Annotated in this window: 44 protein-coding genes and 1 pseudogene; 26 read left to right on the top strand and 19 right to left on the bottom strand. The window is 38.2% G+C overall.

Annotated features, from left to right (window positions below; all coding sequences use genetic code 11):
• Positions 1-570: 570 nt before the first annotated feature.
• Both BMW42_RS13980 and BMW42_RS13975 read left to right on the top strand, forming a co-directional pair.
• A complete protein-coding gene (locus BMW42_RS13980; protein WP_092768746.1) occupies positions 571-1,488 on the top strand; it encodes a matrixin family metalloprotease in 918 nt (305 codons plus the stop codon).
• A gap of 100 nt (positions 1,489-1,588) precedes the next feature.
• A complete protein-coding gene (locus tag BMW42_RS13975) occupies positions 1,589-1,963 on the top strand; it encodes a hypothetical protein (RefSeq protein ID WP_035270344.1) in 375 nt (124 codons plus the stop codon).
• Between the two features lie 58 nt (positions 1,964-2,021).
• Here BMW42_RS13975 and BMW42_RS13970 read toward each other — a convergent pair whose 3' ends face one another.
• The 3 genes from BMW42_RS13970 to purE all read right to left on the bottom strand — a co-directional run bounded on the left by BMW42_RS13970 (position 2,022) and on the right by purE (position 5,584).
• Positions 2,022-3,302, bottom strand: a complete 1,281-nt coding sequence (locus tag BMW42_RS13970; RefSeq protein WP_092768743.1) for a lytic murein transglycosylase — start codon at positions 3,300-3,302, stop codon at positions 2,022-2,024.
• Between the two features lie 632 nt (positions 3,303-3,934).
• Positions 3,935-5,056, bottom strand: a complete 1,122-nt coding sequence (locus BMW42_RS13965; protein WP_035270336.1) for a 5-(carboxyamino)imidazole ribonucleotide synthase — start codon at positions 5,054-5,056, stop codon at positions 3,935-3,937.
• 15 nt (positions 5,057-5,071) lie between these two features.
• Positions 5,072-5,584 (bottom strand): 5-(carboxyamino)imidazole ribonucleotide mutase, encoded by a 513-nt coding sequence (gene purE, locus BMW42_RS13960; protein WP_035270333.1) that lies wholly within the window; start codon positions 5,582-5,584, stop codon positions 5,072-5,074.
• Between the two features lie 271 nt (positions 5,585-5,855).
• Between purE and BMW42_RS13955 the strand changes: the two genes are divergently transcribed.
• Positions 5,856-7,118: a DUF2254 domain-containing protein gene (locus tag BMW42_RS13955; protein WP_092768740.1), complete on the top strand. Its 1,263-nt coding sequence runs from the start codon at positions 5,856-5,858 to the stop codon at positions 7,116-7,118.
• Between the two features lie 16 nt (positions 7,119-7,134).
• On the opposite strand, the gene BMW42_RS13950 is transcribed toward BMW42_RS13955, so the two are convergent.
• Positions 7,135-7,479, bottom strand: coding sequence for a DMT family protein (locus BMW42_RS13950; RefSeq protein ID WP_035270328.1), 345 nt, complete (start codon positions 7,477-7,479; stop codon positions 7,135-7,137).
• A 252-nt stretch (positions 7,480-7,731) separates the two neighbouring features.
• On the opposite strand from BMW42_RS13950, the gene mpl reads away from it, so the two are divergent.
• Positions 7,732-9,102 carry a UDP-N-acetylmuramate:L-alanyl-gamma-D-glutamyl-meso-diaminopimelate ligase gene (gene mpl / locus BMW42_RS13945; RefSeq protein ID WP_092768737.1) on the top strand — a complete coding sequence of 457 codons (1,371 nt, stop codon included), beginning with the start codon at positions 7,732-7,734 and terminating at the stop codon, positions 9,100-9,102.
• Positions 9,103-9,135: 33 nt separating this feature from the next.
• On the opposite strand, the gene BMW42_RS13940 is transcribed toward mpl, so the two are convergent.
• Positions 9,136-9,423, bottom strand: coding sequence for a GNAT family N-acetyltransferase (locus tag BMW42_RS13940; RefSeq protein WP_035268576.1), 288 nt, complete (start codon positions 9,421-9,423; stop codon positions 9,136-9,138).
• A gap of 21 nt (positions 9,424-9,444) precedes the next feature.
• On the bottom strand, positions 9,445-9,732 hold the full coding sequence (locus BMW42_RS13935) for a GNAT family N-acetyltransferase (RefSeq protein WP_035268578.1): 288 nt from the start codon (positions 9,730-9,732) through the stop codon (positions 9,445-9,447).
• 636 nt (positions 9,733-10,368) lie between these two features.
• On the opposite strand from BMW42_RS13935, the gene BMW42_RS13930 reads away from it, so the two are divergent.
• Entirely contained in the window at positions 10,369-11,331 is a 963-nt protein-coding gene (locus tag BMW42_RS13930; protein ID WP_092768734.1) for a TerC family protein, read from the top strand.
• 68 nt (positions 11,332-11,399) lie between these two features.
• Here BMW42_RS13930 and BMW42_RS13925 read toward each other — a convergent pair whose 3' ends face one another.
• Complete coding sequence (locus tag BMW42_RS13925; protein WP_092768731.1) at positions 11,400-11,963, bottom strand: nucleotidyltransferase family protein; 564 nt, start codon at positions 11,961-11,963, stop codon at positions 11,400-11,402.
• 164 nt (positions 11,964-12,127) lie between these two features.
• Here BMW42_RS13925 and BMW42_RS13920 point away from each other — a divergent pair, with 164 nt between their 5' ends.
• From BMW42_RS13920 to BMW42_RS13905, 5 genes are all read left to right on the top strand, one after another.
• The gene (locus BMW42_RS13920; RefSeq protein WP_092768728.1) at positions 12,128-13,183 is read left to right on the top strand and encodes an aromatic ring-hydroxylating oxygenase subunit alpha; all 1,056 of its coding nucleotides are present in this window, start codon (positions 12,128-12,130) and stop codon (positions 13,181-13,183) included.
• 52 nt (positions 13,184-13,235) lie between these two features.
• Complete coding sequence (guaD, locus tag BMW42_RS13915; RefSeq protein ID WP_092768725.1) at positions 13,236-14,567, top strand: guanine deaminase; 1,332 nt, start codon at positions 13,236-13,238, stop codon at positions 14,565-14,567.
• Positions 14,533-14,664 carry a hypothetical protein gene (locus BMW42_RS14940; RefSeq protein WP_257219949.1) on the top strand — a complete coding sequence of 44 codons (132 nt, stop codon included), beginning with the start codon at positions 14,533-14,535 and terminating at the stop codon, positions 14,662-14,664. The genes guaD and BMW42_RS14940 overlap by 35 nt, the downstream gene beginning before the upstream one ends.
• 136 nt (positions 14,665-14,800) lie before the next feature.
• Positions 14,801-15,328 (top strand): hypoxanthine phosphoribosyltransferase, encoded by a 528-nt coding sequence (hpt, locus tag BMW42_RS13910; RefSeq protein ID WP_035268589.1) that lies wholly within the window; start codon positions 14,801-14,803, stop codon positions 15,326-15,328.
• A 149-nt stretch (positions 15,329-15,477) separates the two neighbouring features.
• Positions 15,478-15,729, top strand: a complete 252-nt coding sequence (locus BMW42_RS13905; RefSeq protein WP_035268591.1) for a GlsB/YeaQ/YmgE family stress response membrane protein — start codon at positions 15,478-15,480, stop codon at positions 15,727-15,729.
• 52 nt (positions 15,730-15,781) lie between these two features.
• Here BMW42_RS13905 and BMW42_RS13900 read toward each other — a convergent pair whose 3' ends face one another.
• Positions 15,782-16,483: a DsbC family protein gene (locus BMW42_RS13900; RefSeq protein ID WP_092768721.1), complete on the bottom strand. Its 702-nt coding sequence runs from the start codon at positions 16,481-16,483 to the stop codon at positions 15,782-15,784.
• A 217-nt stretch (positions 16,484-16,700) separates the two neighbouring features.
• Here BMW42_RS13900 and BMW42_RS13895 point away from each other — a divergent pair, with 217 nt between their 5' ends.
• Positions 16,701-17,894, top strand: coding sequence for an MFS transporter (locus tag BMW42_RS13895; protein ID WP_092768718.1), 1,194 nt, complete (start codon positions 16,701-16,703; stop codon positions 17,892-17,894).
• Positions 17,895-17,941: 47 nt separating this feature from the next.
• Here BMW42_RS13895 and mnmE read toward each other — a convergent pair whose 3' ends face one another.
• The 5 genes and pseudogenes from mnmE to rpmH all read right to left on the bottom strand — a co-directional run bounded on the left by mnmE (position 17,942) and on the right by rpmH (position 22,037).
• Positions 17,942-19,306: a tRNA uridine-5-carboxymethylaminomethyl(34) synthesis GTPase MnmE gene (gene mnmE / locus BMW42_RS13890; protein ID WP_092768715.1), complete on the bottom strand. Its 1,365-nt coding sequence runs from the start codon at positions 19,304-19,306 to the stop codon at positions 17,942-17,944.
• 80 nt (positions 19,307-19,386) lie between these two features.
• Positions 19,387-21,141, bottom strand: coding sequence for a membrane protein insertase YidC (gene yidC / locus BMW42_RS13885; protein WP_035268599.1), 1,755 nt, complete (start codon positions 21,139-21,141; stop codon positions 19,387-19,389).
• A 5-nt stretch (positions 21,142-21,146) separates the two neighbouring features.
• Positions 21,147-21,468, bottom strand: a pseudogene (gene yidD, locus BMW42_RS13880) (membrane protein insertion efficiency factor YidD).
• 9 nt (positions 21,469-21,477) lie between these two features.
• Entirely contained in the window at positions 21,478-21,870 is a 393-nt protein-coding gene (rnpA, locus tag BMW42_RS13875) for a ribonuclease P protein component (protein ID WP_035268604.1), read from the bottom strand.
• A gap of 32 nt (positions 21,871-21,902) precedes the next feature.
• Positions 21,903-22,037 (bottom strand): 50S ribosomal protein L34, encoded by a 135-nt coding sequence (gene rpmH / locus BMW42_RS13870; protein WP_000831329.1) that lies wholly within the window; start codon positions 22,035-22,037, stop codon positions 21,903-21,905.
• A 644-nt stretch (positions 22,038-22,681) separates the two neighbouring features.
• Between rpmH and dnaA the strand changes: the two genes are divergently transcribed.
• From dnaA to erpA, 7 genes are all read left to right on the top strand, one after another.
• On the top strand, positions 22,682-24,067 hold the full coding sequence (gene dnaA / locus BMW42_RS13865) for a chromosomal replication initiator protein DnaA (RefSeq protein WP_092768712.1): 1,386 nt from the start codon (positions 22,682-22,684) through the stop codon (positions 24,065-24,067).
• A 104-nt stretch (positions 24,068-24,171) separates the two neighbouring features.
• The gene (gene dnaN / locus BMW42_RS13860; RefSeq protein WP_092768709.1) at positions 24,172-25,320 is read left to right on the top strand and encodes a DNA polymerase III subunit beta; all 1,149 of its coding nucleotides are present in this window, start codon (positions 24,172-24,174) and stop codon (positions 25,318-25,320) included.
• Positions 25,321-25,349: 29 nt separating this feature from the next.
• Complete coding sequence (recF, locus tag BMW42_RS13855; RefSeq protein ID WP_092768706.1) at positions 25,350-26,432, top strand: DNA replication/repair protein RecF; 1,083 nt, start codon at positions 25,350-25,352, stop codon at positions 26,430-26,432.
• Between the two features lie 55 nt (positions 26,433-26,487).
• A complete protein-coding gene (gene gyrB / locus BMW42_RS13850; protein WP_035268615.1) occupies positions 26,488-28,956 on the top strand; it encodes a DNA topoisomerase (ATP-hydrolyzing) subunit B in 2,469 nt (822 codons plus the stop codon).
• 307 nt (positions 28,957-29,263) lie between these two features.
• Positions 29,264-30,271 carry a putative solute-binding protein gene (locus BMW42_RS13845; protein WP_092768702.1) on the top strand — a complete coding sequence of 336 codons (1,008 nt, stop codon included), beginning with the start codon at positions 29,264-29,266 and terminating at the stop codon, positions 30,269-30,271.
• A 286-nt stretch (positions 30,272-30,557) separates the two neighbouring features.
• Positions 30,558-31,562 carry a putative solute-binding protein gene (locus BMW42_RS13840; RefSeq protein ID WP_035268621.1) on the top strand — a complete coding sequence of 335 codons (1,005 nt, stop codon included), beginning with the start codon at positions 30,558-30,560 and terminating at the stop codon, positions 31,560-31,562.
• Between the two features lie 143 nt (positions 31,563-31,705).
• Entirely contained in the window at positions 31,706-32,041 is a 336-nt protein-coding gene (gene erpA / locus BMW42_RS13835) for an iron-sulfur cluster insertion protein ErpA (protein ID WP_035268624.1), read from the top strand.
• Positions 32,042-32,076: 35 nt separating this feature from the next.
• Here erpA and BMW42_RS13830 read toward each other — a convergent pair whose 3' ends face one another.
• Together BMW42_RS13830 and BMW42_RS13825 are read right to left on the bottom strand one after the other, a co-directional pair.
• A complete protein-coding gene (locus BMW42_RS13830) occupies positions 32,077-32,922 on the bottom strand; it encodes an alpha/beta fold hydrolase (RefSeq protein WP_092768699.1) in 846 nt (281 codons plus the stop codon).
• Positions 32,923-33,029: 107 nt separating this feature from the next.
• Positions 33,030-33,944, bottom strand: a complete 915-nt coding sequence (locus BMW42_RS13825) for a LysR family transcriptional regulator (RefSeq protein WP_092768696.1) — start codon at positions 33,942-33,944, stop codon at positions 33,030-33,032.
• Between the two features lie 117 nt (positions 33,945-34,061).
• Here BMW42_RS13825 and BMW42_RS13820 point away from each other — a divergent pair, with 117 nt between their 5' ends.
• Entirely contained in the window at positions 34,062-34,796 is a 735-nt protein-coding gene (locus BMW42_RS13820) for a DsbA family protein (RefSeq protein WP_092768693.1), read from the top strand.
• Positions 34,797-34,807: 11 nt separating this feature from the next.
• Complete coding sequence (locus BMW42_RS13815; RefSeq protein ID WP_092768690.1) at positions 34,808-35,110, top strand: monooxygenase; 303 nt, start codon at positions 34,808-34,810, stop codon at positions 35,108-35,110.
• A 47-nt stretch (positions 35,111-35,157) separates the two neighbouring features.
• Here BMW42_RS13815 and BMW42_RS13810 read toward each other — a convergent pair whose 3' ends face one another.
• Positions 35,158-36,285 carry an anhydro-N-acetylmuramic acid kinase gene (locus BMW42_RS13810; protein WP_092768687.1) on the bottom strand — a complete coding sequence of 376 codons (1,128 nt, stop codon included), beginning with the start codon at positions 36,283-36,285 and terminating at the stop codon, positions 35,158-35,160.
• A gap of 63 nt (positions 36,286-36,348) precedes the next feature.
• Here BMW42_RS13810 and tyrS point away from each other — a divergent pair, with 63 nt between their 5' ends.
• The 3 genes from tyrS (at position 36,349) to BMW42_RS13795 (ending at position 40,204) form a co-directional block, all read left to right on the top strand.
• Entirely contained in the window at positions 36,349-37,581 is a 1,233-nt protein-coding gene (gene tyrS / locus BMW42_RS13805) for a tyrosine--tRNA ligase (protein WP_171076798.1), read from the top strand.
• Between the two features lie 151 nt (positions 37,582-37,732).
• Positions 37,733-39,670 carry an ATP-binding cassette domain-containing protein gene (locus BMW42_RS13800; RefSeq protein WP_092768684.1) on the top strand — a complete coding sequence of 646 codons (1,938 nt, stop codon included), beginning with the start codon at positions 37,733-37,735 and terminating at the stop codon, positions 39,668-39,670.
• A 132-nt stretch (positions 39,671-39,802) separates the two neighbouring features.
• Positions 39,803-40,204, top strand: coding sequence for a hypothetical protein (locus BMW42_RS13795; protein WP_092768681.1), 402 nt, complete (start codon positions 39,803-39,805; stop codon positions 40,202-40,204).
• Positions 40,205-40,263: 59 nt separating this feature from the next.
• Here the strand turns inward: BMW42_RS13795 and dnaK are convergent, their stop codons facing one another.
• Complete coding sequence (gene dnaK, locus BMW42_RS13790) at positions 40,264-42,210, bottom strand: molecular chaperone DnaK (RefSeq protein WP_092768678.1); 1,947 nt, start codon at positions 42,208-42,210, stop codon at positions 40,264-40,266.
• A 118-nt stretch (positions 42,211-42,328) separates the two neighbouring features.
• A complete protein-coding gene (grpE, locus tag BMW42_RS13785) occupies positions 42,329-42,901 on the bottom strand; it encodes a nucleotide exchange factor GrpE (RefSeq protein ID WP_257219952.1) in 573 nt (190 codons plus the stop codon).
• 706 nt (positions 42,902-43,607) lie between these two features.
• On the opposite strand from grpE, the gene BMW42_RS13780 reads away from it, so the two are divergent.
• Positions 43,608-43,859 (top strand): hypothetical protein, encoded by a 252-nt coding sequence (locus BMW42_RS13780; RefSeq protein ID WP_092768675.1) that lies wholly within the window; start codon positions 43,608-43,610, stop codon positions 43,857-43,859.
• A gap of 194 nt (positions 43,860-44,053) precedes the next feature.
• Here BMW42_RS13780 and BMW42_RS13775 read toward each other — a convergent pair whose 3' ends face one another.
• The gene (locus BMW42_RS13775; RefSeq protein WP_092768671.1) at positions 44,054-44,506 is read right to left on the bottom strand and encodes a hypothetical protein; all 453 of its coding nucleotides are present in this window, start codon (positions 44,504-44,506) and stop codon (positions 44,054-44,056) included.
• 199 nt (positions 44,507-44,705) lie between these two features.
• On the opposite strand from BMW42_RS13775, the gene BMW42_RS13770 reads away from it, so the two are divergent.
• Complete coding sequence (locus BMW42_RS13770; protein ID WP_092768668.1) at positions 44,706-45,776, top strand: alpha/beta hydrolase; 1,071 nt, start codon at positions 44,706-44,708, stop codon at positions 45,774-45,776.
• A 165-nt stretch (positions 45,777-45,941) separates the two neighbouring features.
• The gene (locus BMW42_RS13765; protein WP_092768665.1) at positions 45,942-46,508 is read left to right on the top strand and encodes a peptidylprolyl isomerase; all 567 of its coding nucleotides are present in this window, start codon (positions 45,942-45,944) and stop codon (positions 46,506-46,508) included.
• The last annotated feature ends 254 nt before the right edge of the window (positions 46,509-46,762 follow it).

Genomic DNA, 46,762 nt, shown 5'->3' with positions numbered 1-46,762 from the left:
CCTGCCGCCAGCGTTCAATCTGAGCCATGATCAAACTCTTCAGTTTAAAATCAATAGTACATATAGTGTACCAATCTTGGCTCATCAATTACTGACAAAAAATTTGCTCAAATAAACTTCGAGAAATTTCTACCATCAATCAATGATAATATATATCGATCAATCAACCAGTAAAAATCCACACAAGTTGTTCTTCATAATCTCTTAATGATCTTTCTAACATCTCGTCAATGCTAGAAGCTGGACTCGAAACACTTAACAACTCAGCAACCTGCTTCGTTCGTTTCCGTGTATCTCGTCGGTATGGGGTGCATTCTATAGATTTTTTCCTCCCTTGCAACCCCTTATTTCACTTATTTTCAACGGGTGTTGCTTTTTTCGACTAAAAAGATGAAAAACATGAATTTTCACTCGTTTTTTAATCATTATTCATATTTATTTTCATCATTCATTTAAATTTTACGAATAATTTTCATTTTTATACACACTGGAGCTCATATATTTTGATGTTTTATTTTCCAAAATGTTTTTTTAGGCTACATTGAATAAAAATTAAGTTGAATTGCTCGCATGATGCGCTCCATTATTCTGATCTTTTCCTTTTTATGCGTTGCATATTTTGCTGTACAACGTTTTATTCATCCTCAATTAAATCACAATTCAATTTTAGATCGGCTTCAACACCCCATTGATCAACGCCTAAGATATCGTATTGGGTTTATTGACCCAAGATTTCAACTTGATACAGTGGCATTACGCCAAATAACTCAAGAGGCAGCGAATATCTGGGAAAATCAAACTCAACAAAAGTATTTCGTTTACGACCCCAATGCTCGTCTTACAATTAATCTCATTTTTGATGAACGTCAAAATGAATCCAATTATAGAAAGCATACGCTAAAGCAATTTGAAAATAGCAAATCATTAGCCGACCAAATGAGATTACAGCTAGAGCAAGAATCACAACAACTTGAATTTTTAAAACAGCAAATTGAACAGCAGCAACACAACTATAGTAATGATCTAGATCAACATAATAATTTCGTCCACCACATTAATGGCTTAAACACATCTATTACAGATTCACAACTTCAGCAGATCAATAACTCTAAGACACGGCTCACACAGCAGAAGCTTGGGATTGAAAGCAATATTGAACGATTTAACATCTTACGAACAGAACTCAACGATAAAGTTGAAAAATTCAACCAATCCCAACACCAACAGCGTAAAGCTATTAATGAGTTTAACCAAGTTTTTCAAGCCAAAATGTTCCACAAAGGCGAGTTTAATGGTCGTGAAATCAATATTTATGAATTTCAATCTATAGATGAGCTTCGAATCACATTAGCTCACGAATTTGGCCATGCATTAGGTCTTCAGCATACTAATGACCCCAATGCCTTAATGTATCCAATTCTAGAAAAGCAGAATTTCTCCAATTTTAAATTGACTACTGCCGACCTCGAACTGCTAAAAAGTCGATAAAATCAGCGCCACAGCTCAATCCCATAATTAAATTACGGATTTAATTGAATAGTTTTGAATTCGTGTTAAGGTATTTTAAAATTAATCAGAGGAGAGAGACGTGAGTTATTATCATATTATTCTTGAGGTAAATGATCATATCAGCACGATCGAGGAAACTCGTGATATTGAAATATTTGATATTGTCGAGCTTCAACCTTATCTCTACTCAATTTTACTGCCATATTTCAATAAACAACTCATCGAACTCGATGATGAGAACATTAAATTCGAAGACGTCTTACATATTCAAATTAAGCAAACATTATTACCTATTCAAGATTTAATTGAAGAGGAACAACGCCAGCTTCCAAGCGATACAGATGTCACCATTACAGCTTATGAAATTTTTAACGATCGAGAATTAAGTCAAGATGTAACCTTAGTCATTTTTGACTTACTCGATGCTGTTAAAATCGATCGCTCTATTATTTAGAAACATCATCACAAAAAAAGGTCAACCTATGTTGACCTTTTTTAATCCGAGAACCTATTTATTGCATCATCAGCTGAGCCTGCTCATTTCTAAATGCACTCAATATCTGCTGTCCCGCTCGACCTGTAGGATTTAAGCCCAATCGGGTTTGCTCTTGACGAATTGCCTGTCGAGTTTTATCCCCAATTAAACCATCAATCGCACCAATATCGTAACCGCGCCGGATTAAATAGCGTTGAATTTCTCGGCGTTCTGCTCTTGATGTACCAGGATCATCAGTCGGCCAAGCTTTTGCAATTTTAGCTTTTCCTTGCAATCGATCTGATAAATGTGCGATTGCCAACGCATAACTTTCTGCTGCGTTATAACTATATATAGCATCAAAATTTTTAAATACTAGAAAGACCGGCCCAGCACTGCCAGCAGGCGCAAGCAACCCAGCTTGAGAAGATGCAGAAAGATTACCCTGAATTAAAGGGGAGCCATCCACTCTATTCAATCCTTGATTGACCCAATAAGACAATGCTTTCTTATTACGTCGCCCCTCACCTACAACTGACATTCCTGCAGGAATCTGCACTTCAAATCCCCAAGGTTGACCAGTTTGCCATCCTCTTTTCTTCAAAAAATTTGCTGTTGAAGCCAAAGCATCTGGAATACTCGAGACTAGATCACGTCGTCCATCACCATCAAAATCTACAGCAAGCTCATCATAGGTTGAAGGCATAAACTGAGTATGACCAAAAGCCCCTGCCCACGATCCTCTCAATTGTTCTTCCCGAACATCACCACGCTGTAAAAGTTTCATGGTGGTAAAAAATTCACCTCTAAAATACGATTGACGGCGCCCCTCACAGCTTAAAGTTCCCAAAGCTTGAAGCAATGGATAGCGTCCAGAAATATCACCATAGTTACTCTCAACTCCCCAAACTGCAACCACCATTTCAGCTGGAATGCCATAAGCCACACTTACACGGTCAAGTGTTTCTCGATGCTGTTGAAGTTTCTGTTGCCCCAATTGAACACGTTCATCATCAACTAAACCTGACAAATAATCCCAAATTGGCGTCGAAAATTCAGGCTGATAATTTAAACGTTCAATCACAGAATAGTCAGGAGTTAAATTCTGCGTGTAACGATCATACGTCGCCGAGCTAACCCCTCTAGTGATCGCTTGTGATTTTAAATTCGAGATGCATTGCTGAAAATTAGGAGCGGATGACACAGTTGCCGTCATGGATGGCGAGGCTGTCACAGACTGACCATTAATAATCAACTCAGCATGAGTTTGAGACATCGCTAAAAAAAATGAACCTATCGTGAGTGCAAGCCGTTGCATAAGACCCTGTAATTCTAAAATGTTGGAATTATGTCTTTACCTTAACAGCTCACTCTAAAAATTAAAGCATCGAATCGTAAATTTAAATTCATACTTTCTACTTTTTTAAATTTATTTTGAAAATTTAAATTTAAAAACTTACCCACAACCTAGTTTTAAATTCATTTGTTATTGAATTTAAATTTAAACCGCCACACAACATTTAAATTTAAAAAACTTATCCACAGTCATCCAATACCACAAATCAGCCTAAATCATTGAAAATTATAAATATTAAAATAATTTAATTTACTCAATAGATAAGAATTTAGATATAAATCTTTAAATACATTTTTGAATTCAAACCTCAATAGTAACTTTGAATTAAAAATATCCTGCAAGCCTATTATTTTGAATTTAAACCCACTTTGAATTCAAAGTTAAGATGGCTCACATAAGCCATAATCAAACTTATACACAGTTCAAAATATGTATTCTAATCAGAACTAATAGTATAATTATTATGCAATTTTTTTTAAAATTTCATCCGACCAATGGCAAGTGATTTTTAAAGAGGCGCAATCATGCCTTAAACAAGATAAATAAAAAAGCGACCACTCGTGTGATCGCTTTTTTTATCAGCAACTTAAAGTCTAGATGGTCATATCTTCACTTAATGCTAATGGGTTTGGTAAAATTTTCGACAATTGGCGACACAGTGTAGTCAATTCTGAGCTATCGATTGGCATTAAGGTAATATGACCAATTTTACGACCTTCACGTTCTGACTTGTTATAAAGGTGCAAATGTGCACCCTCTAAAGCCAACACATCTTCAGTCTTTGGATGCTGACCAATAATGTTCACCAATACCGTTGGACGAATCATCTCAGTTGAACCCAAAGGTAAGCCTGCAACAGCACGGATATGGTTTTCAAACTGAGAGCACACAGCACCTTCAATCGACCAATGACCTGAGTTGTGTACACGTGGCGCCATCTCATTAGCATATAAGCCTTTGTCCGTCACAAATAGCTCAAGCGTCAGCACACCGACATAGTTCAAATGGTTAAGCAAGCGAGTGATGTAATCTTGTGCTACAGGTTGTAGATCTACACTGTTCGGTGCAGGGACAATCGAGTGCGATAAGATACCATTGTGATGGTGGTTCTCAGCCAATGGCCATGTTTTCACATCACCATTCTGACCACGTACTGCAATGATTGACACTTCACGCGAGAAAGTCACAAAACTTTCAGCAATCAATTCACCCGCAGGACCAAGTTCCGCCCATGCTTGATCAATTTGATCCGCAGTGCGTAAGACAAACTGACCTTTACCATCATAACCACCACGTGAAGTTTTTAGTACGATTGGAAGACCAAGTTCAGCGACCGCGTTTTGTAAACTTTCTAGTGATGTCACCGCTTTGTAAGGTGCTACTGGAATATCTAACTCATCAAATAAAGCTTTTTCAGACAAGCGATGCTGAGCAATCGCTAAAGCCTGACGCGGGGGATGCAGTTGCTTAGTTTCAGTTAATACGTCTACATCTGACAATGGCGTATTTTCAAATTCTAAAGAAAAGACTTCTGCACTATTAATGAAATCCTGTAAGCCATTTTCAGCTTGAGTTGAGATCACTGGACCCAAAGCAGCAGAAGGGCAGTCTGTACTTGCTTCAAAAAAAGTACATTGAATATTTAATGGAAGTGCCGCCTGCGCCATCATTCGACCCAATTGACCGCCACCAAAAATACCGATGGTTTTATCCATAAGATTTCTCTCGAATTAAGCTTGACCAGGAATATTTTTACTCGCAACTTTTTCAGTTTGCGCTAAACGAAAATCGGCTACATTCTTTGCAATATCAGGGCGAGTTAAACCTAAAATTTGTGCCGCCATAATCGCAGCATTGGTCGCACCTGCAGGACCAATTGCCAGAGTACCGACAGCAATACCTGCTGGCATTTGTACAATTGAAAGCAATGAATCAACACCATTCAAGATCGAAGATTTAACCGGTACACCTAGAACAGGAAGATCAGTCTTCGCTGCGCACATACCCGGTAAATGCGCTGCACCACCAGCACCCGCAATAATCACTTGGATACCACGATCACGAGCTTGCTCAGCATATTCAAACAAACGATCTGGCGTACGGTGTGCTGAAACAACTTCCGCTTCAAAAGGTACACCAAGCTGATTCAACATATTGGCAGTGTGTTCGAGTGTCGCCCAGTCTGACTGAGAGCCCATGATAATTCCAACGAGAGGAGTGTCTTGTGAAGCGGCCGCATTCATTGCAATGTTTCCAGAGATTAAAGTAAGAGAGATAAATCTCGACGAGAGCCAAGCTTTAATAAGAACTCACTATTATAGACTGAAAATGAATAGGTCTAAAGTTAAGCTGATAAAATAAGGATTAAAAATATATACTTGTTAATAGACATAAAAATGAATTTTATGATTGGTCATTGTTCGGCCTTAAACGTCTAGCTCATTTAAGACAAATTGAATTTACATAAAACTGAACTAAGCCATTCAAATTAAAAAATAAAAAGGAGAATATAGCATGTGGTTTAAACTGAAACTATGGTGGAATAACCCTGCAGAAAATTTATGGTTTACACCAGCACTTGGGGCTTTATTAGCGATTTTTTTCTCTCTATTTGCAACCGCAAGTCGTTATTTTATTCCATCACACGCGGTTCCAAATATCAGTATTGAAACACTAAGTAGCCTACTGGATATCATTGCTTCGAGTATGCTGGCGGTCACTACATTTTCACTTTCGATTATGGTCGCCGCATTTGCTTCAGCTTCCTCAAGTGGTACGCCACGTGCTTATAAGCTGATGATGAATGATGATAATACTCGTCTCGCAATTACCAGTTTTATTTCCGCATTTATCTATGCCGTCATCGCAAAAATCGCTTTGGGTTTACAATATTATGGCGTTTCGGGTCGTTTTGTCTTATTTGTAAGTACCATTTTGGTTCTCATTTATTTGATTGTGACACTGATTCGTTGGGTACAAACATTGTCTCAGCTTGGCACATTAACCAATGCTATTTCTAAAATTGAAACAGCAGCATCTCAAGCTTTAAGTACATTCCGTACACACCCCAACTTTGGCGCTTCAGGACAAAAACCATTGGGCGAAAGCCAACTCAAAATACACCCAAAACAGACAGGTTATTTTACTCATTTTGATATTGAGTCCTTAAATCTTCTTGCTCAAACTCACAATGCACATATTCATCTTGCTTTTCTTCCTGGGAAATTCGTAGACCCATCACTGGTTCTGATTGAAGTCTTTACGGAAAATCCAATAGATGACGAAGAATTAAAAAATTTAGAACATCAAATTCATGAATACGTGATTATCGAAACGAACCGAAGCTTTTTACAAGACCCAAGATTTGGTTTATTGGTCATGAGCGAGGTTGGACAAAAAGCGATGTCAGCTGCAATTAATGATGTGGGTTCAGCAATTAGTGCGATCAATGCCTTAACGCGGATTATTATTGATAGTCAGCCAGATCCAGAACAGAAAACTTTTAATTTCTCGAATATCAGTGTCGATATGTTTGATATTCGTGAGTTTATTAACAGTAGCTTTGCACCGATGGCACGGGACTGTATAAGTAATATCGAATTAAATCAAAGAATGATTAAATGCTTATCCATGATTGAAAAAAATGTATCTGAACCGGAACTACGGGAAGCTGCTCATGAAATGGCACATGAAATCTTGGCACGCTGCTTAAAACATTTTGAATTTGAGCCTGATCGTCAAAGATTAATTCGGGAATATGAAAATAACTTTAGTTAATCTTTATCCTTTTGAATCATGGTGTTCTAAACACAAAATACACACAACCACATAAGCAAAGTGCAGCCCATACATAATCCAATTTGAAAGGCTGTTTAAACATGAAAATCATGAAAGGAACAAATACCAATAGCGTAACAACTTCCTGAGTGATTTTCATTTGTCCCACAGCCCAGCCATTTTGAGCCAGCATCTTGGTTGCAGGAATCATTAAGCTGTATTCGAATAATGCAATGATCCAACTAAATAGAATGGCTTGCCATAAAGGGGCATCATGCGGCAAAAATTTTAAATGACCATACCACGCCAAAGTCATAAAGCAATTTGCTAAAATCAGAAGCAATAAAGGTAAATAAATCATTTAAATCTCAAGTTAAATCGTCCGCGTTATTCTACGATTAAATCATTTCGTTTCATCATACTAGATTAAAAATATTTATAGATTTTAGCTCATAAGTTTAAAAATTTATTTCTGCAAAATTTTACGGAATGCCTTCTAATAATCACTATCTTTTCACCAAGACCCTTGTTATCGTTGACATCAAATCAAATAACACATGACAACAGCACCAAAAAGATGTTTGTGTCGAAAAGAGTAGTGGAGTAAATCATCATGCATCTGCATATTTTGGGAATCTGTGGCACCTTTATGGGATCGTTAGCACTGTTAGCTCGAGACCTAGGGCACACAGTGACAGGCTCGGACCAAAATGTGTATCCACCTATGTCGACACAACTTGAAAATGCGGGTATTACCTTAATGCAAGGTTATGACCGTAGTCATTTGCAACCACACCCAGATTTAGTGATCGTTGGTAATGCCATGAAACGTGGAATTGACGCCGTTGAATACATGCTAAATCAGGGTTTACCCTATATCTCTGGACCACAGTTCCTTGCCGACCATGTGCTACAAGGTAAACATGTATTAGGGGTTGCTGGTACACACGGAAAAACAACCACTACCACGATGTTAGCTTGGGTATTAGATCAAGCGGGCTTGGAACCGGGCTTTTTAATTGGTGGTGTACCACTTGGATTTAAAGAAAGTGCTCGTCTAGGCGGAGGTCAATATTTCTGTGTAGAAGCAGATGAATACGACTCTGCCTTCTTTGATAAACGATCTAAATTTGTTCATTACCATCCAAAGACAGCTATTCTGAATAATCTTGAATTTGATCATGCAGATATCTTTGATGATCTCGCTGCCATTCAAAAACAATTTCATCATTTGGTTCGTACTATTCCAAGTGAAGGCCGTATCATCGCACCAATCACTGAATCAAATATTGATGAAGTTTTGTCACAAGGCTGTTGGACACCGATCGTCCGTACATCGCTTGAATCTCATGATCAAGCAACTATCTCTGCAAACCAACTTTCTGCAGATGGTACTCATTTCCAAGTCTTAAAAGACGGCGAAGTAAAAGGTACAGTCCAATGGTCGATGACAGGTCAACACTCCGTTGCAAATGCTTTAGCAACCATTGCAGCTGCAGAGCATGTAGGTGTTTCCATTGAAACTGCATGCGAAGCATTATCGAATTTTGGTGGTGTAAAACGCCGTATGGAGCTCCTCGATACCATTCGAGGTATTGAAGTTTTCGATGATTTTGCTCATCACCCAACAGCAATTGACACAACACTGGATGGTGCTCGTAAACGACTAGGCGAACGTAAACTATGGGCTATTATTGAGCCGCGCTCAAATACGATGCGAATGGGAAGCCACAAAGATGGTTTAGCATATTCTGCTCGATTGGCAGATGAAGTGATTTGGTATCAACCTGAGGGTTTAGATTGGGATCTACAACCTGTTGTTGAAGCTGCTCCGAATAAAGCTGTGGTAGCGCGTACTTTAGAAGAGATCATCCGAAATGTCGTGAATGAAGCAGGCGAGGGGGATGCCGTTGTGATCATGTCAAACGGTGGATTTGGTGGTTTGCATCAAAAACTCATTCAAGCACTCAAAGCAAAAGAATAAATAAAAAAGCCCGCTCTGCGGGCTTTTTTATATTTAAGCGATAACGTCATGATATTCATTATGAAAACGCTTAAACATGACAACCACATAAGAGCAAGTTGGAACAATTTTTAATTTTTCTGTACGAGCAAATTCTACAAGTCGATCTAACAATAACTTTGCAGTTCCTTGTCCACGTAAACGATCATCGACCCAAGTATGATCAGCTATAATGATCTGTGGAGTTTGGTAACGATAGCTGATTTCTGCAATTCTTGATTGATCTGCGTCCGTGAGATAAAACTCACCGCCTTTCACACTATCGATATGTTCAAACTGCATATGACCGCTCACTGTATGATTTTATTTAAACAGAACATCATGGATTGCTTCATCTTTGTTGAAAACAGATTTAGCAAATGGACAAAGCGGTAGGATTTTAACATTCTTTTGACGAGCTAATTCCACCGCACGGTCAACAAGTTGACGTCCCACGTTTTGCCCTCTTAATGAATCATCAACCCAAGTATGATCAATAATAAATTTATCTTCACCTGCCCATGAATAAGTCATTTCAGCTAAATGATGGCCATCTTCACCAATAAAAAACTCACCTTTTGATCCATTTTCTTGATGTTTAATTTCTAACATTATCATTATCCTATCATTCGTTATTAAATATAGATTAGAACGACATATTTACATAACACTATGAAAAAATGGGACAAACTTGTCTATCAATTACAAATTCAAAACTTTAATTTATTTTAAAAAAAGAAATATTATAAAAAACAAAAATATATATTGTCAGTCATAATCATTAAATGTTATTTTTTTAATATATAAATGTATTATTATTGTTAAAAAATTAATGAGTAAATGAAATGGATATCTATTTAATATCAATTGTAGTATTGATCATCATTGCAATAATCTTATTAATTTCAATTTTTAAAGACAAATTTAATAACCCATTTAAATAATTTGCACACAACTTATAAGTGTGTCATCCTTTGTGCACTCGAAATCAAATGAAACGATTTCAACGTAATTTATTATCAAATTTGAACAAGGGGAGTAGCCTCCTCCAACAGTACTTAAATACTGTGTCAGAATATCGTCATTACACTTTGAAAGAAGTCGGTATCTGAGCATCATTTCGATTATCTAAAATGCATAATCAAAATGGTGTAGGCAAGACCTTGATCATGTTGTTTCAGAATTATTATCTGGCAACTGGTCGAGGTTTTTTTATGCCAAAATCAATTGCCAGTATTGGAGATCACTATGGAAACCATAGGCAATATTTGGCTTTATGTCATTTTTTTTGGCATCGTCACGATTATGCTCTTAATTGACTTTCTAGGTTTTAAACAAAAAGAAGGTCAAGAAGTTAAAGTTAAAACTGCTGCTTATTGGAGTATTGCATGGGTCACTGTCGCAACACTTTTTGGTGGTGGACTATGGCTATATCTAGAAAATACCGCTGGTATAAACGTAGCCAATACGAAAGTTATGGAATATTTTGCCGGCTATTTACTGGAAAAGTCACTCGCAATTGATAACGTCTTTGTGTGGCTAATGATTTTTGCTGCATTCGCTATACCTCCTGCACTTCAACGTCAATTACTCCTTTATGGTGTATTGGGCGCTATTATTCTCAGAACAATTTTTATTTTTATCGGTGCGTGGTTCGTTCAGGAATTTTCGTGGATCCTCTATATCTTCGGTGCTTTCCTTGTATACACTGGATTTAAATTCCTTAAAGGACAAGAGGATGATCCAAATATTGAAGATATGGCCATTCTGAAATGGCTACGTAAACACATGCGAATTACTCCACAGTTGGAAGGAAATAAGTTTTTCGTAAGGCAAAATGGCGCTCTATGGGCAACCCCATTATTTTTAGTGCTGATTTTAGTCGAGGCATCTGATGTTATTTTTGCAGTCGATTCTATTCCAGCGATTTTTGCGGTCACCACTGATCCTTTTATCGTCCTTACAGCTAACTTGATGGCTATCCTTGGTTTACGGGCTATGTTTTTCTTACTGTCTGGAGCCGCTTCAAAAATGCATTATTTACCTTATGGACTTGGGGCTATTTTAATTTTTATCGGTTTCAAAATGCTTATGCTTGACGTATTTCATATGCCAATTTGGATTTCATTAAGTTTTATCGTGATTGTCCTTTCAATTACTGCATGGCTTTCAATCCGTTATAGTAAAAAACATCATCAAATGACCTTATAAGGTCAAACTTTGTTGAATTCAATAAAGCCTTCATCTGAAGGCTTTATTTATATCCTTAGATGAGCCATCTAATTCACAATGCTTAACTTAGGCCATCGTTCCAAAAAACATTTTGACTTAAGCCTATGTTCAAAGACTCCACGTGAAACCAAACGATCATTCCACCTTAATTTTAAAGTAAATAAATCTTCAAGCCCCAAAGGTGCGAGGATTTCAATATGATTATTCTCCATTAATTTGATGGCGATTGCGGTTGCCGTTTCTGGCCAAAAACTCATAGCATGATGTACTGAAGTATATGGATCAATTTGAGCACCTTCATCAGTTCTGTACCAATGATGTACCAGAGCTTGATTTGTAATGTCCCAATGAATATTAGGATATCTATGTTGAAGTGCACCCTTTAAATAATTTCGTCTCTCATCCATTTTTTCTGAAGGATCAAAATAAATGACATCAATTTCAGTTTCAAAAATGGAATAATTTTGATTATGTAAATAAGACCAGATCCAATTTCGAATCAAGCCCGCACTAAAATAGGCCGCACTATCAATCTGCCGTAAACACTGTAAAAGTTCATAGATATCTACATTAGATCGTATTAAATGGCTTAACTTCTCATATAAGTCCATGGGTGAATTCACTTTATATATTTTGATTAGAATTTAATATTTCCACTCAGCTCTCCAATTTTAAATGTTAAGAGACGGTTGGCAAAGATCTTGCATCATCTCCAAAGAAAAAAGCTCAGTAAATTTAGCGCAGCTCTTCGGAGCTCTTTTTTTAGGAAATGACGATGAATATGATTCCCGCATTAAATCCACTCAGTGCACCTTGCCAATGTAGTTTCGACTTACAAGATTGGGAAATTCTCGCGCAATATTGGTATCCAGTGGCTCGTATTCAAGATGTTTCAACCACACCACATCAGGTCACTTTACTTGATGTAAAAATGGCGATTTACCAAACTGACAATGGGGAAATTCGATTAGTGCGTGATATCTGCCCTCATCGTGGTGTACCTCTAAGTAAAGGATGGGTAGAGGGTGAAGAAATTATTTGCCGATATCACGGTCTAAGATTCGACCTTGCAGGGAAGTGTACAAAAATTCCTGCTCAACCTGATTTAACTAAGATATCTGACCGTTTTAGTTTAACCCAATTTCCAGTAATTTTGAGATATGGACTGGTCTGGACTAGCTTGCATGGACGTGATTTTCAACACAATAATATTCCCCAACTTGACACTTGGGATCATCCTGATCATCAGTCTATTTTACCTCCATATGTTGATATTGCAGGCTCAGCAGGTCGTCAACTCGAAGGATTCATTGATGTAGCTCACTTTGCATGGGTGCATCACGAAGCTTTTGCAGATCGAAACAACCCAGTTGTACCGAAATACCATACTGAGAGAACAAACTATGGTTTAAAAACAATTTATATTAGTGGTGTCAGTAATTACCCGCATGCTTTGAAACACCTAGAGCCAGAAGGTTTTGAGTGGAAAAGAACTTTTGATATTTACCCACCATTTTCAGCGATATTAACTGTAGATTTTCCAGACAATGGGATTTTAAAAATCTTGAATGCGTGTTGTCCTGTATCGGTCAATCAAACCAGATTATTTGTTCCTTTGACGCGTAATTTTGATCAGACTGGAGATTTACAAGCAGTCTATGATTTTAATGCCCAAATTTTTGCCGAAGACCAAGATATCGTAGAATCGCAAAAACCTGAAGAATTACCACTTGATTTAATGATGGAAGCGCATTTTGAGGCTGATCGATCTTCGACTACTTATCGTCGTATTCTCGCAGAGTGGGGGCTCAGCAAACGATATACAGTTTAATTAAGATAGATCAGTTACAATCAATCGAAAAAATTAAAAGTGTAGGTTTTAAATGTCTTCTGTAGTTGCATCGACGGCGATTCGCGGTCGCTTCCTAGATATTCAGAATACGGTTGCCCAAGCGCGTGAAATTCACGACCAAGTGCGTTACGTAGAAGATGGTTTATTGATTACTCAAGCGGGTAAAATTCAATGGTTTGGTCGTTGGGAAGATGGGCAACAACAGCTCCGTCAGCTTGAATCCTCTATCCAAGTTGAGCATTACCCAGATCAACTGATTGTTCCTGGTTTTATCGATACGCATATTCACTTTCCTCAAACTGAAATGGTAGGTGCGTATGGAGAACAATTACTCGAATGGCTGAACACTTATACCTTTCCTACAGAAATCCAATTTCAAGACAAAGCTTATGCAGACCAAATTGCACACTTTTTTGTCAATGAGCTGCTGAAAAATGGCACAACGACTGCATTGGTTTTTTGTACAGTTCATAAAGAATCTGTTGATGCACTATTTGAAGCGGCAGAACAATACCAGATGCGTTTGATTGCAGGCAAAGTATTGATGGATCGTCATGCACCTGAAGCACTGACAGACACCGCTGAAAATGCTTATACAGATAGCAAAGAATTGATTGAGAAATGGCATGGTAAAGGTCGAAACCTTTATGCCATTACGCCTCGCTTTGCGCCTACCTCTACACCAGAACAATTAAAAAGAGCAGGGCAGTTAAAAACTGAATATCCTGATGTATATATTCATACTCATTTGAGTGAAAACACCAATGAAATCGCTTGGGTGAAAGAGCTTTTTCCTGAGCAAAATGGCTATTTAGATGTGTATCACCACTATGGATTAACAGGCAATAAATCTGTTTTCGCTCACTGTGTTCATTTAGAAGAGCATGAATGGGATTGTATGCATCAAACAAACTCTGCAATCGCCTTCTGCCCGACTTCAAACCTCTTTCTAGGAAGTGGATTGTTTCCATTGAAAAAAACCTGGGATAAACAAGTCAAAGTCGGTCTTGGCACAGACATCGGTGCGGGGACTTCATTTAATCAGCTTCAGACGTTGAATGAAGCCTATAAAGTTCAACAACTCCAAGGCGATAAATTATCTGCATTTGAATCGCTTTATCATGCGACCCTAGGTGGAGCAAAAGCATTAGCGCTCGAGGATAAACTTGGTAACTTTAATATTGGAAAAGAAGCGGATTTTGTTGTATTAAATTTGAATGCCACTGCATTACAAACATTAAGACAACAACGCGCTAAAAATATTGAAGATGCACTTTTCGCATTGTTTACCATGGGTGATGATCGAAATATTGAGGCGACTTATATTTATGGACAAAAAGCATATCAACAATCAGCATCCTAATGCTCAGACTCAACCACAACACCCAATTAAAAAATATGTGTTGATTGGTGCTGTATTCTTAGTTTGTGCTGTCGTACTAAAACGCGATGCGCATTAATAAACCATTAGTTTACATTTCGTTTTTTTAAAAAGGGTGCAACATTCTGGGATATGTTTTAAAATCGAAGCATATTTCAGGTGTTGCAGGTCAACACCTTTTTTAATTTTAGAATTGTTGTTTTAGGTATCTACCCATGACCATTGACATGAAAGTGTTGATTTCCGCTGAAGAAATTCAAGCGAAAGTTAATGAACTTGGTAATCAAATTAATGCTCACTATGCAAATAGTGATCGAGAATTGGTTCTTGTAGGCTTACTTCGCGGTTCAGTGATTTTCATGGCAGACCTATGCCGCACCATTGAAAAACCACACGAACTCGACTTTATGACAGTTTCAAGTTACGGCAGTGGAACGACTTCTAGTCGTGATGTTAAAATTCTAAAAGACCTTGATGGTGAAATTCGTGGTAAAGATGTTCTTGTCGTAGAGGACATCATCGATTCAGGCAATACGCTGAGTAAAGTGGTAGAAATCCTTGAAACTCGTGAGCCAAACTCTATCAAACTTTGCACGCTGATCAGTAAGCCTTCTCGAAGAGAAATCGACTTGGAAGTAGAGTTTCTAGGATTTGAAGTTGAAGATAAATTTATCGTAGGTTATGGACTAGATTACGATCAAAAATACCGTCACATTCCATTCATTGGTGAAATCGGTCTGTAATTTTTTTTAAGAAAGTGGCATATGCCACTTTTTTTATAAACAACAAAATAACAACAACATGTAGCGTGATTCTTCTTTTCAAACATCGATACATAATCAACTATATTTGAGCGACACAATAAAAATTCATGATAAAAAGGAGAACAAATATGTTTTCACTTATTGGAGCTATTCTTATCGGTTTTATAGCAGGTTTAATTGCTCGCGCAATTCATCCTGGTGACGATAAAGCAGGCTTCATCGTCACGACGTTATTAGGTATTGCTGGTTCATTACTTGCTACATATGGTGGACGCCTTCTTAATATTTATCCCGAAGGTTCATCGGCAGGTTTTATTGCTTCAGTCATAGGTGCAATTATCGTTCTGTTTATTTATAACCTCGTTACCAAAAAATCTTAACGAAAAAAAGCACCTTGTTAAGGTGCTTTTTTTCATTTCTATGAACTAGATTTTATAAGTTCAGCTCTTTCCAAATTTTTTCAATTTCTGAAGCTGGATAAGCGCCTGTTACCTTAAATCCATTTTCAAAAATAATTGCTGGCGTTCCTTGAACACCTAGACGACGTCCAAGTTCCAAATTTCTTTCAACAGGGTTTGAACAATCAGCTTGGGCTGTTGGTTGTTGATTCTTTTGTAAAAGGGCATTCCATGCAAACTCACGGTTTGCGGAGCACCAAACTTGTTTAGAGGGCTGGATCGATTGAGATTTAATTGGATACATAAACGTATAAATTGTCACATCTTTTAACTGGCTTAAATTATTTTCAAGCGTCTTACAATATGGACAATTTGGGTCAGAAAAGATCGCGAGCTGACGCTTACCATTCCCCCTTACAGTCTTAATGGCATCTTGAAGTGGAAGTTGTTTAAAGTCGACTGAATTATGTTTCAGCACCAAATCACGTGTTAGATTTTTTTGATCTTCGATACGAATCATTGATCCAAAGAATAAATGCTTAGCTTCTTCATCAATATAAATAATCTGATTGTCTAAAGATCCGCTATAGAGACCTTTCATCTCAGTTTTTTGTAAATTTTGAATATTCAATTTTGGGTGCTGCGTTTTAATTTTTTGCTGAAGCAATTCAATATTCGCAAAACTAGAACTTGTAGACAGTGCAAGTAAAGCACTGATTAAAATTTTTTTATACATAAGTTGAGCATATGTTTGATGGATATTATTGCTTATTCTAATCTTCTACTTTCTACAAAGATCAGTTTTTATGTAATTTTAAACCTCATAAATTGTTTCACGTGAAACCAAATATGACAGTTGAATTTTAACTGATTGAAGATAATTGACTCATGCTTAACAGTCGACATAGACTAATGAATCTTCATATCAGCACTGCTGTTCTATAAGACAAATAATGAATGAAAACCAATCGTGGCGAGATTTTATTCTCGTAAGTATCGCACTCTGTATCGGCACCATTGGAACAGCGCTTGCTAGCCCACTTTATCCAATTTACCAAGAATTATGGGGGTTAAACCCGAGCGATATCACCTTTATTTTCGTTTCCTACATGCTAGGGTGCCTGACCACCTTACTGTTTTTGGGCAGAACCAGTAATACCATTGGTTATGTAAAAACTATGCAACTTGGGCTCATTTTTATCACCATTGGCTTGTTAATGTCTATCTTTGCGAGCGATGTAATGTCTCTCTCATGGGGAAGATTTATCATTGGTATTGCATCTGGATTGATGACAACATCTGCTCTTATTGGGCTTATTCAAACTGTTCCAACTTCCCATAAACAAATTGCACCACAATTAAGCTCAATCATTACTGCTGTTGGATTTGGGTTAGGTCCTTTATTTGGGGGATTTTTTGCTGAATTCTTTGCATATCCTTTGGTAATACCCTATGTACCCATTGTGATAGGTTCAATATTTTGCTTCTTTAGTCTATTTACACTCAAACCTATACCTTTTGATGTGCAAAAATTTAATTTTGCTCCCAAATTATTAACACCACAATCACATGATCGAACTCAATTTTTTATACTGAGCTTGACTGCATTTGCTGTTTTTGCAGGATTTAGTTTATACGCCTCACTATCTCCTTCATTTGTTAAAGACATTTTGCCTTGGCACGGTCCACTGATTAGTGGTTCTGCCATTACTGTCATTTTACTGATTTCAGCTGCGACACAATTTTTTTCAAGATCAATCAAACCGCAATCCAGCCTATTACTCGGTATCATGACTTGCTTCATGAGCGTGATCGCTTTATTCCTCTGTATGGAGTTTAAAATTAGCTGGTTATTTTTCCTAAGCGATGGTCTGTTTGGGATTGGACATGGCTTAGCTTTACTTGGGGCTTTCGGACTTATTCATCACATGACCACACCTCACAATCGAGCCGCCGTCATGTCTACTTATCTCTTTATCGGCTATCTCGGAACGATTCTACCCATCCTAGCAGTAGGATATTTAGCTGACCATTTTGGGCTTACAAATGCAGTGATTTGGTTCTGTATTGCAATTTCAATTTTATTGATTGTTTTATTCATAAAGCAGATGATGGTTAAGCCAAGCAAGTTACCTTTAGCCAATTAACCAAAAAGCCCATTACTGGGCTTTTTAAACCACAGTTAAAAACTCGTTTACTTCCCGATACAGAAAGAGCCAAAGATTTTTCCGAGTAAATCATCCGCACTAAAATCACCAGTAATTTCACCTAATGCATTCTGTGCGAGACGTAACGATTCTGCGACAAGCTCTCCTGCATGGTAAACAACAAGTTGTTCACGAGCTTCCGCAAGATAAGATTGAGTGCGCTTCATTGCATCTAGGTGGCGGGTTCTTGCAATAAAGGTATCTTCTTCAGGCTGAAAGCCTGCATGTGCTGTAATCGCATCTACAAGCGATTGAACACCCATTTCTTGCTTGGCTGAGACCGTAATGTGTCTAAAGCCTTGGAGATCAGCAACTTTAGCTTCACTATCTACTAAATCACATTTGTTAGCGATTAAAATTAAGCGTTTAGGATCGATATAATTAGCAAAGTAAGTATCTGCCAAATGCATCGGATCTTCACCTTGACTCAAATCGTAAACCAAGAGTAGGAGATCAGCATTTTCTATTTCTTTAATCGCTCGACGAATACCTTCCTTCTCAACAATATCTCCCGTTTCACGCAGACCTGCTGTATCCGTCAGGGTAATTGGCAAACCATTTAGGCTTATTTTCTCATGTAGTACATCACGCGTTGTACCTGCAATGTCCGTTACAATCGCGCGCTCAACACCAGCCAATGCATTCAATAAACTCGATTTACCTGCATTGGGTTTCCCTGCAATCACCACTTGTAAACCTTCACGCAGAAGTTGACCTTGGCGTGCTGATTGTTGTACTGCACCCACTGATGCTTGCACATCTTCCAATAACGCTAAAATTTTTCCATCTGCAAGAAAATCAATTTCCTCTTCAGGAAAATCAATCGCCGCCTCAACATGTAATCGTAAGTGAATGAGTTTTTCTAATACTGTATTTACTTTAGAAGAAAATGCGCCTTGCAATGAACGTACTGCAGAACGAGCTGCTGCTTGTGAAGTAGCATCAATTAAATCAGCGATTGCTTCTGCTTGGACTAAATCCATTTTTCCATTTTCAAAAGCGCGCATTGAAAACTCACCCGCTTTTGCTGCAATTGCGCCTAACTCTAACAGTCGACCCAATAATGTATTTTGAATCACCGGTCCACCATGACCTTGTAACTCAACTACATCTTCACCCGTAAAAGAATTCGGATTTGGAAAACAAATCACCAAACCCTCATCCATGACTTGCCCATTCGCATCAAGAAATTGACGAAATGCAGCATAACGAGCAGGACCGAGTGCCTTACCAGTTAAAGCCTCTGCTATGGCATATGCCTTAGGACCAGACAGTCGAATTACACCTACACCTCCACGACCTGGCGGTGTTGCAATCGCAGCAATAGTGGTTTGATGTTGTAGGTTCGTCATTGAAATGATCTCAAAGCAAGGCAAAAAAAATCCGCCTAAGGATATCACCTTAAGCGGATCGATTCAGCTACTAACAAAACTTAGTTCGTAGATGCTGTATCTTCTTTTGCTAAGCGAGCTTTCTCAACACTCTTATTGATCAGACCTTGCTGAAGAATCGTGATCAAGTTGTTGACAATCCAGTAAAGCACAAGTCCAGCAGGGAAGAACAATAAGAATACCGTGAAAATAATCGGCATAAACTTAAAGACTTTTGCTTGCATTGGATCTGTCGGCTGTGGGTTCAACATTTGTTGAACATACATCGTCACACCCATCAACAATGGTAGGATAAACCATGGGTCCATTGCAGATAAATCTTGAATCCAACCTAACCAAGGAGCGTGGCGTAACTCAACAGACTCCATGAGCACCCAATATAAAGCCAAGAAAATTGGCATTTGAAGAAGTAAAGGTAAACAACCAGATAATGGATTGACTTGTTCACGCTTATAAAGTGCCATCATTTCTTGTGAGAAACGCATACGGTCTTCGCCGAACTCTTCTTTCATGCGTTGCATTTCTGGTGCAATCACACGCATTTTTGCCATAGAGCGATAGCTCTTAGATGAAAGAGGCCAAAGAATAAGTTTCACAAGAATTGTCAATAGAATAATTGACCAACCCCAGTTTCCAACAATGCCATGGAAGAATTGCAAACCTAAAAATAGCAATTTCGCAATTGGCCATAACCAACCATAATCAACCGTTTGATTTAAACCAGTTGCCAAGTCTTTTAATTCAGATTGAATTTTTGGACCTGAGTAGAATGTTGCATCAACAGTCATTGTTTTGCCAGCTGGCACATTAATGGTAGGCGAAGTAAAGCCAATGATATTCATACCATCAGCAGATTTACGTGACTCCATTTTTGCAGAATACGGCTGGTTACCGAAGTTACCAGGTACCCAAGCACTTACAAAGTAATGCTGAACCATTGCAACCCAACCACCTTGAGCCTCAACACTTAACTTTTCTTCATTAAAATTATCAAATTTTAATTTGTTATAGTGTTCATCAGGTGTACCCCAAGCACCACCTAAATAAGTGCCCAGTGTAAAGATTCCTTGATCAGTTTTACCTGGATCTTCAGAGTTGTCACGTTTGATCTGACCAAACATTTGACCTTGCCAGTTTTGCTGACTACGGTTAATCACTTGATAACTTACGTTAACTGGATATGCACCTTCTTGGAAAGTGAACGTTTTGATGATTTCAACACCATCAGCCGTTTTTAATACCATTGGTACTTTTAACACTTTCTCAGCTTCACCATCTTTATTGGTGGTTGCTTGAGCATCAGCTAAAGTATAAGTCGACTTTTCAAACTCAAATGTTGGACGTCCACTACGGCTACTGTCAGGTCCATTTAAACCAATTAAACCTGATTGAGCGACATAAGTACGTTTCTCATCATTTTCAAGCATAACGAACGGTTGTTCACTATTTTTACTTTTATCATGATTGAGTAGTTCAACACGGACAATGTCCCCACCTTTAGGGTTAATCCAAAGATGATATAAATCAGTTTGAACAGCAACTAATTGTTGATTTGCTGTTGCAGGTGTAGTTGTGTCTTGTTGTTCAGCTGCAATATTTGCTTGCGGTATATCAGTTAAACCCGCTGTCGTTTGGCTCGTTGGCAGATCAGCAGAAACATCTTGGGCAACGACGGCAGCAGGTGCTGTCGCAGCAGTTGTTTCAGTTTGACCATAGTCTTTTTGCCAAGCAAGAATAAGCAAATATGCGGTGACAAACATGGCCCCGAGAATTGCAAACCTGGCCCATTGTTGCATATCGATTACCCCAATTGGTTAGAGTGATTTTTGGTTCAATAAACGCTCACGCAAGGGTACAGTAACGTGAGTCATTTGAGAATCTATTTGCTGAAATGAAATAAAACGAATTGCTTTTTTGGGAACAGGATCATATCCACTTCCACCCCACGGATGGCAACGACAAATCCGTCGCGTTGCATACCAGACACCTTTAATCGGGCCATGTATATGAATAGCTTCTAACGAGTATTGAGAACAAGTTGGGAAATAACGGCAACGAGGTCCAAGGAGCGGACTAATCGCAATTTGATAGAAACGAATCAACCAATGCAATATACGGACCATTGGCCACCTCTAACTTTGAGGAGAGGGAACTGATATTTTATGATGTTTTTTTACAAGACGCTGTAGCTTCTGCCATGCAAATTGTAATTGCTTATGCAATTCAGCATTCGGAATCGACTCAATACCTACCTTAGGCATGACCACAATATCCAATAAATCTATATCTTGCTGATTTAAGCGAAAACTTTCGCGAGCAATACGTTTTATTCGATTTCTTTCATGTGCACGGCGCACTTTCTTTTTAGCAACAACAATACCTAAACGGCTTTTAGGCTGTTTAGTTGGTGTAGCTAAAAATAAGAAATGGGGTTGATGCACTTTAAAAAGCGCACCATCAAATACACCTTTGTAATCTGCAGCACAGCGGATTCTCACCTCTGGACTGAAACTATAAAGTGTCATAACACCCAAATCGTCGATAAACTAAACTGGTATTAAACAGTTAAGCTGTGACGACCTTTTGCACGACGACGAGCTAATACTTGACGGCCAGCTTTAGTCGCCATACGAGCACGGAAACCATGAACGCGTTTACGCTTTAATTCAGATGGTTGGAAAGTACGTTTCATATCGAAACTCCAAAGTTGGTGTTCTATAAAGGTTCGCGATTGTATTGTGCATTGTTTGTTCTGTCAATATTAAACAGTATTGTGTAACACTTTTGATGAAAGTTGCTTGACTCCGAGAAAGATACAAATTTGTTAAATAATCTATTTATACACAAAATAAATATATGTTTTTATTATAGTATTTAAGTTAACCACAGAAATATCCATAAACTTATACACAAGATGAAATTCAATTATGGCTGTTTTTTAAATTTGAATTTAAATTTAAACACAAGGAGTGATTATCCACAGAAAACAGAATCCTATTAAATAAATTCAAATTTATAAATTTAAATCTATTATTATTAGGGTTGTAATTTTCTATGGATAAGGCATTATTTTTTTTAAAATATATATACTTAGGTTGTTGATAACTATGTTTCCATATTTTTTATAGATTGTGGATAAGTTGTTGTTTTTATTTATCCACAGTTTGTGGAAAACCTTATCCACACCCTGTTTTAAATTTAAATTTAGACTTTTAAATTTGATTATTTGTGGTTAAAGTTCAAAATTACTCATGACATATGTGGATAACTTGGGTATGATTGCCTCCCCAATCTCATGGGGTTGTTTTTAAATTTAAATGGAATGAGGGGTTTCACATGCTGTGGACAGACTGCTTAAATCGCTTGCGACAAGAGCTCTCAGATAATGTCTTTGCAATGTGGATACGTCCATTGGTTGCCGAAGAGGTAGATGGTGTTTTAAAGCTTTATGCACCTAATCCTTACTGGACACGCTATATTCAAGAACATCATTTAGAATTAATTAGCATTCTTGCAGAACAAATGTCTGAAGGACGTGTTTGTAAAGTTGAAATTTTAGTCGACTCACGACCAGGCGCGATTTTATCTGCTTCAGAGCAACCAGCGACAACAACTGCAGCGCTTGAGTCTTCAGCAGCAGCACCTGTAGTCAGAGCAAAAAAAGAAAGCAATGAGCAGCAAAATGCAAAAACATCAAAAAAACGATTATTAAATCCTCTGTTTAATTTTGCATTGTTCGTCGAAGGGCGTTCAAATCAGATGGCGGCAGAAACCTGCCGTAAAGTGTTAACTCAGTTAGGCGAACCTCAACATAACCCGTTATTTTTATACGGTCCGACCGGTTTAGGTAAAACACATTTGATGCAAGCAGTGGGTAATGCTTTATTACAAGCTAAACCAAATGCTCGTGTGATGTACATGACTGCTGAAAGTTTTGTTCAGGATTTTGTGAGCTCACTTCAACAAGGTAAAGTCGAAGAATTTAAAAAGAATTGCCGTTCACTAGATCTACTTTTAGTTGATGATATCCATTTACTTGCAGGTAAAGAAGCCAGCTTGGTTGAGTTTTTTTACACGTTTAATGCCTTATTAGATGAATCTAAACAAATTATTTTAACCTCAGATCGCTATCCTAAAGAGTTGACCGAGTTAGATCCTCGTTTGGTATCTCGCTTTTCATGGGGATTATCGGTAGGGGTAGAACCGCCTGATATTGAAACTCGAATTGAGATTTTACTTAAAAAAGCTGAAAGTAATGGTATCGATTTGCCTCGTAACTGTGCGCTCTTTATTGCACAGCAGGTTGTGGCAAACGTACGTGAACTTGAAGGTGCATTAAATAAAGTCGTCGCGATTTCTCGTTTTAAAGGGACACCAATCGACTTAGATGTGGTGCGTGAATCACTGAAAGATGTTCTTGCGATTCGTGCTCGTACGATTAGCACCGAAAATATTCAGCGTGTAGTCAGTGAATATTTTCGTATTCCATTGAAAGAGCTGGTTGGACCTAAACGAACTCGTATTTATGCTCGACCACGTCAGTTAGCAATGGGGCTTGCGCGTGAATTAACGGGCGACAGTTTTCCTGAAATTGGCATGGCATTTGGTGGTCGTGATCACAGTACAGTCATGCATGCCTGTGAAAAAGTGCAGAGTTTGTGTGCTGAAGATCCTATCTTTAATGAAGATTACAAAAATTTAATGCGCTTATTACAAAGCTAAATCTGTTTAAATTCTATTCTTGCAATGCGGCATATTCTGCCGCATAGTACATGATTAAAGTGTTTTAGTCTGTCGTCGATATACTGTTTTAGAGGAAATCCATCGTGCGTTTGAAGATCGCGAAAGAAAGCTTACTCAATGTTTTGTCTCATGTTGTAGGTGCTGTAGAACGTCGCCATACGTTAAATATTCTTTCAAACGTCAAAGTTCAGGTTACTCAAGATGCACTGACGATTACAGGTTCCGATCTTGAAGTTGAACTTGTGGCGAGTACAACGCTTGTAGAGGGAGCCTGTTTACAAGCAGGTCAAACCACAGTACCCGCACGTAAATTGATGGATATCTGTAAATCTTTGCCGACAGCAGCACTTATTGATTTACAAATCACAGAAGACCAGCGTTGTATTTTGAAATCTGGTAATAGCCGCTTTGTATTAGGAACATTATCTGCTGAGGATTACCCTTTATTAACGACTGAAAATAGCCAAGGGACTCAAGTTCAGGTGACTGAACGTGAACTAAAACGATTATTTGAAAAAACCTCTTTTGCGATGGCTGTTCAGGATGTCCGTTTTTATCTTACAGGCACTTTACTGGAAATTGATGAAAATCAGCTTCGTGCAGTGACGACAGATGGACATCGTCTTGCTCTTTGTGAAACATTGGCCAGTTCGAATGCTTCGCAGTTAGTGCAAGCAATTGTGCCTCGTAAAGCGGTCGGTGAATTACAGCGTCTATTGAGTATCGAAGATAATCAACTCTCGTTGTTAATTGGTCGTGAACTGCTGAATGTTACTTTGACAATTCCAAGCCGTGATAAAGAGCAGGGTGATATTACTGTTCGTATTACTACAAAATTAATTGATGGTAAATTCCCTGATTATCGACGTGTTATTCCTCGTGGCGGTGATAAAACAGTTACGATTGCACATGATATTTTCAAACAATCATTACAGCGAGTTGCTATTCTGAGTAATGAAAAATTACGTGGTGTATTTTTAAACTTCAATCCAGATTCACTGCAACTTCGTGCCAATAATCCAGAGCAAGATGAGGCAGTTGAAGATCTTGCGATTCAATACAATAATGCACCTATGGAAATGTCATTCAACGCACAATACATTTTGGATGTATTGAATGTGCTGGACGGTGATGATGTGTTAATGACGATGACTGAGGCAAACCAATCTGTATTGGTTCAAGATCCTGCTCATCAAGATCAAACTTATGTCGTCATGCCGATGCGTGTTTAATGTTGTTTTTGATTTAGTTTGATCTGGTCATGTTCATTACGCGTTTAAATATCCAGCGTGTGAGAAATTTAAAAGCGGTTGCACTCCAAGAGTTGCAACCGTTTAATGTTTTTTATGGACAAAATGGTTCAGGAAAAACGTCTATATTAGAAGCAATTCACTTATTGGCCACTGGTCGATCTTTTCGTACACATATTCCTAAACATTACATTCAAAATCAAATGCAAGATGCGATTGTATTTGCACAGTCTGCTACTGAAAAGATAGGTATGCAAAAGCTCATTACGGGTGAGCAAAACATCAAAGTGAATGGGGACAGTATTGCTACGCAGGGACAGCTAGCCAAAATCTTACCATTACAGCTTATTGACCCTCTGAGTACAGATATTATTGATCACGGAGCTAAACCAAGACGACAATTGCTTGATTGGTTAATGTTTCACGTGGAACCAGATTTTTATTATGCATGGCAATTTTATTCTAGAGCTTTAAAACAACGAAACAGCTTATTAAAATCAAAACGTAATCTGATGCTGCAAGATTTAGAAGCATGGAACAAAATGCTGAGTGAGTACGGTGAAATATTGCATTTACAACGTCAGGCTATTGTTGAACAGTGGCAGATATTTTTTCAGCAAGATCTTAAAACACTATTACCAGATATCGAGATCCATATGGAGTATGCAGCAGGCTTTCATGTGGAACATGGCTTGGCTGAAGACTTGATTTTGTATCATCAAAAAGACTGCGAAAGACGCTATACAGAATATGGTCCACACCGTGCAGATTTAAAGTTAAAAACCCCAACAGGAGATGCAGATGCCGTACTGTCACGGGGGCAAAAAAAATTATTAATCATGGCTTTAAAATTGTCACAGATCGCAATGTTGCATGCGTCTAATAAGGAAACTGTGGTATTATTAGATGATGTGACAGCAGAATTAGATATAACCGCACAACAACGTTTAATTGAGCGATTGAGCCAACTTGGTAGTCAAGTTTTCATTACCACTTTAGACCATGAATCTGTACAAAAGCATTTACATGATTTGTCTATTTCTTATCAATTATTCAATGTTGAAAACGGTTCTGTTCAAGTTGTTGTGCAATAATTTTTTGAAGTTTTCTCCATCTTTGGATAGACCTTTTTTTCACTAGGGAGTAACCATGAGTTCAGAAGATCAAGCTGCTTCTCAAACAGAACAAACCATTGAAAAGGCTTATGATTCCTCTAGCATCAAGGTATTACGTGGTTTAGACGCAGTACGTAAGCGTCCAGGCATGTATATTGGTGATACGGATGATGGTACTGGTTTACACCATATGGTGTTTGAAGTGGTGGACAACTCGATTGATGAAGCCCTTGCTGGTCACTGTGATGAAATTCTGGTTACCATTCACGAAGACGAATCTGTTTCTGTCGCAGATAACGGTCGTGGTATTCCCACAGATATTCACCCTGAAGAAGGTGTATCTGCTGCTGAAGTGATCTTAACCATTCTTCATGCGGGTGGTAAGTTTGATGACAACAGCTATAAGGTTTCTGGTGGTTTGCACGGTGTGGGTGTTTCAGTTGTAAACGCTTTGTCTAGTAAACTGGAACTCACAATTCATCGTGCTGGTAAAATTCATGAACAAGAATACCGCCATGGTGACCCTCAATACCCTTTAAAGGTGGTGGGCGATACAGATCGTTCGGGTACACGTGTACGTTTTTATCCAAGTGCTGAAACATTCAGTCAGACCATTTTCAATGTCGATATTTTAGCTCGTCGTTTACGTGAACTGTCATTTTTAAATGCGGGCGTTCGAATTGTTCTACGTGACGAACGTGTTGGTTTAGAACATGTATTTGATTATGAGGGTGGTTTATCAGAATTCGTTAAATATATTAACGAAGGAAAAACGCATCTTAACGATATTTTTCACTTTACCACGCAAGCTGATAATGGCATTGGTGTTGAAGTTGCATTGCAATGGAATGATACGTACCAAGAAAACGTACGTTGCTTTACCAATAACATTCCTCAAAAAGATGGTGGTACTCACTTAGCTGGTTTCCGAGCTGCTTTAACTCGTGGCCTTAATAACTACATGGAAAACGAAAACTTACTCAAAAAAGAGAAGGTTGCGGTTTCTGGTGATGATGCACGTGAAGGTTTAACAGCAATTGTTTCAGTGAAAGTTCCTGATCCAAAATTTTCCTCTCAAACCAAAGAAAAATTGGTATCGAGTGAGGTAAAACCTGCTGTTGAACAAGCAATGAATAAAGCTTTTTCAGAATATCTTCTTGAAAATCCAGCTGCAGCAAAATCGATTGCGGGTAAAATTATTGATGCAGCACGTGCACGCGATGCGGCGCGTAAAGCACGTGAAATGACTCGCCGTAAGAGTGCGCTTGATATAGCAGGTCTTCCTGGTAAATTGGCGGACTGCCAAGAAAAAGATCCAGCTTTATCTGAACTATATCTTGTCGAAGGTGATTCAGCAGGTGGTTCAGCGAAACAAGGTCGTAACCGTAAAATGCAAGCGATTTTACCACTTAAAGGTAAAATCCTAAATGTGGAACGTGCTCGATTTGACAAGATGATTTCTTCTGCTGAAGTTGGAACACTGATTACGGCATTAGGTTGTGGTATCGGTCGTGAAGAATATAATCCAGACAAATTACGTTACCACAAAATTATTATCATGACCGATGCGGACGTGGATGGTTCACATATTCGTACGCTGTTATTAACTTTCTTCTTCCGTCAAATGCCGGAATTAGTGGAACGTGGTCATATTTATATTGCTCAGCCACCACTTTATAAATTAAAGAAAGGTAAGCAAGAGCAGTATATTAAAGATAATGATGCGCTTGAAACATATTTAATTTCGAATGCAATTGATGAGTTGGCATTACATATCAGTGCTGACGCACCTGCGATTCGAGGTGAAGCGCTTGCAAAAGTCATTGCAGATTATCAGACATCACAAAAAAGCTTACAGCGATTAACGATTCGTTATCCTGCAACTTTATTGGATGCTTTACTTGGTTTAGATGCTTTTAAATTAGATCAAAATCAAGATGAAGCTTATGTGACGTCTTGGGCTGAGCAATTGCGTCAAGCAATTGAAACACAACAGCCAAGCTTAAGACCTGAATTCACGCTCGAAGCATTCGAAAAAGAACTCGCAGATGGTTCACGTGAAACACATTATTGGCCACGTTTAACAGTGTATGTACACAACCTTCCTCATCACTATTTATTAGATGCTGGTTTATTGGGTTCAGGTGAATATAAACGTTTACTTCAAAACTCAAAGAGTTGGTTTACGTTACTTGAAGACGGGGCTTATTTGCAAAAAGGTGAGCGTAAAGTCAATGTTGCTAACTTCCATCAAGTATGGCAACAAGTATTGGCAGATTCACGCCGTGGCATGATGATCCAACGCTATAAAGGCTTGGGCGAGATGAATGCAGAGCAGCTTTGGGAAACCACGATGGATCCTGAAAATCGTAATATGCTTCAAGTGACGATTGATGATGCAATTGAAGCAGATCGCATGTTCTCTTGTCTCATGGGTGATGATGTTGAACCACGTCGTGCATTTATTGAAGAGAATGCATTGAATGCAGATATTGATGCTTAATGCTATAAGTTAAAAAAAGCACTCTTAGGAGTGCTTTTTTTGTATCAATCTAAAATCTTAAGTCATTTTTTTGGAATTAATTTCAATAAAATGATGTGCTTGAAGTCACATATTTTATTTATTATATGAAATATAAAGATAATTAAATAAGCGTTTACGAAATTAATAAATAATTAAAATTATAAAATTCAACAACTTATAATTGAATAATAAAAAATAGAGCAATAGCTCTATTTTTTTAAATAGAGAGTGATTAAAATTTTTGTCATGGAAAAGAATCCATTTAAATGCTTAAAAGGAACTAAGAATGAAAAAAACAACTCTGGCTTTATTGGCGGCTTCAACCATGGGTATGGTTTCAACTGCTCAAGCAAAGGTTGATGTGTGTGTATTTGATTTACTCGGTAAGTCTGGTGAATCGTTCCAAATGGCTCAAGAATGGGCATTGGCAGCAAAGGGTTGGGGGGCAGATATTAATCTGATTCCACGTCAAGATGAGGCTGTAGCCGATAATGATTTTAAAGCAGGTAAGTGTGATGCTGTTTTCTTAACAGCGATGCGTTCTCGTCAATATAACAAGTTTGTGGGTTCGATTGACTCTTTAGGTGGCGCACCATCAAATGCAATTGCACAACGTGCGATTACTTTTGCTTTAGACAAACGTAATGCTGCAAAGATGGTCACAAATCTCGGTGGGAAAAAATATGAAGTTGCTGGTATTGCACCACTAGGCGCGGCATATATATTCGTGCGTGATAAAAAAATTGATTCTATTGAAAAAGCCGCTGGTAAGAAATTCGCAGTATTAAGCTATGACCCAGCACAAAAAATTATGGTGCAACGTGTCGGTGCTCAAGCAGTCGGATCTGATGTTTCGAACTTTGTTGCGAAGTTCAATAATGGTCAAGTGGATATGGTGGGTGCACCAGCATATGCCTATAAGCCTCTTGAAATTTATAAAGGTTTAGGCAATACAGGGGCAATGTTTGATTTCCCTGTAGTACACATTACAGCAAACTTTGTGATGAAGCCTGAAAAATTCCCTGAAGGGTTTGGTCAAAAATCACGTGATTGGTTTGTTAAAAACTTGCCGAAAAGCTACGCAATGATCAAGCGTTTAGAGAGTGAAATTCCTGCTAAGTACAAAATGCAATTCTCAGCTGAAGAAAAGCTGAAATATCAAAAACTACTTCGTGATGGTCGTATGGATCTCACTAAACAAGGTATTTATGACAAAGAGATGATGTCTGTTCTTAAGAAAGCACGTTGCTCTGTCGATAAATCCAACTTCGAATGTTCACTTGGTGGTGAATAATTCTGATTTCTAAAGAAAAAATCCTAGACCTGGTCTAGGATTTTTTTATTCATTTTATGTCATTTTTGCCAATGCACATTTATAAGAAAAAAGTATGCTTTAATCACAATAAGTACTATTTAAATGATCTGTATCTAAAAACCATATACATACAGCATCTCAGGATCAGTATCTACACAATTGGATCGTGTAATCTCATTTTAGTTCAACACACTGACACTGAAGTTTAAGGTGTTTGATATGGGATATTCGAGAATATAAGAAAGAAGGAATAGGAAACAATAAAATGAATTTAACCAAAACATTATTGCTATCAGCAGGTTTAATGACTGCTGCAACGGCTTCACAAGCAAAGCAAGTCGTCTGCGTGTTTGATCTCGTCGGGAAAAACGGCGATGTCTATGCGTTAATGAAAGATTATCAACTTGCTGCTAAGCAGTGGGGAGCTGATATTGAGCTTAAAGTCGGACAAAATGAAGGCGTAATTGCTGAAGATTTCAAAGCAGGTAAATGTGACGGTGTAAGTATCACAGGGATGCGCGGTCGTCAGTTTAATAATTTCACTGGCTCTTTAGATGCCATTGGTGCGATTACTAATCTCAATTTAGCTGTTAAAGTCATGCAAGGTTTAGCAAGTCCAACCTTTGCAAAACATATGAAAAATGGCAACTATGAAGTTGCAGGTGTGATTCCTGTTGGCGATGCTTATTTAATGGTGCGTGATCGTAGTATTAATACGGTTGCTAAAGCTGCGGGTAAAAAGATCGCCGTACTTGATTATGATCAGGCACAAAAAATTATGGTACAGCAAATTGGTGCGCAAGCAGTGAGTTCTGATGTCACTAATTTTGGGAGTAAATTCAATAATGGCCAAGTTGATATTATTGGTGCACCAGCAGCGGTATTCCGTCCTTTAGAACTTCATAAAGGGCTAGGAACGAAAGGTGCAATTGTGAATTATCCAATTCTTCAAGTGACCGGTAATATCATCATTCGTCATGATAAATTCCCTGAAGGTTTCGGACAGAAATCGCGTGATTGGGTGAAAACACAGTTACCACGTGCGAATCAAATTTTAGGCAAAATGAAAGCGGATATTCCGGCTAAATATTGGATGAATGTTCCAGCTGGAGATAAACCTGGTTACCAAAAATTGATGCGTGAATCTCGTATTGCACTTACTAAACAAGGTGTTTACAACAAACAAATGATGAAACTACTTTGGCAGTTCCGTTGTAAGAATGAACCGACAAACTTTGAATGTAGCTTGCAGGATGAGAACTACAAATAAGTTCATAGGACGTTACATTTAAATCCGATAAATTTACTTTGAATAAACTTTAAAGTTCGAGTTATGACCATATATTGAGTATGTTATACTTGATATATGGTCTTTTAATTTCAAAGCCTATTTAATTTTTTGAGGAATCCATCATGACTGCCCAAGCACTTGAGCTGACTGACAATGCTGCGAATAAAGTTCGTCAACTTCGTGAGAGCGAAGGAAATCAAGATTTGATGTTACGTGTATATGTGACAGGTGGTGGTTGCTCTGGTTTTTCTTACGGATTCAATTTTGCTGAATCTCAAAATGAAGACGATGCTGAATTTGTGAATGGTGATGTGAAGATGCTTGTTGACTCACTGAGTTATCAATATCTCGTTGGTTCAGTTGTTGATTATGTCGAAGGTTTGGAAGGATCTCGCTTTATCGTGCAAAATCCTAATGCGACAACGACATGTGGTTGTGGATCTTCATTCTCAATTTAATATGCAGCAAAAAAAGCCCGCTAAGCGGGCTTTTTTTATGATAATTTTTGCTGTTCTTTCAGAATTAAATCAGTCAGCTCATGATAATTTTGAACTGGAATCCAATGATTCGCCTCTAAATGAATTTCCGTATATGGACCTTCAACATAATTTTGATTGAACTGAACCCCTTTAGCATCAATTGCAACGTCATCTTTGCCCCAAATAAATAAAGTGGGAACTTTGACTTTATTGAATAGCGTTTTATTAGAGCTAAAAGGTAAACCTCGATACCAATTGAGTGATGGGCTGAGCCGTTTTTCTATAATCATTTCTTGTTTAAAGTCATTTAATTGTTCAACTGTCATTCCAGAATTTTTTAATAAAGCCTCGCCAATTTGAGGTGTTTTATTAAAGAGCAACTCAGGTATCCATGGAAGCTGAAATAGTCCCATATAATAGGATTTAAAAAGTTGTGTACTGCTGTAAAAAGCCCGCATAAATGCTGCTTTGTGAGGGACGGAGATCGCGGTCAAATGTTTAATTTTATTAGGATAACGTAGAGCAACTTCCCAAGCAACGACTGCGCCCCAGTCGTGTCCTACGATATATGAAGGCTCTCCAATTAAGTCGAGTAGAACATTTACATCATCTGCTAAATGTTGAATGGCATAATCTGCGCGTTTTTTCGGTTGAGCCCTTAAGCTATATCCACGTTGGTTTAACGCATAGGTGCGAAAACCATGTTGGTTTAGTATTTCGGCACTATGCTGCCAAATTTTTGATGTTTCAGGAAAACCATGTAATAGCACAATTGGACTGCCATCGATTGGACCGCTATCTATTACATCAAAAATAAGATTACCTTTTTGAAACTCAGTGATTCGTTGTTGTTTTTCCATGATCTATATCCTCTTTCCTTTACATATCTTTATCAAATTTGGATGATAGAACTAGGGCTGAACGGGTCAGTTCTAGGTGAAAGAAGGTCGTTCATTGTCTGACAATATTATGGGTTGATTAAACGGTGTATTTGTATTGGTATTTGTTTTTGTAAGAAAGTTAAGCAAAGTCTCAAAGCTAAGGTCCGATAGCTTAAGCTCGGAGTAACCAAGTGGACATCTTCAGGGATTAGAGACCATTCAGGTAAAATATGAATTAACGTTGAGTTGAGTAATTGATGGGCCACTTGGATTTCTGCAACGGCGGCAATACCTAAATGTGCTTCTACAGCAGCAAGTGCATGTTCGGATGGTGTCACCATCAGATGTGTATAAATTTTAAATTTTTTTATCGTACCGTTTTTGAAAAGCTTGATTTTGGACAGCTCGCGGTTATGCGAGATAAAATGATGATCACACAGTTGCTCTGGGTGTTCAGGAATGCCATAACGCATTTGATAGGTTGGACTGGCACATAAAATTCTTCGAACTTGTCCAACCTTTTGAGCATGGAGTGTAGAGTCTGCTAAATCACCAAGTCTGATGGCTAAGTCATATCCTCCAGAAATTAAATCAACTTTGCTGTCATTCAAATCAATTTCAATATCAATGTGTGGGTATTCAATTAAAAATTGAGAGATTAAAGGCAATACCACCATTTTTCCAAAAGTTCCCGAAGCAGCTATTCGAATTCGACCTTTGGGTTGTATTTCTAATTGTGTGAGATCGTTCGTCAGTGATTCAATTTGATGAAATAGGGGGGAGATTTCTTTTAAGAAAATCTTACCAGCATCAGTTAGTGAGCTTGAATTGGTATTTCGATTTAATAATCTAATATTTAAGGATTCTTCAAGTCTTGAAAGTCGATTAGATAACGTGGATTTAGCAATATCATAACGTCTTGCTGCCGCGGATAAACTTCCAGCATCTGCAATCAGTACGAACCAATATAGGTCATCGATTGAGTAGGGTAAGCTGTTCATAAAATCGAACACCACCTTTCATTTTTATTGTCTATTCACATCATTATAGAACCGCTAATTTAAGTCAATTGATCAGATGTAGCAAATGATCTGATTTAGCAAATTGAGGACATAGCAATGACAATGAATTGTGATTTAGAAACTGGTACTTGTTCAGTAGCCGAATTGGAAAAAGGCCAAAATGCAGTGGTCAATGTAGCATCTGACCTCAGCCTGATTTATGTGGGTGACCCAATGTGCTCATGGTGTTGGGGAAGTTCAAATATCATTAAACAAGCGCGTGAATATGCAATTCAGCATGGTGTTGGCTTTCAAGTGATTAGCGGTGGTTTAAGACCTGGTGGAGGTGATGCTTGGACCGATACTTTCAAGAATTTTTTACGCACCGAATGGAAAAATATTCAGAGACTGACTCAACAGCCTTTCACTGAAAAATTGTTAGAAAGAGCACATTTTAACTATGATACCGAGCCTTCAGCACGTGCTGTTTACGTTGCTCGACAACTTTGGCAAGACCATGATCATCATGATGAAAAACTTTTGGCATTTTTTTCAGCAATCCAATATAAATTTTATGTGGATGGTGAAGATCCGAACGAGCTTGAATATTATCGAAGTATATGTGAAACGTTTGAGCTGGATTTTGACGTATTCTCAACGTTGTTTGAATTACCTGAGACCCAAGCAGCGACCTATGAAGAGTTCAAGCTTAATCGAAGTTGGGGCATAAAAGGGTTCCCAAGTTTTGCGATACGTCATGGAGACAATGTCAAAATCATAGGCTCTGGTCATGTGGCATTGGAAAAATTAACACAAGCTATTGATGACTTAATCAAAGATGCGCGTATATAAGGAAAAGTTGAATGGCGATTATTCTACAAATTGATTTTCCCTATGATGGACCTTGGGGGCATGAAATGTTTGAAAGTTTCAAAACACTCGCGGATTCAATAGCAAATGAGAAAGGCTTGATTTGGAAAATTTGGACTGAAAATGAAGCGTCCAAAGAAGCAGGTGGAATTTACTTATTTGAAAGCCAAGCAGATGCAGAGGATTATCTAAATATGCATCTTCAGCGTTTAAGGGAAAATGGCTTTACTGAATGTAGACATCGGATCTTTGCTGTTAACTCGGCACTTTCAAAATTGAATTTTGCACCTGTTTAAGTTAATCGATGTATCAACTCAGGATAGTGGATACATCGATTCTTCATTTAAACCGCAGTGATCGTTCCTAAAACTCGATCTCCTTGAGCTCCTGTCACTTCAGGTAAATTACCAGCAAGTTGGTTTACAAATCGCATAGCCAACCACGCAAAAGCGGTCGCCTCCACCCAAGTCGGTGCTAATCCCAAATCTGCTGTGGTTTGAACACTCCACTCATGTTTACGTAAACGCCAACGTAATTGTTCTAATAATTGTGAGTTGTATGCACCACCCCCACAGACATAAACTTCACCTGTGTCCATAGGGGAGCGATAAATGGCTTTCTTAATGGCACGTGTCGTGAGTTTCATCAGCGTTGCTTGAATATTTTCAGGCGTATCTTCAAGTTCATCGTATTCAACATCGCTACGCCAATCCGCAATTTGTTCATCCAACCATTCCAAATTAAAGTCTTCACGACCAGTACTTTTTGGCGGTTCTTTCGAGAAAAAATCATGTGATTGCAAACGATCAAGCAAAGCACGAATAGGCGTACCATAAGCAGCCCAATTGCCATTTTCATCATAAGGCTGACCTGTGTAACGTTCACACCAAGCATCCATCAAAATATTGGCTGGTCCAGTATCGAAGCCATATGCGCCTTTAGGATCACCCGCAGGTAACATACTGACATTGGCAATTCCACCGAGATTTAAGATCACACGGTGTATCGTCGGATGCTGAAATAAGGCTTGATGGAATGCTGGCACTAGAGGTGCACCTTGACCACCAGCAGCCATATCACGGCGTCTAAAATCTGATACCACAGGAATTTGAGTGATTTCAGTAATAATATTGGGATCACCAATTTGCAGGGTAAATCCATGTTCGGGACGATGACGAATCGTTTGACCATGAGATCCAATAGCTTTTATTTGAGTTCTATCGAGATTATTTTCTTGTATAAGTTGATTGATTCCATGACCGATCATCTGTGCTAAAGCGACATCAGCTTTACCCATGCGGTCAATTTCATTATCGTCTGGCAAAGTAAGTGCCATCAGTTCATCACGTAAATCTGGATCAAAGGCTAATGTCAGCGTTGCATGGATCTGTAATGGATCAAAAGAAGCGGCTACAAAATCGACGCCGTCCATACTCGTGCCAGTCATTACACCAATGTAGATTGTGGTCATGATTATTCTTAAGCCTGCATTGTGCTGAAAAAGTGTTAGTATATCGCACAAATTGAACAACAGATGTATTTGGGTTTTGTGATGTCAAATTTCCTGCCTGCTGAAGAACAACTTGCCCTCATTCAACGAGGCACACATGAAATTATTTCAGAAGAAGATCTTCTGAAGAAATTAAAATTGAATCGTCCTTTGAAAATTAAGGCGGGTTTTGATCCTACAGCACCAGACTTACACTTAGGTCATACGGTATTAATTAACAAGCTTAAAGTGTTCCAAGACTTAGGTCATGAAGTATTCTTCTTGATTGGTGATTACACTGCGATGATTGGTGACCCAACAGGTAAAAGTGCAACTCGTCCACCATTGTCACGTGAGCAAGTCTTAGAAAACGCGAAAACCTATCAGGAACAAGTGTTCAAAATTCTTGATCCAAATAAAACTAAGGTGGTGTTTAACTCAGAATGGTTTGCTCAAAAAACTGCTGCTGATCTGATCCAATTGGCTTCACAGCAAACGGTTGCGCGTATGCTTGAACGTGATGACTTTACTAAACGCTATAACAACCAACAGCCGATTGCGATTCACGAGTTTTTGTATCCATTGGTGCAAGGCTATGACTCTATCGCGCTTGAGGCAGATGTTGAGTTAGGTGGTACAGATCAAACCTTTAACTTGCTGATGGGGCGTACTTTACAAGGTCGTTATAATCAAGAGCCACAAGTGTGTATCACTGTACCAATTCTTGAAGGTTTAGATGGCGTCAACAAAATGTCTAAATCTTTAGGTAACTACATTGGTGTATTTGATGCACCTGGTGCGATGTACCAAAAAGTACTTTCGATGCCAGACAGCTTAATTGAGCGATATTTCGAACTGCTGAGCTTCAAGTCAATGGAAGAGATCGAAGGCTTATTGAAAGAAATGGCTGAAGGTCGTAACCCTCAAGAAATTAAACGTATCTTAGCGCTCGAGTTAGTGGAGCGTTTCCATGGAAGCGAAGCTGCTGCGAATGCACATAAAGGTGCAGGGAATATCATCACAGAGGGTGAGCTTCCTGAAGGAACGCCAGAAGTGACGATTTCACGTGGTGAATTCGGTGGTGAAATGTTTATTGCTTCTATTGTTCGTGCAGCAGGTTTAACTAAAAATGCAGCGCAAGCCAAAGATGCTGTTTCACGTGGAGCCGTAAAAGTTGATTGGGAGGTGGTGGATGCATCATTCTCAATTAACGAAAACAAAACAGTGATTGTTCAAGCAGGTAAAAAGGCCATTGCTAAAGTAACTTTTACTGACTAAATCATTAAGTTTTGCATGATTAAAAAGCCATCCTAAGTGATGGCTTTTTTATGTCAAGAATGAAATGAAGATGAAAGATGGATTAATTTTTGGTTGTTCTGGTTGAAATCCATTAAAATGCGCCATCCAATACTTATTTGTTTGAATATCTATGATTCAGTTAGACCAACTTACCATTCGCCGCGGCGGTCGCATTTTATTTGAAAAAGCGTCTATGCAACTTCACCCTGGTTGGAAGATTGGTTTAACAGGTGTCAATGGTGCAGGAAAATCGACGTTGTTTTCAGCCTTACTTGGGGGCATGGAATCAGATGGTGGCTCATTGACACGACCATCGGTTTGGACAGTGGCGCATATGGCGCAAGAGATTAAAGCGCTGGATATGAAAGCGATTGATTTCGTTCTATCCGGTGATGAAGAGTATTGGAATATCCAACACAAACTTGAGTATCCTGACGGATTGTCTGATCAAGATTTGGCAAATCTATATGGTCGTTTTGATGAAATTAGTGGCTACTCAGCGCCGTCTAAAGCATCACAACTGATGGCTGGGCTAGGCTTCTTTGAACATCAGTCAGAACTTAGCGTAAAAAGTTTCTCTGGTGGATGGCGTATGCGTTTAAATCTTGCGCGTACTTTGATGAGTCGTTCAGATTTACTCTTACTTGATGAACCGACGAACCATTTAGATTTAGACGCTATTTTATGGTTAGAAGACTGGTTGAAAGCATATGAAGGCACATTGGTACTGATTTCGCATGACCGTGATTTCTTGGATGCCATTACCGACCATATTTTGCATATCGAAAACCAAGAACTAACGCTTTATACCGGTAACTATTCAACCTTTGAACGTACCCGAAGTGAACGTTTAGCTCAGCAACAACAAGCCTATGAGAAACAGCTTGAGCTACGTGCACATCTGCAAAAATATATCGATCGTTTTAAAGCTAAGGCAACCAAAGCGAAACAGGCACAAAGTCGTATTAAACAGCTTGAACGAATGCAAGAGCTTTCTGCTGCGCATGTCGATACGCCTTTTACCTTTAGCTTCCGTGAGCCGACCAAAATGAGTTCTCCATTGTTGCAACTGGATAGTGCTGATATTGGTTATGGTGACAAACTGATTGTGACCAATGTGAAACTACAAATCACGCCAACCAGTCGTATTGGTTTATTGGGGATGAATGGTGCAGGTAAGTCCACATTAATTAAATCTTTGGTGGGTGATTTACCTTTAATCCAAGGTCAACGAAAAGCATCTGAACTACTTAATATTGGTTATTTTGCTCAACATCAAATGGATGCATTAGATGGTAATGCGAGTCCAATGTTGCAGTTGTCTCGTATTGCAGATAAGAAGATTAGTGAAGCGACTTTACGCGCATTCCTAGGAAGTTTTGGCTTTTCTGGTGAGCGTATGGATACACCGTGTGAAAGCTTTTCTGGGGGAGAGCGTGCACGTTTAGCATTGGCTTTGATTGTCTGGCAGCGTCCAAATGTTTTAATTCTAGATGAACCGACCAACCATTTAGACTTGGATATGCGTCATGCATTGACTATGGCATTACAAGATTTTGAAGGGGCAGTGGTGCTGGTGTCACATGAACGCCAATTGATTGCAAGTGTCTGTGATGAATTACTCCTAGTGCATAACGGTAAATGTCGTGAGTTTGAAGGTGATCTTGTTGCTTATGCAGACTGGTTACGTCAAGCACGTGCAGAGCTGATGAAGCAAGGGCAGCAAGCACCTGAGCCAGTGAAATCTCAAGTGATCGATAAGCCTGTAGTTTCTAAAGTAGATAAAGAAGCTCAGCGTAAAGAAGCTGCGCGTCGCCGTGAAATGAGCCGCCCAATTCGTAAAAATATTGAAAAACTGGAAGCTGAGATTGCAAAGATTCAACCACGTCTAGGTCAGATTGAGGATGCTTTAGGAGATGCATCACTTTATGATTCGTCTCGGAAAGATGATCTTTTAAAATTGATGAATGAACAAACGGAACTAAAAGGAAAATTAGCACAAGCAGAAGAAAAAATGCTTGAGTTGATGATGGAACTTGAAGAGTTAGAAAGTTCGTTTGAAGACTAATTCAGAATTTTTATAAAAAAGAAGCTCAATGAAGATTGGGCTTTTTTTATAGATCTCTATTTTCAGACTATAACTTGATGTTATGTTTTATAATTATTTTAAATCATAATAGAAAATTAATAGGGGAACTAAATGAGTGATAAAAAATCTAAACAAGATTTAAATTTAGATGGAATTAACTCTTCATTTAATGATGGAGATGGGCTGAGAATAAATGATGCTGAAAACTTTCGCAGTATTAACATTTCTAATGGAGTTTTTTCAAACAATAAAGGAAATGGAATTACAATAGGCTCACCTCGTACCACTCCTTTAGAAACTATTTTAAATCAATTATCTCCAAAACTACCTGAAACGATTGAATCTCAAGAATTAAAATCAATAATTGAAGTACTTTTGAATTCAAAAAATACAGAAGAATTTCATCAAGAATTGGTGAAATCAGGCATAAAAGATAAATTTAAAGATCCAAATCTGTGGATCTCATTTAGTAGTCTATTGTTCTCAATAGTATCAACTTATATTCCTAGGTAGTTTTCTCTAGCATAAAAAAAACCGCGCTTTCGCGCGGTTTTTCTATTTAAGAGGACAAATTATTTTTTGTCATCTTTCACTTCAGTGAACTCAGCATCTACAACGCCGTCGTCCGCTTTTTGTTGTTGACCAGCAGCATCACCTTGGAATGCATTTGGATCAAAACCTTGCGCACCACCTTGAGCACCCTGCGCAGCTTCATAAGCACGTTGAGTGATCGGCATGATGATGTTTTGAAGTGCTTCAGTTTTCGCTTTGATCGCGTCAACATCGTTTTCTTTTGTTGCAGCTTCAAGTTCTGAAACAGCAGTTTCAACCGCAGTTTTTTCATCAGCAGTTACTTGTTCGCCAAGGTCTTTTACTGCTTTTTGAGCAGAAGAAACTAATGCATCAGCTTCGTTACGCGCTTTTGCTAATTCTTCAAACTTACGGTCTTCTTCCGCATTCGCTTCAGCATCTTTGATCATCGCTTCAATTTCAGCATCGCTCAAACCTGAGTTTGCTTTAATTTGAATTGATTGCTCTTTACCAGTGCTCTTGTCTTTCGCAGATACTTTCAAGATACCATCAGCGTTGATGTCGAACGATACTTCAATTTGCGGCACACCACGTGGAGCAGGTGGGATATCGCCCAATTGGAAGTTACCCAACAATTTGTTTTGTTGAGCCATTTTACGTTCACCTTGGTAAACCGAAATGTCTACTGCAGGCTGGTTATCAGCAGCTGTAGAGAACACTTGTGATTTTTTCGCAGGGATTGTTGTGTTTTTCTCGATGATTGGAGTTAACACGCCACCCATTGTTTCAATACCAAGTGTCAATGGTGTAACGTCAAGTAATAGAACGTCGTTTTTATCACCTGAAAGTACAGCACCTTGGATCGCAGCACCCATTGCTACAGCTTCGTCAGGGTTCACGTCTTTACGTGGCTCTTTACCGAAGAACTCTTGTACTTTTTGTTGTACAAGCGGCATACGAGACTGACCACCAACCAAGATCACGTCAGAGATATCAGAAGTTGATAAACCAGCATCTTTAAGTGCAATCTTACATGGCTCGATTGTACGAGCAACTAAGTCAGCAACAAGACCTTCTAATTTCGCACGTGTTACGTTGATCACTAAGTGTTTAGGACCAGTCGCATCAGCAGTGATATATGGAAGGTTAATTTCAGTTGCATTCGAAGAAGACAATTCAATCTTCGCTTTCTCAGCAGCTTCTTTCAAACGTTGTAACGCAAGTGGATCATTTTTCAGATTCACATTTTGTTCTTTCTTGAATTCTTCAACCAAGAAGTCGATTAACGCGTTATCAAAGTCTTCACCACCAAGGAATGTGTCACCATTTGTAGACAACACTTCGATTTGTTGGTCGCCATCAAGGTCAGCGATTTCAATGATTGATACGTCGAAAGTACCACCACCTAAGTCGTAAACCGCGATTTTACGATCGCCTTCTTTCTTATCCATACCGAACGCAAGCGCTGCAGCTGTTGGTTCGTTGATGATACGTTTAACATCTAAACCAGCAATTTTACCAGCATCTTTCGTTGCTTGACGTTGAGCATCGTTGAAGTATGCAGGAACAGTCACTACCGCTTCAGTAACTGTTTCACCTAAGTAATCTTCCGCAGTTTTCTTCATTTTCTTAAGAACTTCTGCAGAGATTTGTTGTGGTGCTAGTTTCTTGTCATTTACATCAACCCAAGCATCGCCATTGTCAGCTTTGATGATTTTGTAAGGTACAAGACCAATATCTTTTTGAACTGCTTGATCTTCGTAACGACGACCGATCAAACGTTTGATCGCAAATAATGTATTTTTCGGGTTTGTTACCGCTTGACGTTTAGCTGATTGACCAACAAGGATCTCACCATCTTTATACGCAATAATAGACGGAGTTGTACGAGCGCCTTCAGCGTTGTCGATTACTTTAACTTTATCGCCTTCAAGTACTGCAACACATGAGTTTGTAGTACCTAAGTCAATACCAATAATTTTAGCCATTGATGTGTTCCTCGAAAATTTTGTTGTGATCTTTCACTTGTTATCCGATATGAGAGCCATTCATTATTTTTCAAGTTAAAAACTTAAAAAATTTTTACAAACTCCCGTATTTCTTGACTTATTGGCCTACCATGACCATTGCAGGACGAAGTAAACGGCCAGAAAGGGTGTAACCTTTTTGAAGTACCGTACCAATCTCACCCGCTTTTGCATCTGGAGCAATACCTACTGCTTGATGCAAATCAGCATTAAAACCATTTTCAGTGTCAACTGCCACAACACCAAATTTTTCTAATGTTGCTAATAATGACTTCAGTGTGAGTTCTACACCTTCTGATAAAGGAGTTTTTTCATCACCTGCAGCAGCAATTGCACGTTCAAGGTTGTCAACTGAATCCAATAATTCTTTTGCAAATTTCTCTAAAGCAAATTTTTTCGCAGTATCCGCCTCACGCTCTAAACGTTCTTTGGTTTTTTCTGCTTCATACTTCGCATTTGCAGCAACTGCTTTTTCATATTTTAAGTTTTCAGTCAGCGTTGCGATTTGCGCTTGAAGGTCTTCTACAGAAACTTCAACTTCAGCTTGTTGATTTTCAACTTGCTGTTCAGTTTGTTCCGTTTGAACGTCCTGAGTTTGTTCGTTTTGCTCATTTGCCATGGAAGATCTCCGCTTAAATGGGTTTTTAAACATGTACAGTCCTTTGGCATCAGTGTTAACTGCGTTAATCTGAACTGCCATGCGTGTGTAATTCATCAATACAAAGGTAATGTGGGCGACTATAAATAATTCAAGCTTAAACGATGTTTATTTCTACTAAATTCATCTTTACAACAAGGAATGAAAATTTTCGATCCATTTAGAGGAATCTAAAGTCTAGAATAAGAAGAGGAGATGAACTGAAGAACGATTATAAAAATATGATTTTGTATATATTTTATATATAAAATATATAGATTCAGATAAAACAAGTCTTTCCTTTTAAAGAATCAAATCTGTATTATCTTTAACCAGATACTAACGCTGTAGTTTCTATTTATTTTGTTTTTGCTTTTTAATAGCTCATCCAACCTCCTTGGATGAGTTTTTTTTTGCTTATCGAGATCTGAATAACAATGTTAAGCAACCGATATAACGTGTAGCCACACTGTGATTCAGTCACATTCAAAAATGACTCATATCGCGCCACATATTCACAAAAAAATAAATTAAACAAATGGCTTAGGAGATATATTCAACTATAAAAGTTAAATTGCATTTTCTTTACACTTTTTTCATAAGTTCAACCTGAAGTCATCGAAATTTGAACCAAGAACTGACGCATGAAATAAAAAAGTCAGGAATGATAAGCCTTCAAAGTTAACTCTGACTTTGAATGTTTCAAGTAAGGAATTAAACAATGAAAAAATTAGGTCTCATTTCCCTGGCTTTTGCAGCTATTGGTTTTGCTACTGTAGGTTGTACTTCAAACCAATCTGCTGAAACTGCTCAAGCGACCACACAAACAGATGCTTCAATAGCGCAAGCGGCAACTACTGAAATGGATACCCAAAATGGTGTGGCTGTACAAGCTGACCCAAGTGTAGAGTCTGCTGAACCGGTTCAAGCTGTCCCAGCTGAAGGTGCAGAAGCCCCTCAAGTTGTTGAGTAAAATGCAATGAAATTTAATTCATTTAAACTGCTTATAATGGGTTAAATTTTATGAAAATGCAGAGAATAGAGAGTAAATAGGATGCCTTTACTGTCTATTTTTAGAATCACAGCACTTAAAAAAACCTAACATTCAAATGTGAATGTTAGGTTTGTGAGGTAACTTTAAATCAATTGTCTTGAGTCCAAGAAAGCTTAACGATCTCGGCGATCGTGTTGACGTTCCTGTTCTCGCTTCTTGCGGTCCTGTTCTAAGCGCTTACGTTGTTCTTCAATCGCTTTTTTACGATTATCTTGATTCCAACGATTACGTTCAGCTTGACGTTGTTTTAGAATTTCCTTTTGACGTTGTTCAATCTGTTTACGACGATCATGCTCAGCACGTTCTTTATTACGTCGATCTGCTAATTCACGTTGTTGGCGTTGACGTTCATATTCACGTTTGCGCTTTTCTTGTTCAAGGCGCTGTTGATGTAAACGTTGTGCGCGTTCTCTCTCCCAACGTTGACGGTCATAGTTGCGATCATAATCACGATCATAACGATGGTCATAATTACCATTATAATAAGGGCCATCGTCAGGGAAGGCCACACAACCGACTGCAAGAACTGCTGTGGCCAATGACATTATCATTACTTTTATTGCCATAGCTTTCACCTTTATATGTTGAATCAGGACAACCAAAAAATTCCTGATGTTGGATTAAATAGTCAATGACAAGACTGCTATAGTCAGATTAGCGTAAATGGGATTGAAGTTTGTATATTGATCAGTAGACTTAGTTAACAAAATAGTCATGAAATGGCTGATCGTGTAGAAAATATGAAGAATACGGATTTTTAAAAGGATCGGAATCGTGAATCAAAAAATACAACAATTACTTGAAAATGGTCAGGGTTCTGCAGGACGTGCATTAGATCGACTCCCAAAGATCGTTCAAGAATCTCTAGTGAAGTTACTTGGCTATCCCTATGACTATCCTCAACTCGATAGCTTTACAAAATGCTTGATGGCTGCACAGTTGAAACAAGGAAAATCAGGCTTTATTGGCGCTGATATTGATAAATCAAGAAAAGAATTTGAAAATCAAATCCAATCCATCACACATAAATCATCTCATGTTCAATATGTAGAAGATATTCGTCTTCCTTTACAAAGTGGTACTGTATTTGCCAGACATTATCATCCTGCTCCGAATAAAAAACTACCAATGATTGTATTTTATCATGGTGGTGGGTTTGTTGTCGGAAGTGTGAATACACATGATGAAGCGTGCCGAATCATTGCGAATTATGCAAAAGTACAAGTAATCAGTATTGATTATCCTTTAGCACCAGAAGTTTCTCCACAATCATTGATTCAATCATGTGAAGATGCATTGGCATGGGTATATCAAAATCGCCGTCACTTTAAAATCTTAAAAAACCGTATTGCTGTAGCAGGAGATAGTGCTGGCGGTAATATTAGTGCTGTCGTTGCTCAACGTGCATTAAATGCCAGTTATGCGCCTCAAGCTCAATTTTTAATATATCCTGCGGTAGATTTCAAAAGTCGTCATCCATCATTCTTTGCGTATAAAGATGGTTTAGTATTAACCAACAGCGATATTGACTATGTGACAGAATACTACGCGACAAGACATAAAGTTGCTTTGGATAATCCACTAATCTCCCCAACATACGGTAATCTAAAAAAATTGGCACCAGCCTATGTTGTTACAGCGGGACATGATGTATTGCATGATGAAGGCAAAATTTACGCCCACAAATTACGTCAAAATGGCACTAAAGTGTTGTATCAAGATTTTGAAGATCAAACACACGGATTTATTAATCTAACGCTAGTCTCAGGGCGTTCTAAAAAATTGTTGATTGAAATGAGTAAAGAGTTTAGAAGATTTTGGGATAAAAATAGTTAATAGATGCTTACTTTCAAATCCTGAGATTCAAACGAAACTCAGGATTTTTTCTTTATATACAGTAATCGAATAAAAATACTTTGATGCTTAACAAAAAATTGAATCTTTTCTGGCGATTGATTCGTGAATAATAGATAAGATAAAACATCAATAAGAGGATAGCGTATGTTAAAAAAAATGATGTTAGGTGCTTCTGTTGCGGCGATGAGTACTTTGTCTTTGGCAGCAAATACGCATATGCAAATCAAAACATCAGCAGGAGATATCGAAATCGAGTTGTTTAATGATAAAGCTCCGATTTCAGTAAAGAACTTTGAAACTTATGCGAAAGCTAATTTTTATAACGGCACAATCTTCCATCGGGTTATTCCAGAGTTCATGATCCAAGGTGGAGGATTAGATGTATCGATGAAAGAAAAAGCGAATCGACCTCCAATCAAGAACGAGTCTTATAATGGCTTAAAGAATAACCGTGGCACTTTAGCCATGGCACGTACAAACCAGCCTGATTCAGCAACAAGCCAATTTTTTATCAATATTGCGGATAATGATTTTCTAAATAAAGCGCCAATGAATCCTGGTTATGCTGTGTTTGGTCAGGTAACTAAAGGCATGGATGTTGTCGATAAAATTGCAAAAGTGCCTACTGGTAGATTTGGTATGCATCAAGATGTGCCAAAAAATCCTATTAAAATTTTAAGTGTGAATATAAAACCTTCAAAAGCGAAATAGTGATTAAAAAAAGAAGCAGAAATATTAAATTAATATTTTTGCTTCAATATTATAGGGTTAAGTGTAAATGTGATTATTAATGAATCATAATGGTGCATAAAAATAGAACACTCAATAAAACATGGGGTTAAAAGCACTTGCAATGATTTTGAAATGCTCTAGAATGCACCCCATACCGACGAGATACACGGAAACGAACGAAGCAGGTTGCTGAGTTGTTAAGTGTTTCGAGTCCAGCTTCTAGCATTGACGAG

It is taken from the genome of Acinetobacter sp. DSM 11652 (assembly GCF_900109815.1).
Classification (GTDB): Bacteria; Pseudomonadota; Gammaproteobacteria; order Pseudomonadales; family Moraxellaceae; genus Acinetobacter.
The sequence above is the reverse complement of the archived record's forward strand: the minus strand, read 5'-3'. Positions and strand labels throughout refer to the sequence as shown.

What these genes read in the sequence shown, in the direction of transcription:
- BMW42_RS13980 (WP_092768746.1), top strand. Translation starts at nt 571, where the DNA reads ATGATGCGCTCCATTATTCTGATCTTTTCCTTTTTATGCGTTGCATAT.
- BMW42_RS13970 (WP_092768743.1), bottom strand. Translation starts at nt 3,302, where the DNA reads ATGCAACGGCTTGCACTCACGATAGGTTCATTTTTTTTAGCGATGTCT.
- BMW42_RS13965 (WP_035270336.1), bottom strand. Translation starts at nt 5,056, where the DNA reads ATGGATAAAACCATCGGTATTTTTGGTGGCGGTCAATTGGGTCGAATG.
- purE (WP_035270333.1), bottom strand. Translation starts at nt 5,584, where the DNA reads ATGAATGCGGCCGCTTCACAAGACACTCCTCTCGTTGGAATTATCATG.
- BMW42_RS13955 (WP_092768740.1), top strand. Translation starts at nt 5,856, where the DNA reads ATGTGGTTTAAACTGAAACTATGGTGGAATAACCCTGCAGAAAATTTA.
- BMW42_RS13950 (WP_035270328.1), bottom strand. Translation starts at nt 7,479, where the DNA reads ATGATTTATTTACCTTTATTGCTTCTGATTTTAGCAAATTGCTTTATG.
- mpl (WP_092768737.1), top strand. Translation starts at nt 7,732, where the DNA reads ATGCATCTGCATATTTTGGGAATCTGTGGCACCTTTATGGGATCGTTA.
- BMW42_RS13940 (WP_035268576.1), bottom strand. Translation starts at nt 9,423, where the DNA reads ATGCAGTTTGAACATATCGATAGTGTGAAAGGCGGTGAGTTTTATCTC.
- BMW42_RS13935 (WP_035268578.1), bottom strand. Translation starts at nt 9,732, where the DNA reads ATGTTAGAAATTAAACATCAAGAAAATGGATCAAAAGGTGAGTTTTTT.
- BMW42_RS13930 (WP_092768734.1), top strand. Translation starts at nt 10,369, where the DNA reads ATGGAAACCATAGGCAATATTTGGCTTTATGTCATTTTTTTTGGCATC.
- BMW42_RS13925 (WP_092768731.1), bottom strand. Translation starts at nt 11,963, where the DNA reads ATGGACTTATATGAGAAGTTAAGCCATTTAATACGATCTAATGTAGAT.
- BMW42_RS13920 (WP_092768728.1), top strand. Translation starts at nt 12,128, where the DNA reads ATGAATATGATTCCCGCATTAAATCCACTCAGTGCACCTTGCCAATGT.
- guaD (WP_092768725.1), top strand. Translation starts at nt 13,236, where the DNA reads ATGTCTTCTGTAGTTGCATCGACGGCGATTCGCGGTCGCTTCCTAGAT.
- BMW42_RS14940 (WP_257219949.1), top strand. Translation starts at nt 14,533, where the DNA reads ATGGACAAAAAGCATATCAACAATCAGCATCCTAATGCTCAGACTCAA.
- hpt (WP_035268589.1), top strand. Translation starts at nt 14,801, where the DNA reads ATGACCATTGACATGAAAGTGTTGATTTCCGCTGAAGAAATTCAAGCG.
- BMW42_RS13905 (WP_035268591.1), top strand. Translation starts at nt 15,478, where the DNA reads ATGTTTTCACTTATTGGAGCTATTCTTATCGGTTTTATAGCAGGTTTA.
- BMW42_RS13900 (WP_092768721.1), bottom strand. Translation starts at nt 16,483, where the DNA reads ATGTATAAAAAAATTTTAATCAGTGCTTTACTTGCACTGTCTACAAGT.
- BMW42_RS13895 (WP_092768718.1), top strand. Translation starts at nt 16,701, where the DNA reads ATGAATGAAAACCAATCGTGGCGAGATTTTATTCTCGTAAGTATCGCA.
- mnmE (WP_092768715.1), bottom strand. Translation starts at nt 19,306, where the DNA reads ATGACGAACCTACAACATCAAACCACTATTGCTGCGATTGCAACACCG.
- yidC (WP_035268599.1), bottom strand. Translation starts at nt 21,141, where the DNA reads ATGCAACAATGGGCCAGGTTTGCAATTCTCGGGGCCATGTTTGTCACC.
- rnpA (WP_035268604.1), bottom strand. Translation starts at nt 21,870, where the DNA reads ATGACACTTTATAGTTTCAGTCCAGAGGTGAGAATCCGCTGTGCTGCA.
- rpmH (WP_000831329.1), bottom strand. Translation starts at nt 22,037, where the DNA reads ATGAAACGTACTTTCCAACCATCTGAATTAAAGCGTAAACGCGTTCAT.
- dnaA (WP_092768712.1), top strand. Translation starts at nt 22,682, where the DNA reads ATGCTGTGGACAGACTGCTTAAATCGCTTGCGACAAGAGCTCTCAGAT.
- recF (WP_092768706.1), top strand. Translation starts at nt 25,350, where the DNA reads ATGTTCATTACGCGTTTAAATATCCAGCGTGTGAGAAATTTAAAAGCG.
- gyrB (WP_035268615.1), top strand. Translation starts at nt 26,488, where the DNA reads ATGAGTTCAGAAGATCAAGCTGCTTCTCAAACAGAACAAACCATTGAA.
- BMW42_RS13845 (WP_092768702.1), top strand. Translation starts at nt 29,264, where the DNA reads ATGAAAAAAACAACTCTGGCTTTATTGGCGGCTTCAACCATGGGTATG.
- BMW42_RS13840 (WP_035268621.1), top strand. Translation starts at nt 30,558, where the DNA reads ATGAATTTAACCAAAACATTATTGCTATCAGCAGGTTTAATGACTGCT.
- erpA (WP_035268624.1), top strand. Translation starts at nt 31,706, where the DNA reads ATGACTGCCCAAGCACTTGAGCTGACTGACAATGCTGCGAATAAAGTT.
- BMW42_RS13830 (WP_092768699.1), bottom strand. Translation starts at nt 32,922, where the DNA reads ATGGAAAAACAACAACGAATCACTGAGTTTCAAAAAGGTAATCTTATT.
- BMW42_RS13825 (WP_092768696.1), bottom strand. Translation starts at nt 33,944, where the DNA reads ATGAACAGCTTACCCTACTCAATCGATGACCTATATTGGTTCGTACTG.
- BMW42_RS13820 (WP_092768693.1), top strand. Translation starts at nt 34,062, where the DNA reads ATGACAATGAATTGTGATTTAGAAACTGGTACTTGTTCAGTAGCCGAA.
- BMW42_RS13815 (WP_092768690.1), top strand. Translation starts at nt 34,808, where the DNA reads ATGGCGATTATTCTACAAATTGATTTTCCCTATGATGGACCTTGGGGG.
- BMW42_RS13810 (WP_092768687.1), bottom strand. Translation starts at nt 36,285, where the DNA reads ATGACCACAATCTACATTGGTGTAATGACTGGCACGAGTATGGACGGC.
- tyrS (WP_171076798.1), top strand. Translation starts at nt 36,349, where the DNA reads ATGTATTTGGGTTTTGTGATGTCAAATTTCCTGCCTGCTGAAGAACAA.
- BMW42_RS13800 (WP_092768684.1), top strand. Translation starts at nt 37,733, where the DNA reads ATGATTCAGTTAGACCAACTTACCATTCGCCGCGGCGGTCGCATTTTA.
- BMW42_RS13795 (WP_092768681.1), top strand. Translation starts at nt 39,803, where the DNA reads ATGAGTGATAAAAAATCTAAACAAGATTTAAATTTAGATGGAATTAAC.
- dnaK (WP_092768678.1), bottom strand. Translation starts at nt 42,210, where the DNA reads ATGGCTAAAATTATTGGTATTGACTTAGGTACTACAAACTCATGTGTT.
- grpE (WP_257219952.1), bottom strand. Translation starts at nt 42,901, where the DNA reads ATGTTTAAAAACCCATTTAAGCGGAGATCTTCCATGGCAAATGAGCAA.
- BMW42_RS13780 (WP_092768675.1), top strand. Translation starts at nt 43,608, where the DNA reads ATGAAAAAATTAGGTCTCATTTCCCTGGCTTTTGCAGCTATTGGTTTT.
- BMW42_RS13775 (WP_092768671.1), bottom strand. Translation starts at nt 44,506, where the DNA reads ATGGCAATAAAAGTAATGATAATGTCATTGGCCACAGCAGTTCTTGCA.
- BMW42_RS13765 (WP_092768665.1), top strand. Translation starts at nt 45,942, where the DNA reads ATGTTAAAAAAAATGATGTTAGGTGCTTCTGTTGCGGCGATGAGTACT.